The sequence below is a fragment of the Amycolatopsis sp. A133 genome (assembly GCF_031082405.1).
Classification (GTDB): Bacteria; Actinomycetota; Actinomycetes; order Mycobacteriales; family Pseudonocardiaceae; genus Amycolatopsis.
Genome location: NZ_JAVHJU010000041.1, coordinates 1 through 56,835, shown reverse-complemented (window position 1 = coordinate 56,835; position 56,835 = coordinate 1). Strand labels below are relative to the sequence as shown.

Genomic DNA, 56,835 nt, shown 5'->3' with positions numbered 1-56,835 from the left:
CGTCCGCCCGGTGGCCGAGCTGCAGATCAAGCGACGCCGCGGCCAGGCCCGCGACTCCGACGCGGACCAGCTGGGCCGCCTCACGGCGGTCCCGCCGGTGCTGTGGGTCCTGGTCTTCGCGGTGGCGACGATCAGCTGCCTCTTCGCCGGCGCGCTGTGGCTGCTGGAGCCCGTCGCCGCGTAGCCGGCCGCGGGCGGCTGGCCGGCGGCGTGGCTGCTCAGCGGTGGCGTGGGTCGGTGGCCGGTGGCGTGGGGCTGGCCGGTGGCGTGGCTGCTCAGCGGTGGCGTGGGCGCCGGTGGCGTGGGCGCCGGTGGCGTGGGCTGGCGGGCTCGGGCTGCTGCCCGGTGGCGTACGCGCCCTCGCTGCTCGCGGATCGGCGGTGCGGCGTGGTCGCCGCTGCGGGGTGCGGCGTTGTTCGGCGGGGTGGGCCGCCGGCGCGCGTCGCTCGCGGTCGCCGGTCGCGGGGATGGCATCGGTAGACGGGCACTGTCGGTGCTCGCGGTGGCCGGCGGCCGTTCGCGACCGCGACTCGCTGCTTGCGGTGGCCGGCGGCCGTCGCCGGGTGCCCCGCGCTGCTCGCGGTCGGCGGCATCCTCGGTCCGCCGTGGTGGAGCCCGTCGCCGCCCTTGGCGAAGCATGCGGCAAACTGGTCCCTCGCTGGTCCGCGCGGAGGGAGACGAACGATGGACGAGGTCGCCAAGGCCGTCGAAGAGTGCGCACGGGCGGCGAAGCTGGCCGCGCCGTCGCTGGCTGCCGCGCGCGCCGAGGCCGTTGATGCCGCGCTGACCGGGATGGCCGAGCGGCTGCTCGCTCACCGTGACGAGATCCTCGAGGCGAACCAGGCCGACGTCGAGCGCGCGAAGGCCGACGGGATGAGCGCCGGCCTGCTCGACCGGCTCACCATCACCCCCGAGCGGCTCACCGGCATGGCCGAACAGCTGCGGCTGCTCGCCGGCGCTCCGCACCAGGAGCGCTCGGTCGAGGTGTCCACCCTGGACGGCGGGCTGCGGCTCGTCGAACGGCGGCGTCCGGTGGGTGTCATCGGTGCGAACTACGAGGCTCGGCCGAACGTGACCGTCGACGTGGCGTCGCAGCTGGTCAAGTCGCGCAACGCCGGGGTGCTGCGCACCGGGTCGGCCGCGCTCGGCTCGGCGCAGCGGCTGCGCGAGGTCGTCATCGCTCCGGCGCTGGCCGAGGCCGGCATCGACGCGGACTGCGTCCAGCTCGTGCCGCGGGTGGAGCGCGAGGCCGCGTCCGCGCTGGTGCGGCTGCCCGGCCTCGTGCCGCTGGTGATCCTGCGCGGCAGCGGGGACAGCACCCGCGCCCTCGCCACCGAGGCCGCGGTCCACGGCGTGCGCACGCTCGCCCACGCCGATGGCGGCGGTGTCCTGTACGTCGACCGCGGAGCGGACGTCACCAAGACGCGGGACCTCGTCCACGCCAGCCTCGACCGGCTGGGCGTCTGCAACCGGCTGAACCTGCTCCTCATCCACGAGGACATCCACGACGACGCCTGGCCCGCGATCTCCGACGCGCTCGCCGAGCGCGGGGTCACGCCTTCGCTGGCCCCGCACGAGCACCCCATCGGCTACGAGTGGGCGCTCGACTCCGACCGCGAAGCGACCGTCACGGTCGCCAAGGTCGGCTCGCTCACCGACGCCGTCGAAATCGCCAACGAGCGGACCTCCGGCCTGGCCGCGGGCATCGCCACCGAGGACGAGTCGGCCGCCGACGCCTTCTTCGACGGCTACACCGGCACGGGCGTCTTCTGGAACGCCCCGACCCGCCTCCTCGACGGCTTCAAGCTGCTCGCGGTCCCGGAAACCGGCATCAACCTCGACAAGGTCCCCGGCCCCCGCGGGCCGGTGACCTACACGGACCTCTACGTCCGCCAGTACGCGGTCCTGCCCGCCTGACCCGGGACCGCGCCCGCCGAGGCGTGACGCGGGGCCGGCTCAGCGCGTGGGCGGGACGTCGGCGAGCTTGCGGAGCTCCTTGACGGTGTCCGCGGCGTTGGTGACCAGTTCGGTCCGCTCGCCGGGGTCGCCGGAGTGGCGGTAGATCGCGGTCGGTCCGTCGCTGATGGCGATCGCCGCGACCAGGCGGCCTTCGGGGTCGCGGGTGAGCCCGGTCGTCACCGACACCGCACGGCCGACCGTGGTCAGCGTCCGCTCCTGGTACCAGCCTCGCGTTGTCATGTGCAAAAGCTCCGGGGATGAGCGCGACAGGGATACGTCGTAGGACGCGGGGAGCACCCCGGGCGTTACGGCATACTGGTCCGGGTGATCTCCCGGCCGCACGTCCTGCTGTCCGCCGCGCAGTCGCTCGACGGCTACCTCGACGACACCTCGCCCGAGCGGCTCGTGCTGTCCACAGAGGACGACTTCGCGGTCGTCGACCGGTTGCGGGCCGAGGCCGACGCCATCTTCGTCGGGGCCGGGACCGTGCGGGCCGACAACCCGCGGCTGCTCGTCCGCTCCCCGCAGCTGCGGCGGCAACGGCTGGAGCGGGGGAAGCCCGAACAACCCGTCAAGGTCACCGTGACCACCCGCGGCCTCGACCCGGACGCGCAGTTCTTCACCGTCGGGGACACCGAAAAGATCGTCTACGCGCCGCCCGGTGCCGCGGACGCGCTGAAGCGCGTCGCCACCGTCGTCGACGCCGGGGACCCGCCGGACTTCGGCCGCGTCCTCGACGACCTCGGCGCGCGCGGCATCAAAAACCTGCTGGTCGAAGGCGGCGGGGGGATCCACACGCGGTTCCTCACCGAAGGCCTCGCCGACGAGCTGCGGCTCGCGATCGCACCGTTCTTCGTCGGGCAGCCGGCCGCGCCGCGGTTCGTCGGGCCCGGGCGCTACCCGCGGCCGCTGGTCCTCACCGGGGCGAACGAACTGCAGGGGATGGCCATCCTCGAGTACCGCGCCGCCGCCGAACCGACCGGCCGGGACGTCCAGCGGCTCAAGGAAGCCATCGCGCTCGCCGCCGAGTGCCCGCCCAGCCACACCTTCCGGGTCGGGGCCGTGATCACCGACGCCGACGGCGAAGTCGTCGCCACCGGGCATTCCGGCGAAGGGGACCCTGCCAACCACGCCGAAGAAGCCGCGCTCGCCAAGTGCGCCGGCGACCCGCGCCTGGCCGGCGCGACCATGTACAGCTCGCTGGAACCGTGCAGCCACCGCAGTTCCCACCCGCGTAGCTGCACCCAGCTCGTGCTCGACGCCGGGATCCCGCGCGTCGTGTTCGCCTGGCGCGAGCCGCCGGTCTTCGTCGACGCGCGGGGCACCGAGCTGCTGCGGCAGGCCGGGCGGCACGTCGTCGAGGTGCCCGCGCTGGCCCCGGAGGTCCAGCGCGAGAACACCCACCTCGACTTCTAGGCCACTAACAGGCGCCGTTGTCCTGCCAGACGCCCCATTCACCGGTGGTGCCGGGCTCTTCGCCCTGTGTCCACCACTTGGCCGTCCACCGGTGACTGTTGTGCGAGACGGCGTTGTCCTTGACGTAGACCTTCGTCCGGTCCCACTCCGCCGCGGTGCAGGAGCCGCCGCCCGGTGTGGTCGGCGTCGTCGTCACCGGTGGGGTCGTCTGCGGCGGTGTCGCGCCGGCGAAGCGGACGCTGAACTTCGTGAAGTCCCAGTCGTTCTGCGGCACGTTGCTGCACACGCCGTTGTCCGTCGTGCCGACGCAGGCGCGGTCCCGGTTGACCGACCAGAACGTGAAGCGGCCGAGGCCGTGGCTGGTCGCGTAGTCGTACACCGTCTGGAAGTCCGAGGTGTAGAACATCTCCGCCGCGTCCGATTTGCCGTTCATGCCGGAGAAACCCTCGTGCGCGTACGCCGTCGCGCTGTCCCAGCCCAGGTGCGACATCAGCAGGCCGTGCAGCGCCTCCAGCGCCGACACCTGCGACGAACCGCCGTTGAAGCCGCCGTCGAACGGCATGATCGAGAAGTTGTTCGGCGTGAAGCCGATCGACTTCGCCTGGTCGATCAGCTGCGTGCCGAACCAGCCGGTGCCGGCCGCGGTGCCCGGCATGGTCACCGAGACGAACAGGCCCGGGTTGTTGGCCTGCAACGTCTTCGCGGCGCCGAGCTCGTTCGCGATCGCGGCGGTGTTCTCGTACTCGGGCTCTTCGAGGTCGAAGTCGATCGCCTTGAGCGAGTACTTCGTGATGACCTGCTGGTACGCGGCGGCCGTCGCGGCCACGGTGCCGCAGGTCTGGCCGAGCTTCGTGCCGCCGTAGCCGCCGACGGACACCGAGACGTCGCCGCCCGCGCCGCGGATCCGCGAGATCACGCCCGCGACCGCGGTGTCGGAGGAGACCGCCGACGTGCCGTCCCAGGTCGGGGTGCAGCCACCGCCGTTCGGCGCGAGGATGAACGCCAGCTGGAACGCCTTGAGCCCGGTCGCGTTCATCACGGTCACGGGATCGGGCGGGTTGTTGCTCTGGGGCATCAGGTACGGCGCCGCGGCGTACCAGTTGCTGCTCAACGCCGCGGTCGCCGACGGCGCGCCGAGCACGAGGCTGACGGCGGTGGCGGCAAAGGTGGCGGCGGCGAGCCCGGCGGCGGCCAGTCTGCTCCTGCGCATGAGCTGTCCTCCCGGTGGGGATCGAGGTGGACAGATCATTGGACTAGACCATTGGCAAAGTCAATACACAGCGCGGCCGGGCGGGCGAATAACACCGAAATATCCGATATTTGCCCGACGAAAGAGGGCAGGTCAAGCCGCGGGCAGCGTCACCACCACGACCAAGCCGCCCTCCGGTCGCGCCATCGCCGTGACCTCGCCGCCGTGGGCGTGCGCCACCGAGCGCACGATCGACAACCCCAGCCCCGCCCCGTCGGCGGCCACCCGCGCGCGGCGGTGGAACGGGTCGAACAGCGCCGGTACCTCCGCCGGCGGGATCACCGGTCCGCTGTTGGCGACGGAAAGCTCGGCACCGCCCGGCACGGTCCGGGTCGTCACCCGTACCCAGCCGTCCTCGACGTTGTGGCGGATGGCGTTCTCCACCAGGTTGTGCGCCAGCCGCTCCAGCATCAGCGCGTCACCCAGCGCCACCGCTTCGCCGAGGTCCTCCGACACACCCGGCGGGAGCACGTGCGCAGCGACGGCCGCCAGGTCCACCGGGCGCCGTTCGGTCAACGCGCTTTCCGACTTCGCCAGCAGCAGCAAGCCGGTGATCAGCTTCTCGTGCCGGGAGTTGATCTGCAGCAGCTTCGCACCGAGCTGCCGGACGTCGTCGGAGGCGGTGCGGCGGTGCATCGCCACCTCGACCAGCGAGCGGTTCAGCGTCAGCGGGGTGCGCAGTTCGTGCGACGCGTTCGCGACGAAGCGGCGCTGCGCGTCGAAGGACCGGTCGAGCCGCTCGACCATGACGTCGAAGGCGTCCGCGAGGCTCTTCACCTCGTCTTCCGGCCCGCGCAGCGCGATGCGTTCCTGCCCGCCCGGCTCGGCCGCCGCCGCGATCCGGCGCGCGGTGTCCGTCACCTGGCGCAACGGCGCCAGCGCGCGGCCCGCCACCAGCCAGCCGAGGCCGGCCGCCAGCACCGCCACGGCGCCGAGCGCGATCGCACCCTGCGTCAGCAAGGACGTCGCCGCCGCCTCGCGGACCTGCCGTGCCTGCCCGTCGAGCGATTCGAGCGACGGCAGCGCGGGCAGGCCGGGCGGCGCGATGCCGACGAGCATCGTCACCCGCCGCCCGACCTGCCGCGTGAAGAGCAGGTACGTCACGCCCAGCAGCACCCCGCCGGCCAGCAGGAACAGCCCGCTGTACAGCACGGTCAGCCGCAGCCGGAGGCTCACCGGAGCCGCCTCAGGCAAACCGGTAGCCGACCCCGGTGACCGTTTCCACCAGCGGCGGGTCGCCGAGCTTGCGGCGCAGCTTGAGGATGGTCAGCCGGACCGCGCCGGTGAACGGGTCCGCGTGCTCGTCCCACGCCTTCTCCAGCAGGTGTTCCGCGGAGACGGCCGCGCCGTCGGCCCGCAGCAGCTCGGCCAGCACGGCGAACTCCTTTTTGGACAGTGACAGGTACCGCCCGTCGCGGAACACCTCGTGCCGCGCCGGATCCAGCGTGACGCCGGAGCGGTGCAGCACCGGCGGCGCGGCCGGACGGCAGCGCCGCCCCAGCGACTGGATGCGCGCGGCCAGCTCGGGGAAGGCGAACGGCTTGGTCAGGTAGTCGTCGGCGCCGAGGGACAGCCCGGCCACGCGGTCGGTGATTTCCGCGGCCGCCGTGAGCATCAGCACCCGCGTCGCCGCGCCGGACGCCACCAGCGCGCGGCAGACGTCGTCGCCCGGCACGACCGGCAGGTCCCGGTCGAGCACAACGACGTCGTAGTCGTGCACGGCGATCCGTTCCAGCGCCGCGCCGCCGTCGTGGGCCAGGTCGACGGCGTGGGCCTCGTCGCGCAGCCACTCCGCGATCGCATCCGCGAGCATCGGCTCGTCCTCCACCACCAGGACCCGCATGCCGCCATGATCGCCGCGGCGGTGTTTCCTCCCCGTTAGCGGCATCGGTAGAGCGTGTCCGCGCCGCCGATCCGCACCGGGCCGCCGTCCCGCGCGGCGCCGGACCGGCCGCCGTACGCGCTGGGGTCGACGGTCGTGCAGTGCTGTTCGATCCAGCGCCGCCGCTGGTCTTGGACGGCGCCGCGCGCGGGCAGGCCCGGGGTGGTGCCCGCGCTGCCGAGCACGAACCGCAGCTTGCCCTCGGCGAGCCAGCGGTCGAGCCGGCCGACCGACGGCGCGTCGTCGCGGCCGCCGAAGCCGCCCATGCCGATCACGGTCGCGTCCGAGTCGATGAGGAACGGCGCGACGGAGCTCGCTTCGGCGTTCACGGCCAGCGTGATTTCGGTGCCGTGCTCGCGGGCGTAATCGAGGATGCGCCGCTGTTCGCCGGACAGCCGGGCGGTGCCGTCACCGCCCCCGGCGATCATCAGCCGCGGTTGCGGTCCGCCGGCGGACGCCCTCGGCGCGGGCCCGCCCGGACCGGGGCTGAGCGGACCGGGGCCACCCGGCGCGGGCCCGGCGGCGGGCAGCGTCCCCGCGGAGGTGCTCTGCGCGGCGGCGTACGACCAGACCGCCGGCGTGAGCAGCAGCGGCACCAGCCCCGCCGCGAGGGCGAGCCGGCTCCGGCTGACCAGCAGCCCCGCGATGGCGGCGACGGCTGTGCCGAGCACCGCCCACCGCGTCCAGCCGTGGAACGCCGTGTCGCGCGAAACCAGCACGAACGCCCAGGCCGCGCTCAGCGCGATCGCCGCGGGGAGCACCGTCCGCCGGTGGTGCCGCCACAGCAGCGCCAGCCCCGCGGCGGCGATCGCGGCGACGGCCGGAGCCATCGCCGTCGTGTAGTACGGGTGCCAGATGCCGCCGGCGAAGCTGAAGACGACGGTGGTCACGAGCAGCCAGCCGCCCCAGAGCAGCCAGCCGGGCTGACGCCACCGGCGGCCGAGGACGATTAGCACGAGCAGGCAGAGCGGCAGCAGCCAGGAGATCTGCCCGCCCACGAGGTCGTTGAACATCCGGCCCGGCCCGGGGTCGCCGCCGAAGGACGACATCGTCTGCTGCCCGTTGCGCATGATCATCATGCCGCCGCTCTCGCCGTCGCCGGAGAGGCGGCCGAAGCCGTTGTAGCCGAAGACGAGGTCCCAGGCGCTGCCGTCCGCGCTGCCGCCCATGTACGGTTTCGCGCCGGGCCACCAGTCGTGCAAGGCGATCCACCAGAACGAGGAAACGACGAGCACGAGCCCGGCACCGAGCACGTCGAGCAGACGGCGGCCGAGCGGCCCGCTCGTCCCGGCGAAGTACGCGGCGACCAGGGCGGGCACGATGATCCACGCCTGCAGCATCTTGGTCAGGAACCCGCAGCCGACGAAGAAAGCGCACCACCACAGCCAGTTCCGCCGTCCCTCGACCGCGCGGGTGACGGCATACGCGGCGGCGACCAGGAAGAGGACGAGCAGGGTGTCGGGGTTGTTGTCGCGGTTGATGATCACGGTCACCGGCGTGAGCGCGAAGATCGCCGCGGCCAGCAGGGCGACGTTCTCGCCGGCCCACCGCCGGACCGTGCGGTGCAGGAGGAAAACCGCCGCGACGCCTTCGACGACCTGGGGCAGCAGCAGCGCCCAGCCGTGGTAGCCGAAGACCAGCACGGAGATCGCCTGCGGCCACAACGAGAGCGGCGGCTTGTCGACCGTCACGACGCCGTACGGGTCGAAGGAGCCGAAGAGGAAGTTCGTGAAGCTGCTCGTCATCGACTTGACGGCGGCGGAGTAGTAGGTGTTGCCGAGCTGGCCGTCGCCGATCTTCCAGGCGTAGAGGACGGCGGCGCCGAGGCAGACGAGCGGAAGCGCCCAGGAGCGGGTCTTCGGGAGAGCGGCGGTGATCATGACCGCCACCCAACTCCGGCCCGCGTTTCCCGGGCGTTTCCGGTCACTCCGCCTCGAGATCACCCTCCAGCGACAGGTACACCTCGCGCATCTTCGCCAGCAGGTCCGGGTCCGGTTCCGCCCACAGGCCGCGGTCCGCCGCCTCGTTCAGGCGCTCCACGATCCCGCGCAACGCCCACGGGTTGGCCTGGCGCAGGAACTCCTGGTTCACCTCGTCCAGCACGTACGACTCGGTCAGCTTCTCGTACATCCAGTCGCCGACCACGCCGGCCGTGGCGTCGAAGCCGAACAGGTAGTCCACCGTCGCCGCCAGCTCGAACGCGCCCTTGTAGCCGTGGCGGCGCATTGCCGCCAGCCAGCGCGGGTTGACCACCCGGGCGCGGAACACCCGGGCCGTCTCCTCGCCGAGCGTGCGCGTGCGGACCGCGTCCGGCGAGGTGCTGTCGCCCACGTACGACGCCGGAGCCGTGCCCGTCAGCGCGCGGACCGTCGCGATCATCCCGCCGTGGTACTGGAAGTAGTCGTCCGAGTCGGCGATGTCGTGCTCGCGCGTGTCGGTGTTCTTCGCCGCCACCACGATGCGCTTGTACGAATTCTCCATGTCCTCGCGCGCCGGGCGGCCGTCCAGGTCGCGGCCGTACGCGAAGCCGCCCCACACCGCGTACACCTCCGCGAGGTCCTTGTCGTCGCGCCAGTTGCCGCTGTCCATCAGCGGCAGCAGGCCCGCGCCGTACGCGCCCGGCTTCGAGCCGAAGATCCGCGTCGTCGCCCGGCGGTCGTCGCCGTGCGCGGCCAAGTCGGCGGAAACGTGCGCCCGGACGAAGTTCTCCGAATCAGGTTCGTCCAGCGAGGCCACCAGCCGGACCGCGTCGTCCATCATGGCGATCACGTGCGGGAACGCGTCCCGGAAGAACCCGCTGATCCGGACCGTCACGTCGATCCGGGGACGGCCCAGCTCCGCCAAGGGGATCGCTTCGATGCCGGTGACGCGCCGGGAAGCTTCGTCCCACACCGGCTGGACGCCCAGCAGCGCCAGTACTTCCGCCGCGTCGTCGCCGGACGTCCGCATCGCCGACGTGCCCCACACCGAGAGCCCGACCGAGCGCGGCCAGTCACCGGTGTCTTCGCGGTAGCGGCGCAGCAGTGAATCCGCCAGCGCCTGCCCGGTTTCCCAGGCGAGCCGGCTCGGGATCGCCTTCGGGTCGACGGTGTAGAAGTTCCGCCCGGTCGGCAGCACGTTGATCAGCCCGCGCAGCGGCGACCCGCTCGGCCCGGCCGGGATGTAGCCGCCGTCCAGGGCGTGCAGCACGGCGTCGAGTTCGCCGGACGTCCCCGCCAGCCGCGGGACGATTTCCTCCGCCGCGAACGAAAGCACCCGCGCCACCTGGGCGTCCGGCGCGACCGACGCGACCGCCGTCGGGTCCCACGAGCGCATCTCCATTGTCCGGACGAGTTCGTGCGCGGTCTTCTCGACCGCGTCCACTTCGGACATCGGCGCGTTTTCCTTGAGGCCCAGCGCCGACCGCAGGCCCGGCACCGCGCCCTGCTTGCCGCCCCACATCTGGGACGCGCGCAGCATCGCCAGCACCAGGTTGACGCGGGCTTCGCCGACCGGCGCCGCGCCCAGGACGTGCAGCCCGTCGCGGATCTGCGCGTCCTTGACCTCGCACAGCCAGCCGTCGATGTGCAGCAGGAAGTCGTCGAACTCCGCGTCGTGCGGCCGTTCGTCGATGCCGAGGTCGTGGTCCAGCTTCGCGGCCTGGATCAGCGTCCAGATCTGCTGGCGCACGGCCGGCAGCTTCGCCGGGTCCATCGCCGCGATGTTCGCGTGTTCGTCGAGCAGCTGCTCCAGCCGCGCCATGTCGCCGTAGGACTCCGCGCGCGCCATCGGCGGGATCAGGTGGTCGACGATCGTCGCGTGCGCCCGCCGCTTCGCCTGCGCGCCCTCGCCCGGGTCGTTGATCAGGAACGGGTACACCAGCGGCAGGTTCCCGAGGACGGCGTCCGGGGCGCACGACGCCGAGAGCCCCGCGGTCTTGCCGGGCAGCCACTCGAGCGACCCGTGCTTGCCCAGGTGGACGACGGCGTGCGCGCCGAACTCCTCTTCCAGCCACCGGTACGCGGCCAGGTAGTGGTGGCTCGGCGGCAGGTCCGGGTTGTGGTAGATCGCGACGGGGTTTTCGCCGAACCCGCGGGGTGGCTGGATCATGATGATCACGTTGCCGCTCTGCAGTGACGCCAGCACGATGTCGCCGTTGTCGACGTACAGCTCGCCCGGCGCCGGGCCCCAGTGTTCTTCCACCGCCGACCGCAGCTCGGCCGGGAGCGCGTCGAACCACTGCCGGTAGCGCGCGGCGGGGACCCGGATCGGGTTGCCGGCGAGCTGCTCCTCGGTGAGCCACTCCGGGTCCTGGCCGCCGGCGGCGATCAGCGCGTGGATCAGCGCGTCCCCGTCGGGCTGGTCGGTGCCCGTCGGGTCGACGCCCGGGAACGCGTCGGGCCCCAGGTCGTAGCCGAGGTCCCGCATCCGCCGCAGCAGTTCGATCACCGAGGCGGGCGTGTCCAGCCCGACCGCGTTGCCGACGCGAGAGTGCTTCGTCGGGTACGCGGACAGCATCAGCGCGATCCGGCGTTCCGGCGCCGGGGTGTGGCGCAGCCGGGCGTGCGCCAGCGCGATGCGGGCGACGCGGGACGCGCGCTCGGCGTCCGGCACGTACCGCGGCAGCCCGTCGGCGTCCAGCTCCTTGAACGAGAACGGCACCGTGATCAGCCGTCCGTCGAACTCCGGCACGGCCATCTGGTTGCCGGCGTCGAGCGGCGAGAGGCCGTCGTCGCTGGCCGCCCAGGTCTCGCGGTCGCTGGTCAGGCACAGCGCCTGCAGGATCGGGACGTCGAGCGCGGCCATCTCGGCGACGTCCCAGGCCTCGTCGTCGCCGCCGGCGCCCACCTCGGACGGCCGCGTGCCGCCCGCCGCGAGCACCGTGACCAGCAGGGCGTCCACGGAAGCCAGCTCGGCCATCATCGCCGGCTCGCGCGTCCGCAGCGACGCGCAGTGGATCGCCAGCGCGCGCCCGCCCGCGGCCTCGATCTCGTCGGCGAGGGTGTGCACGAACGCCGTGTTCCCGGACAGGTGGTGCGCGCGGTAGTACAGGATCCCGATCACCGGGCCGTCCGGCGCCGGAGCGGGCCGCTCGAGAATCCCCCACGCGGGTTGCTCCGCGGGCGGCTCGAAGCCGTCGCCGGTGAGCAGGAGCGTGTCGGAGAGGAACCGGTGCAGCTGGGTGAGGTTCGCCGGGCCGCCCTGCGCGAGGTAGGCGTGGGCCTCGGCGGCGATGCCGGCCGGGACGGTCGACAGCTTCATCAGCTCGGCGTCCGGCGTCTGCTCCCCGCCCAGGACGACGACGTGCGCGCCCGACGCCCGCAGCGTGTCGAGGCCGTCCTGCCAGCTCCGCGGGGTGCCGAGGATCCGCGCGACGACGATCCGGACGCCGTCGAGCAGCCCGGGCAGCTCGGCGACGTCGAGCCGGGCGGGGTTGCCGAGCCGGTACTCACCGCCGGACGAGCGGGCGCTGAGCAGGTCGGTGTCCGAAGTGGACAGAAGCAGGATCACGAGGTTCCTCCTCGGGGTCCGCGCCCCGGGTAGACGGGCGCGCCGGCGGGAGTTCCTGGCTCCCGGAGACCGGCCGACGCACTCCCTCCCGCGGAGGCGGCATCGGACCCCGGTCTCCGGTGACAGTGGCGGGACCGCCCCGGACTTTCACCGGGTTCCTCCACCTGCCGACGCGTGGGTATCGCACCCACTCTCCGGTGCCGGTCGGAGCGCGTCAAGGTGACGTTGGCCGGGGCTGGGTAACCTGGCGGCTTGGAATCCCTGCTCCGGAGCTTCACGGCCGCGCAGTCCGAGCGGCAGCCCTACCGCGGCCCGTCCCCCGTCGAGCTGACGGCCGCCGGAGCCGGGTTCGCCGCGTTCCTCGACGGCGCCCCGCACGCCCTGGACGAGCTGGGCTTTTCCGTCCACGATGACGCGCTCGCCGTCCACGAGGCCGGCTCCGAGCGGGCCTGGGGCCTCTACGCGATCGACCGGTCCGCGCCGCCGTCGCTGGTCGTCGAGGTGCCGCACCCCTCGTCCGACCTGCGGACCGACCTGATCGGCCTGGCGCTCTTCCGGCAGGTCCCCGGCGCGGTGCTGGCCGTCGCGGGCGCGCACCGCCGCCGGGAGGACCCCGCGCACGACACGCGGACCGTTTTCCACGTCGTCACCACGCTGCTCGCCCGCCGCGGCCTGCCCCAGGTCCAGCTGCACGGCTTCAACGACCGCACCCTGCCCGCGGCCGACGTCGTCGTCTCGGCGGGCGCCGCCCCGGCCGGCGACGCGGCCCGCCGGGCAGCGGACCGCCTGGAAGCCGCCGGGTTCCGCGTCCGCCGGGCCTGGGCCGAGCCCTGCCGCGGCCTGGCCGGGACGACGAACGTCCAGGGCCGGGCCGCCGACGGGACACCGTTCCTGCACGTCGAGCTGAACCGGACGACCCGCGAGACCCGCCGCGGCGCCGTCGTCCGCGCGCTGGCCGACGCCGACCTGCGCAAACCCTAGGCGGACCGCTCCCCGAGGCGGGGGAACGGCTTCGTCGAGAACAGCACCTCGACGGAGACCTCGAAGAACTCCGCGATCCGCAGGGCCAGGTACAGCGAAGGGCTGTACTCGCCGCGCTCGAGGTAGCCGATCGTCTGGTAGTGCACCCCGAGGGCCTCCGCCAGCTGCCGCCGCGAGATCGACCGCTCCGCGCGCAGCATCGCGATCCGGTTGTAGACGACCTCGCTCATTGGCTACCCCACACGCTGCATGGCCTTCTCCCGCCGTTCGGCCACCGACGATCCCGCCTCGCGCCGCGCCATGCGGCGGAGCAGGACCGGGGCCAGCGCCAATCCGATCACGGACCACGCGACGAGCACCGCCAGGGTCGGCAGCGGCCGCCACGACTGCCCGATCTCGACGACGACCGCGCTGTCCGGCAGCAGCGCCGAGCGCATCCCGAGCCCCAGCCAGTACATCGGGAACACCTGCGCGACACCCTGCACCCACTCCGGCAGGGCCGTGATCGGGTAGAAGATCCCGGAGATCGCGCCCAGGCCCATGACCGGCAGGGAGATCAGCCCGATGGACCGTGCGCTGTTGGCCAGCGACCCCAGCGCCGCGCCGATCGGCATCGTTGCGCACAGCCCGAGCACCAGCACCCAGGCGAGGTGCAGGTACGACCAGCCGCCGTCGGGTGCCAGCGCGGAGAACGCGAACAGGCACGGGATCAGAACCGCGGCCACGGAGGTGACCTGGGCCAGCGTCAGCGCCGTCGTCTTCCCGACCAGGTACCCGAGCATGCCGTTCGGGGTCGCCTTCGCCCGCAGCAGCGTGCCGTCCTCGCGGTCGACGGCCAGGTAGCCCGCCGCGCCGGTCAGCCCGTTGAACACGATGCCGGCGCCGAGGATGCCGGGCACGGTCGCCGCGCCGAGCGAGAACGACGTGCCGGGCAGGGTCGCGTTGCGCATGAAGAACAGCGTGCCGAGGAAGAGCAGCACGAAGAAGAGCTGGCCGACCACGTCGTCGGCGTTCGTCCAGGTCTGCTTGTACTCGATCCAGCCGCGGGCCAGCCCGGAGCGCAGCGCGGCGGTCCTGCTGTTCATCGTGCCCCCGCTTCCTGGAGCCCGAGCTCCGTCTCGCCGCCGGCCTCGGCGCGGTGGACCAGCGTCATGTAGGTGTCCTCCAGCGACGCCCGCCGGACCTCGAGGTCCTCGACGGCCTCGCCGTGCTGCTTGAACAGGTCGTGGACGTATTTCGTCGCTTCGGTCGTCAGGTGCACGAAGCGCTGGCCGTCGACGCTCCAGCGGACCTCGGCCTCGCCGGAGATCTGCCTGCTCAGCGCGTCGGCCGAGCCGTCGGCGATGATCCGGCCGCCGTTGAGGATCAGGATCCGGTCGGCCAGCTTCTCGGCCTCGTCGAGGTCGTGCGTGGTCAGCAGGATCGTCGTGTCCAGCTCGTCGGACAGCCGGTGCACCAGGTCGTGGAACTCCCGCCGCGCCTCCGGGTCGAAGCCCGCGGTCGGCTCGTCGAGGAACAGCAGCTCGGGACGCCCGACGATGCCGATGGCGACGTCGAGCCGCCGCCGCTGGCCGCCGGAGAGCTGCTTGAGCTTCTTGTGCGCGTGCTCGCTGAGCCCGACCGTCGCGATCAGCTCGTCGGCGTCCCACGGCCGCGGGCGCGACGCCGTCGAGTACGGCGCGTAGTACCGGCCGAGGTGCGCGAGGAGCTCGCGGACGCGCCACTTCCCGTGGTCGCGCCAGGACTGGAGCACGACTCCCAGCCGCGCGCGCCAGTCTTCCCCGCCGTGGGCCGGGTCGACGCCCAGCACGCTCGCCTCGCCGGCCGACCGCATGCGGAAGCCCTCGAGGATTTCGATCGTCGTCGTCTTGCCCGCGCCGTTCGGCCCCAGCAGGCAGACGACCTCGCCCCGGTGCGCCTCGAAATCGACGCCGTGGAGCACGTCGTTCGCGCCGTACCGCATCCGCAGCCCGCGCACGCGGACGACGGGATCCGCTGGATTTCTCACCCGGTCACCCCCATCTGACTGATGCGATCGAATGTAGCACACCTACTACATTCGATGAGACTTCTGCTGCCCCGAGAGGTGGCGTGAGCTGGAACACCGCCCGCGTTCGGCTCGCCCGGGGCCGCAGATCCGCCAGCTACAGTGACCCCATGCCGACCCCAGCACGTGTGCGAGCCGACGCATGCCCTGGTGTTTTCGCACCCCACGACGCCGCCGACGGACCGTTGGCCCGCGTGCGGCTGCCCGGCGGCACGATTTCCGCAGCGCAGCTGCGCGCGCTCGCCGACTGCGCCGAAGCGTGCGGCGACGGCGACCTCCACCTCACTTCGCGCGGCAACGTCCAGCTGCGCGGCGTCAGCCGGCCCGGCCTGGCGGCCCGGCTGACCGACGCCGGCCTGCTGCCGTCGCCGTCGCACGAGCGGGTCCGCAACGTTCTCGCGTCGCCGCTGAGCGGGCTGCGCGGCGGCCTCGCCGACGTCCGCGGCCTGGCGGCTTCGCTCGATCTGGCGCTGTGTGCGACGCCGGAACTGGCGTCGCTGCCCGGGCGGTTCCTCTTCGCCTTCGACGACGGCCGCGGGGACGTCGCCGGCGAGGGCCCCGACGTCTGCTGGCGGGCGCTGGACGCCGGCACCGGGACGCTGCTGCTCGCGGGCGGCGACACCGGACGCCGGGTGGCGCGCGCCGACGCCGTCGCGGCGCTGGTCGAGGTCGCGCTGGAGTTCGGCCGCGTCCGCGGGGCCGCCTGGCGCGTCGCCGAACTCGACGACCCGGCCTGGCGCGGGACGCCGGTGCCGCGGGGCGCGTTCGCGGTCCCGGCGGGGCTGATCGAGCGGGACGGCGGCTTCGCGGCCGGGGTCGTCCCGCGCTTCGGGCAGCTGTCCGCGACGCAGGCGCGTGCCTTGGCGGAGTTCGGCCCGGCCCTGGTCACGCCGTGGAAGTCCGTGGTGCTGCCGGACGTGCCCGCCGACGTCTTCGACCGGCTGGGTTTCGGTGCGACGGCCCTGGGGACCAGCGCGTGCATCGGCCGTCCGGGCTGCGCGAAGTCGCGCGCCGACGTCCGGGCCGACGCGGTGTTCCGGCCCGGCCTGCGCGCGCACTTCTCGGGCTGCGAACGGCGGTGCGGGAAGCCGTCGCAGTCCCATGTGGACGTGGTCGCCGAAGCGGGGGGCTACCGCATCGACGGCCGGTGGGTGCCGCTCGACGAGATGGAAGGGAATCTGTGATCGACTACCTGCGGGACGGTGCCGAGATCTACCGGCACTCGTTCGCCACGATCCGCGAGGAGGCGGACCTGGCGATCCTGCCCGGCGACGTGGCCGGGCCGGCGGTCCGGATGATCCACGCCTGCGGCATGGTCGATCTGGTCGACGACCTGCGCTACACGCTCGACGTCGTCGAGTCCGGCCGCGCGGCGCTGGAAGCCGGCGCCCCGATCCTGTGCGACGCGCAGATGATCGCCAGCGGGGTCACCCGCCGTCGCCTGCCCGCGGACAACGAAGTTCTCTGCACGTTGTCGGATCCTTCGGTGCCCGGTCTGGCCGAGCGGATGGGCACCACGCGCTCGGCGGCGGCCCTGGAACTCTGGCGCGACAAGCTGCCTGGTTCGGTCGTGGCGATCGGGAACGCACCGACCGCGTTGTTCCGCCTGCTGGAGATCCTCGACGAAGGCGTCGGCGCGCCCGCGGCGATCATCGGCGTCCCGGTCGGGTTCGTCGGCGCGGTGGAGTCCAAAGTGGAGCTGGTGAAGCGGGCCCCGGCACCGTACCTGGTGGTGCACGGCCGTCGCGGCGGCAGCGCGATGGCCGTCGCGGCGATCAACGCACTCGCGAGCGCGGAAGAATGACCGGCACGCTGTACGGCGTCGGGCTCGGCCCGGGCGACCCGGAACTGATGACGGTCAAGGCGGCCCGGCTGATTTCGGAAGCGTCGGTGATCGCGTACCACTGCGCGCGGCACGGCCGGAGCATCGCGCGGTCGGTCGCCGAGCCGTACCTGCGCGAGGGGCAGATCGAGGAGAAGCTCGTCTACCCGGTCACCACGGAGACGACCGACCACCCGGGCGGGTACGAGGGCGCGATCGCCGACTTCTACGAGCTGAGCGCGAAGCGGCTGGCCGAGCACCTCGACGCGGGCCGCGACGTCGTCCTGCTCTGCGAGGGCGACCCGTTCTTCTACGGCTCGTACATGTACATGCACGAGCGCCTTTCGGGCCGGTTCCCGGCCGTGGTCGTGCCGGGGGTGACCTCGGTGAGCGCGGCGGCAGCGGTCTTCGGCCGCCCGCTGGTCCAGCGCGACGAGGTGCTGACGGTGCTCCCGGGCACGCTCCCGGCCCCGGAACTGGCGCGGCGCCTCGCGGACACCGACGCGGCGGCGGTGCTGAAGCTGGGGCGGACGTTTTCGTCGGTGCGGGAGGCGTTCGCGGAGGCGGGCAAGCTGGACGAAGCTGTCTACGTCGAGCGGGCGACGTGGGGACAGCAGCGGGTCGAGCCGCTGGCTTCGGTCGATCCCTCCACTGTCCCGTATTTCTCGCTGGCTTTGCTGCCTTCGCCGGCTTATGCGTCTCGGGTTTCGCCGGCTTCTCCTCCTGCTGCCGCGCCTTCGGCCGGTGAGGTCGTCGTCGTGGGTCTCGGTCCGGCCGGTCCCGAGTGGCTGACGCCCGAAGCCGCTTCGGAGCTTGACGCGGCGGAGCACATCGTCGGGTACGGGCCGTATGTCGCGCGGGTGCCCCAGAAGGCGGGCCAGCAGCGGCACGCGTCCGGCAACCGCGTCGAGGCGGACCGGGCGCGCGAGGCGTTGTCCTTGGCTGCATCCGGCTCCCGGGTCGCGGTGGTGTCCTCGGGCGACCCGGGGGTGTTCGCGATGGCGTCGGCGGTGCTGGAGCAGGTCGCCGCCGGTCACGGCGCAGGTGTCCGGGTCCGGATCGTGCCCGGGGTGACCGCCGCCCAGGCGGCGGCTTCGCGGGTGGGAGCGCCGCTGGGGCACGATTACTGCGTGCTGTCGCTGTCCGATCGGCTGAAGCCGTGGGAGATCATCGAGAAGCGCCTGGAGGCGGCGGGAGCGGCGGATCTGGTGCTGGCGCTGTACAACCCGGCTTCCCGCTCCCGGACGACTCAGCTGGCAGACGCCCGCGCGGTCTTGCTCCGCCACCGTTCTGTGGACACCCCGGTGGTGGTGGCCCGGGACGTCGGCGGGCCGGAGGAGGACATCCGGGTCACGACGCTGGGGGAGCTGAACCCGTCTACTGTGGACATGCGGTGCCTGCTGATCATCGGCTCGTCGAAGACCCGGGTCGACAACGGCCTCGTCTGGACGCCCCGGAGTTACTAGCGCCCCAATGTGGCGTTCGGTGCGTCAGACGCACCGAACGCCACATTGGGTGCGTCAGACGCAACCAACGCCACATTGGGGCGCTTGGGGCTAGCGGGTGGGGTCCTTGCCGTTCGGCTGCCGCGGTCCCGGTCCCGGGGACCACCAGCCCGGCACCGTCTTCTCCCCGTGGATCACCGTCGGGGCGATGCCTTCGGTGAACGGCTCGATCTGCAGCAGCTGGCCCCACGACTGGCTCGGCTGGCCGATCAGGTAACTCGGCACCTCCGGCTCCTCGGCCAGCTCCTCCAGCCAGCCGATCGGCCCGCCGTTGGTCGAGGACGCCCACTGGGCCTCGTCGGCCAGGCCGCCCGCGGTGATGCGGTAGTCCGGGACCTGGGAGATCCCGTCGTGGGACGTCACCGGCTGGACGCACGGGTACACGAACGACGCCGGCCAGTCGAGGTACACCGGCTTTGAGCCGATGCGGTCGGTCAACGTCGTGAACGTCGGGACGCGGGGGGCCGATGCCGCGATCCAGCCGTCCTCGGTGAGGTCGTTGTCGACGATGTTGATGCGGACCGCGTTCGTCTCCGGCGGGAGGTCGCGCAGGTTGATGCGGGTGTCGTTCCAGCCGTTGGTGCCCGCGCCCGGGGGGAGCATGAACTGGCTGCGGAGGACCTTCACGCCGTCGGGGCTGTTGACGCCGTAGTCGAGGCTGACCGATGTCGGCCTCCGGGCCGCGCCCGCCGTGGCGACCACGATCTGGCCGTCCGCGGGCTTCTCCGTCAGCGCGTACCAGTCGCTGCGCAACCGGCCGGCGCGCGTCTCGGGGTCGAGGAAGCTCGACCACATCGGCACCCTATCCGGGGTGAACCCGTGCGGCGGCTCGGCCAGCGGGTCCTTGTCGTCGACCGGGCGGGTGTGGAAGCCGGTCTGGACGCGGCCGTTGTCCTGGTCGGGGTTCGGCAGCGGCGACTCGGGTGCCTTGGGCTTCTCCGCGACGGTCCGCTGCTCGGACTGCGGGTGCAGGATGCTCGTCGCCGCGTCGCGCTCCACCATCACGTGGTCGGAGAGGTTGCAGCTCTTGCCGAACAGGTGCCCGATGTTCGCTGCGCCCAGGCTGTAGCTGCCCGACTGGTTGTGGATCGCCCACGCCATCGTGACGAACTCGCCCGCCGCCACCAGGCCGCACACCACCACCAGCGACAGCGACCCGAGCCGCAGCGCGCGCAGCCGGCCTTCCTGCGGCTGGTCCGGCAGGCCCGGCCGGTGCGCGCGGACGTTCTCGACGAACGCGTACACCCCGGCGATCCCGGCCGCGACCAGCAGGATGGTGGACAGGCCGATGCCGCCGATCGACGGCGCCACGTTCGTCCACTGGACGCCGAGGCGCGAGACGAACCAGTAGGTGTTCGGGCCGGTCGCGGCCAGAGCCGCGACGACCAGCAGCCCGGCGAGGAACGCGGCGCGGTTGCGTTTGGACCGCAGCACCGTCGAGCTGGTCGCCAGCGCGGTCAGCGCCGCCATCGACGCCCCGACCGCGGCGAACGCGCCGAAGTGGTGCGTCCACTTCGTCGGCGTCAGGGCCAGCAGCAGGAAGAACACCGCCGTCGTGCCGATCAGACGGCGCGCCGGGCCGAGCGACGCGCCGGGGATGCGGCCGCGGCGCAGCAGCATCACCAGGCAGGTGCCGGTGCACAGCAGCACCAGCAGCACCGGGAACCGGCGCGGCGCCGAGCCGTCCGGCAGGCTCTCGAACAGCAGCTGGTAGCGCGCGAGCTCCTGGAACCACGACAGGTTCGGGCCCACCTGCGTCCGGATCCGGGTCGCTTCCTGGACGGTCGCGAACGTCTGGTCGGCGAACACCACGACCAGCACCAGCAGCCCGGCCGCGGCGATCGGGGCGAGCACCGGGATCCAGCCGTTCTCGTTCGCGCGCTGGCGGATCAGCTTGAACAGCGGGCGCGCGGCGACCAGGAACGGCGCCACCGCGATCAGCCCGGTCGGCGTCGCGGCCAGGGTGAACCCGGCCGCGGTCAGGCCGAGGCACAGGGGCAGCAGCCGCCGCGTCACCAGCGCGCGCTCCACCGCGCAGATCGCCAGCAGCGAGCCGAGCGCGGCCACCGGTTCCGGGCGGACTCCGTTGTTGTAGGGCATCCACCAGATCAGGAACACCGTCGCGGCGGCCCAGCTGGCCGGGCGGCTGGTGCGGATCTGGGTGCCGAGGCGCGGCATCACCTCGCGGCTGATCAGCAGCCAGCTGAGCACGCCGAGCAGGAACGACGGCAGCCGGATCCACGGCGGCACCGTGCTGACGTGCGTCATCAGCTCGAAGAGGTGGTAGAACCAGCCGAACGGCGCCTCGGCGACGCCGAACCAGCGGTGGTAGTTCGTCAGGTAGCCGGTCGACTCGGTGACCCGGGCCATCGTGAGGATGTAACCGTCGTCCGAGGTCACCGGGCCGATGAAGACCCACGCGCCGAGCGCGGCGATCACCGTGGTGTCCCGCAGGGTCAGCCGCCACCAGCCGACCGGTGCCCAGCGCGGGGCGCGGCGGGCGAACCCGGAGTCGCGGCGCCAGACCGCGATCATGCAGCCGATCAGCGACAGCACGGCGAGCACGCCGACGATGATCTTCAGCGCGGTCGGCGACGTCTGGTACCGCGTGTCCGGCACGACCGAGACGTGCAGGCCGGCGATCGGGTCCTTGCTCGAGTTGATCGAGGAGTAGATGCCGACGACGCGAGGCCGGACGTCGCCCTCGGCGTGGAACACCGGCGTCCCGGTGACGGCGAGGGTCATCTGCGTCGCGTCGACGTCCAGCTCGACGTCGCACTTTTCGGCGGGCAGCGGCTGCTGGGCGATCTGCTGGCCCTGGCTGGAGGCGAGCAGCACGCCGTTGTCGACGCGCAGCTGCAGGCCGACGCCGTTGCCGGACTTCGGGTCGGTGCGGCCGTCCGGCACGGTGGCGAACAGCAGGCCGGGACCGTTCGTGCGGGCGTCCACCGAGCGGATGGCCGCGCACGGCAGCTCCACGCGCAGGTCCTGGGCCCAGTACCCGGTCAAGGGCGCGTTGACGGAGCGGGTGTCGCTGCCGGTGGGCCAGACGACCTCCGCTGTGTCCTGCACCACCGGCAGGAACGGGAAAGCCAGCGCGCACAAGGCCGAGAGCAGCCCCAGCGCTACGGCAATCAGACGCATCGGCGCAACGCTAACGGGTCAGACCCCGGCGGCTGACGCAGCCCCCGGGTCACGCGGGGTGAACCGTCCGTGGTGTACCGCCGCCGACAGGGGACGGCGGCTGCGCCAACCGTGGCGTTCCAGGTCCGGGACGGTTTCCAGCCGGCTCACCGGGCCGGCGCACAGCCACGCGACCGGCCGGATGCCGCCGGGGATGCCGAGCAGCTCGCTCAGGAACGGTTCGCGGTAGAAGCTCACCCAGCCGATGCCGAGGCCTTCGGCGGTCGCGGCGAGCCACAGGTTTTGGATCGCCAGGCACACCGAGTACAGGCCGGCGTCGGCGATGGCGTGCCTGCCGAGCACGTCGGGCGCGCCGCGCGCCGGGTCGTAGGTGACGACGATGCCGAGGCTCGCCTCGAGGATGCCCTCGACCTTGATGTTCGCGAAGGTGCTCGCGCGGTCTTCGCCGAGCTGCCCGGCGAAGACCTCCCGCTCCTCGTGGACGTGCTTGGCGAACTTTTCGCGCGTCGCGACGTCGTCGACCAGCACGAAGTCCCACGGCTGGGTGAGCCCGACGCTCGGCGCGGCGTGCGCGGCCTCGAGGATCCGCGTCAGCGTGGCTTCGGGGACCGGCTCACCGGTGAACTCGCCGCGGACGTCCCGCCGCTTGCGCAGGACCTCGTAGAACTCTTCGATCATCGGTGCAGGACCCATTCGACGGCTTCGGGGACGGTTTCGGCGATCTGCGTGCCCGGCCTGGACGGGCGCCGGATCACCAGGACGGGCTTCCCGAGTTCCCGGGCCGCCGTCAGCTTCGCGCTGGTCTGCGCACCGCCGGAGTCCTTGGTGACCAGGACGTCGACCCGGCGCAGCAGCTCGCGCTCGGCGGCCACCTCGTAGGGCCCGCGGGCGAGGATCAGCTCGTGGTGCCGCGGCAGCGGCGGCCCGGGCGGGTCGACGCAGCGGATGAGGAACCACAGGTCGTCGAGGTGCGCGAAGGCCGGGAGGCCCTGGCGGCCGCTGGTGAGGAACACGCGTTCGCCGAGGCCGGGGAGCTGCCGGGCGGCGTCGGCGAGGTCGTCGGCCCAGTGCCAGACGTCTTCGGGGCCCGGCCGCCAGCCCGGCCTCGCGAGCCGGAGGAGGGGCGTTTTGGTCAGCTCGGCCGCCTTCGCCGCGTTCGCGCCGATGCGCTCGGCGAAGGGGTGCGTGGCGTCCACGACGGCGTCGATCCGGTTTTCACGCAGGTATAGCGCGAGACCGTCCGGGCCGCCGAAGCCGCCGACGCGTACTTCGCCGACCGGGAGCCTTGGCCGCTCGACGCGTCCCGCCAGCGAAGAGACAACGCGGACATCGCGGGTGGTGAGCTCTTCGGCGAGCTGCCGGGCTTCGCCGGTTCCGCCGAGGATGAGGATCACGAGGAACGCCCGTAGCCGACGGCTTCGCGCCAGCGGTCCAGCGTACGCAGGTTGGCGAGGGTCTCCGCCCAGCTCAGCTCGGGCGACTGGCGGTCTTCGACGTGTGCGGCGACGTGGTCCGCTTCGCGCGCGAAGACCCCCTGGGTGGCTTCGACCTCGATGACCTGCGGCTCGCCGCCGGCCGGGGTGAGGATGATCTGCGAGACGCCGGGGTCGCGCAGCGGGTGGATCCACGCGGGCTGCGGGATGTGGAGCTGCCCGGCCGAGCCGAAGACGCGGATGCCGTCCTCGCGGGTGAGCCGGATCCCGCACGAGATCGTCGCGAGGATGTCGCCGGGCAGGCGCAGCAGGCCGGTCGCCCACTCGTCGACGCCGGTGGCGGACAGGTGCGCCATCCCGCTGACCTCGGCCGGCTCGACGACGTCCTGCCCGGTGGCGGCTTGCGCGACCAGCCGGGCCAGCGACGTGCAGTAGCAGCCGACGTCGAGGATCCCGCCGCCGCCGAGCGCCGGGTCGGACAGGCGGGCGGTCTCCTCGGGGTTGCTGTCGAACGAGAAGGTCGTGTCCACCGCGCGGACCTCGCCGATCGCGCCGGAGGAGATCAGCTCGACCAGCCGCCGCGTCTGCGGGTGCAGCCGGTACATGAACGCCTCCATCAGGAAGACGTCGTGCGCGCGCGCCGCGGCGATCACCTCCTCGGCGTCGGCCGCGGTGATGGTCAACGGCTTCTCGCACAGGACGTGCTTGCCCGCTTCGGCGGCGGCGATGGCCCACTGCTTGTGCAGCGCGTGCGGTGTCGCGACGTACACGGCGTCGACGTCCGGGTCGGCGAGGAGCTCTTCGTAACTGCCGTAAGCCTTCGGGATGTCGAAGCGCGTGGCGAACTCCCGCGCCCGGCCGGCGTCCCGCGCCGCGACGGCGGCGAGCACGCCGTGTTTGCTCTCGTCGACGCCCGCGGCGAAGTGGGCGGCGATGGTCCCGGCGGCCAGCAGGCCCCAGCGAAGTTCCGTCACAACGACTCCGGTTGGTTCGCCCGGTCACGGGCACTCGAGTAGAGGAAGCTGTCGGGAAAGTTCGTCGCGGCGAGCACCCGCCCGACAAAAATGGTGGCGGCGCGCGTCATCCCGGCCTCGCGGACCAGCGCCGGCAGTTCGCCGAGCACCCCGCGCACGACGGTCTCCCCGGGCTGGCTCGCCAGCGCGACGACGGCGACCGGGCAGTCTTCGCCGTAGTGCGGCTTGAGCTCACCGGCCACCCGCTCGACGTGGTTGATCGCAAGGTGCAGCGCGAGGGTCGCCCCGGTCGCGGCAAAGGCGGCGAGGGTCTCACCGGAGGGCATCTTGGTGGAGCGCGCCTGAACCCGGGTGATCACCAGGCTCTGCCCGATTTCGGGCACGGTGAGTTCCCGCTGCAGCACCGCGGCCGAAGCGGCGAAGGCGGGCACGCCGGGAACGACCTGGTACGGCACCCCGGCGGCGTCCAGCCGCCGCATCTGCTCGGCGACGGCGCTGTAGAGCGACGGATCGCCGGAGCACAGCCGCGCGACCTCGTGCCCGTCTCGGTGGGCCGCCACCATCCGCGCGACAATCGCCTCCAGCGCGAGGTTCGCCGTGTCGACGAGCTCGGTGCCCGGCGCGCAGTACGCGAGCAGATCGGTGGGCGTCATGCTGCCCGGGTAGAGGCAGATGTCGCAGCGGGCCAGGAGGTCCCGCCCCCGCACGGTGATGAGGTCGGCGGCACCGGGCCCGGCGCCGATGAAGTACACGGTCATCGGTCGCTCCGCAGGGTCTGGTGTGCGGCGCCGGCCGGTCGGGGCCGGCCGGCCGGTGTCGCGGCGCCGGTTGCGTGTCCGCGACGGCCGGCGAGGCCCGTTGTCGCCGCCCGCTGCACGCGACGGCCCGCAATCCGTCGGATGCCTGCCGCAGCGGCGGTCATCGGCTGCTCCACAGGGCCGGGCCGGTGCAGCGGCCGTCCGTCCGTCGAGCCGTGCCGTGGCGCAGCCCCGGTCACCGGTTGCTCCACTGCGTCACCACCCGCGCCGGAGTCCAGCCCGTGAAGCCGCCCAAGGGGGCCGCCCGCTCCACGCCGATCCTCAGCAGCTCTCCACCGTGCTCCTCGTACGCACGGGCCAGGACCTGCTCGGCCTCCAGCGTCACTCCGTGCGCCACCACTCGCGCGCCTGTCGCCACGCACGCGTCCAGTACGCCCGGCGCCGTCACGCCGCCTCCGATGAAGACCGCGTCCGGTGCGGGCAGCGCGCTCAGCGCTTCCGGTGCTTCCCCCGTCACCACCTCCAATTCCGGTACTCCCAGATCCAATGCGTTCCGGCCGATGCGTTCGGCCCGCTCCGGAGAGCGTTCGATCGCGACCGCCCGGTTCAGCCCGTTCAGCCGTGACCACTCGATGCCGACGCTGCCCGCGCCCGCGCCGACGTCCCACAACAGCTCGCCGGGACTCGGCGCGAGGCGGGCCAGCGCCGACACGCGCAGGTCGCGTTTCGTCAGCTGCCCGTCGTGGGCGTACACGTCGTCCGGGATGCCGATCAGCGGCAACGCCGGACCCGCGCACTCCAGCGCGAACACCGTCAGCGGCCCGGGATCGCCGGTCCAGCCGTCGGTGATGCGCTCGTCGGGCCCGCCCAGGTCCGCCAACGCGATCAGCTCGCTCTCGCCGTAACCCCGCACGGTGAGCAGGGAGCGCAGAGCGGGCGCGTCGGCACCCAGGACGAGCACTCGCCGGCGCGGCGCCAGCACCCGGGCGACGCGGGCGGACGACCGGCCGACGATGGTGACCACCTCGGTCTCCTCGGCGGACCAGCCCAGCCGTGCCCGGGCCAGTGTCACCGAGGAGAGCGCGGGCAGCGCTTCGACCTCGTATCCATGGGCCACCAGTGTGGCACCCACCCCCGACAAAAACGGATCGCCGCTGGCCAGGACGCAGATCCGGGCGCCTTCGTGCTCGGCGATGACCGCGTCCAGCGCGGGCAGCAGCGGGGTCGGCCACGGCTCACCGCGGACACCCTCGGGCAGGTAGCCCAGCTGCCGGGGCGCACCGAGCACGACGTCGGCGGCGAGCACCGCGGCCTTCGCCTGCTCCGACAGGCCGGGCCAGCCGTCGGCTCCGATCCCCACCACGGTGAGGCGGGTCGCGGAGCCCTCCTCCGCAGCGGATCGACGTGATGTTTCGCGCACGATTTCCCACCCTAAGCGAGGCGGGCGCTGTGCGATGATCGGCCGGTCGCCGAGCCGGAGGAGCGCTGTTGAAGCCGTACCCGTTCACCGCCGTCGTCGGGTTGCCCGACCTGCGCCTGGCGCTGGTCCTCTCGTCGATCTCGCCCGCCGTCGGCGGGGTGCTGGTGCGCGGCGAGAAGGGCACCGCGAAGTCGACGATGGTCCGCGCGCTCGCGGGTCTGCTGCCCGGGGTCGACGTCGTCGACGGCTGCCGGTTCTCCTGCGACCCCGCGGCTCCCGACCCCTGGTGCCCCGACGGCCCCCACGACGGCGCGGGCAGCCACCGGCGTCCGGCGAAGCTGGTCGAACTCCCGGTCGGCGCCGCGGAAGACCGCGTGATCGGCTCGCTGCACCTGGAACGCGCGCTCGCCGAAGGCGTCACGGACTTCCAGCCGGGCCTCCTGGCCGCCGCGCACCGCGGGCTGCTGTACGTCGACGAGGTCAACCTGCTGCACGACCACCTCGTCGACACCCTCCTGGACGCCGCTGCGATGGGCCGGGCGACCGTGGAACGCGAGGGCGTCTCCGTGTCGCACGCGGCGCGGTTCGTGCTGATCGGCACCATGAACCCGGAAGAGGGCGAGCTGCGGCCGCAGCTGCTGGACCGGTTCGGGCTGACCGTCGAGGTCGCCTCCAGCCGCGACCCGGAGCAGCGCGTCGAGGTCGTCCGGCGCCGCCTGGCCTACGAAGCCGATCCCGACGCCTTCGCCGCGCAGTACGCCGGCGAAGACGCCAAGCTCGCCGCGGACATCGAAGCGGCGCAACGGCTTCTGCCCGCCGTCAAGCTCCCCGACGACGCTCTGCGCCAGATCGCCGAGGTCTGCGCGTCCTTCGAGGTCGACGGCATGCGCGCGGACATCGTCACCGCCCGCACCGCCGTCGCGCACGCGGCCTGGGCCGGCCGCGACGAGGTGACCACCGAAGACGTCCGCGTCGCCGCGCGGCTCGCGCTGCCGCACCGGCGCCGCCGCAACCCCTTCGACGCGCCCGGGATCTCGGAAGAGCAACTGGAACAGGCCCTTCAGGACGCCCAGCCGCCGGAGCCCGGCCCCGAGGACGACGGACCCGGCTCGGGCTCGAAACCCGAGGAAGCACCTCAGGAAGCGCCCCAGGACGTCCCGCAGGGCAGCCAAGGCGAGCCGCAGCAGAACGCGGGCGGACAGCAGAAGACCGTAGGCGCCGGCGACACGTTCAAGGCGCGCGTCTTCCGCGTCAAGGGCATGGGCGAAGGCGAGCGCGGACGCCGTTCGCGCGCCATCACCGACAGCGGCCGGACCATCGGCGTCCAGCCGGGCAGCGTCCGCGAAGGCCGGCCGCACCTGGTCGCGACCGTGAAAGCCGCGGCGCCGCACCAGAAAGCCCGCGGCCGCGTCGGAGCCGGGCTCAAGCTGCGTCCCGAGGACCTGCGGTTCGCGCTGCGCGAAGGCCGCGAAGGCAACCTCGTCCTGTTCTGCGTCGACGCGTCCGGCTCGATGGGCGCGAAGGCGCGGATGCGCGAGGTCAAGTCGGCGGTCCTGTCGCTGCTGCTGGACGCCTACCAGCGCCGCGACAAGGTCGGGCTGGTGACTTTCCGCGGCGACGCCGCCGAACTCGCGCTGCCGCCGACGATCAGCGTCGACGCGGCCGCGTCCCGCCTCGAAGGCCTGCCGACCGGCGGCCGGACGCCGTTGGCCGAAGGGCTCCTGGAGGCGGCCCGGGTGCTGCGCGTCGAGGAGATCCGCGACCCCCGGCGGCGCCCGCTGCTGGTCGTCGTCACCGACGGCCGCGCCACCAGCGGCCCGGACGCCGTCGCGCGCGCCCAGGCCGCGGCCGGGCTGCTGGCCGGCGTCACGGCGATCGTCATGGACTGCGAGAGCGGCAAGATGCGGCTCGGGCTGGCCGCCGACCTGGCCACGCACCTCGGCGCCGAGCACGTGCCGCTGGGTGACGTCGCCGCCGAGTCCCTCACGAGCGCCGTGCGCGCCCGGACCGGAAAGGCCGCCTGATGCCGCAGGGCAAACCCGAAGCCGTCCCCGACGACGGGCTGACCACGCGTCAGCGCCGCAACCGGCCGCTGCTCGCCGTGCACACCGGCGAGATGAAGGGCAAGTCGACCGCCGCGTTCGGAATGGCGCTGCGGGCCTGGAACCAGGGCTGGTCGATCGGCGTGTTCCAGTTCGTCAAGTCGGCGAAGTGGCGCGTCGGCGAGGAAGCCGCGTTCCGCGCGCTGGGGAAGCTGCACGACGACACCGGCCAGGGCGGCCCGGTCGAGTGGCACAAGATGGGCGAAGGGTGGAGCTGGGCGCGCAAGTCCGGCACCGAAGACGACCACGCGGAGAACGCGCGGGAAGGCTGGGCGGAGATCAAGCGCCGCCTCGCCGCCGAGACGCACGGCTTCTACGTCCTCGACGAGTTTTCGTACCTGCTGAAGTGGGGTTGGCTCGACGTGGACGACGTCGTGTCCACCTTGGTCTCGCGGCCGGGGCACCAGCACGTCGTCATCACCGGCCGGTACGCGCCGCCTGAACTCGTCGAGGCCGCCGACTTGGTCGCCGAGATGACCAAGGTCAAGCACCCGATGGACGCCGGCCAGAAGGGCCAGCGGGGGATCGAGTGGTAGCGCGCGTGGTCGTCGCCGCGCCCGGCTCCGGGCACGGCAAGACCACGATCGCCGCCGGGCTGATGGCGGCGCTGCGCGCGGCCGGGCACCGGGTGTCCGGGCACAAGGTCGGCCCGGACTTCATCGACCCGGGCTACCACGCACTCGCGACCGGGCGGCCGGCGCGCAACCTCGACCCGTTCCTCCAGGGCGAGGAGCAGCTGGTTCCGTTGCTGCGGCACGGTTCCCGCGGCGCCGACATCGCCGTGATCGAAGGCGTGATGGGCCTGTTCGACGGGGCGCTGGGGACCGAGGGCTACGCCTCGACCGCGCACGTGGCCCGGGTCCTGGACGCGCCGGTGGTGCTGGTCGTCGACGCGTCGGCGGCCTCGCGCAGCGTCGCCGCGACGGTACTGGGCTTCGCCCACTACGACAACCGCGTGCGGCTCGCCGGGGTCATCCTCAACAAGCTCGGCTCGCAGCGGCACCTCGACGAGATCGCCTCCGCGCTGGAAGCCACCGGCGTCCCGCTGCTGGGAGCGTTGTACCGCAACGAGGAGATCCACGCGCCGAGCCGTCACCTCGGGCTCGTCCCGGCGGCGGAACGGGCCGCGGAGGCGCAGCACGTGCTGCCCGCACTCGCCGCGTGGGTGCGGGACGGCGTCGACCTCGACGCGATCGTCCGGATCGCATCCGGCGCTTCGCGGCTTTCGGCGCCGGCCTGGGAACCCTCCGGTGTGGATGGTCCACAAGTGACGGTCGCGGCCGCGGGCGGCCCCGCGTTCACCTTCCGCTACACCGAGAACATCGAGCTGCTGGCCGCGTGCGGAGTCGAAGTCGTGGACATCGACCCGCTGCGAGACCGCGCCCTGCCCGACGGGTGCGCCGGTCTCTACTTCGGCGGCGGGTTCCCGGAGGTGCACGCGGCCGAGCTGTCGGCGAACACGGCGTTGCGGGCCGAGGTGGCGTCCGCGATCGGCCGCGGGATGCCGGTGAGCGCCGAGTGCGCGGGACTGCTGTACCTGTGCCAGTCGCTGGACGGCGTGCCCATGGTCGGCGCGGTGCCCGCGGACGCCAAGATGACCGCCCGCGGCAAGCTCGGCTACCGGCGCGCGGTCGCCGTCGAGGACAACCTGCTCGCGACGGCCGGCCAGCGCGTCACCGGGCACGAGTTCCACCGCACCGAGGTGACGCCTTCGCACGGCGCTTCGGCGGCCTGGGGCTGGGACCGGCAGCTCGACGGCTTCGCGTCGCCGACGTTGCACGCGTCTTACCTGCACGTCCACTGGGCCGGATACCCCGAGCTGGCCCAGCGGTTCGCGGCCCGGGTCCGGGCGCATGGCTGTGTCTGATTCCGCCTCCGCGGGAGGGAGCACGTCGGCGGGTTTCGACTTGCACCACCACGGCGACCGCGAGGTCGGGCCGGGCCTGGTCGATCTCGCGGTGAACGTCCGGCTGCCGCGACCGCCATCGTGGCTGCGGCAGGAGCTGGCGTCCGCTTTGGACTCGCTGGCCGCCTATCCGTCCACTGAGGACGCTGTGCACGCGGTTGCCGCACGGCACGGCCGTCCGCACGAGGAAGTCCTGGTCACGGCGGGAGCGGCGGAGGCCTTCACCCTGCTGGCCTCGGCCTTCCGGCCGCGCCGCGCGGTGGTCGTGCACCCTCAGTTCACCGAGCCGGAGGCCGCGCTGCGCGCCGCGGGGCACGCGGTCGAGCGGGTGATCCTGTCCGAAGAGGACGGCTTCGTGCTCGACCCGGCGCTCGTGCCGGGCGACGCTGACCTGGTGTTCGTCGGCAACCCGACCAACCCGACGTCGGTGCTGCACCCGGCGGCGTCGCTGCGTGCCCTGGCGCGGCCCGGGCGGCTGCTGGTGGTCGACGAGGCGTTCCTGGACGCCGTTCCCGGCGAAGCCGAGAGCCTGGCTTCCGGCCACGTGGGCGTCGTCGTCCTGCGCAGCCTGACCAAGACGTGGGGCCTGGCCGGGCTGCGGGCGGGGTACGTGCTCGCCGAGCCGGCCGTCGTCGCGCGGCTGCGGGCGGTCCAGGTGCCGTGGTCGGTGTCCACTTTGGCCGGGGTGGCGACGGTGGCGTGCTGCCGCCCGGCCGCGGTGGAGGAGGCCGAAAAGCTGGCGGTGGCCGCGGAAGCCGACCGCGAGTACCTGGTGTCCGGCCTGGCCGCCGAAGGGGTCGACGTGCTGGGCGACCCGCGCGGCCCGTTCGTGCTGGTCCGGATTCCGGGTGGGGCAGCGCTTCGCGAGCGGCTGAGGGAAGCGGGCTACGCGGTGCGGCGAGGGGACACGTTTCCGGGTCTGGGCCCGGACCACCTGCGGCTGGCGGTCCGCGACCGCGCGACGACGGACGCGTTCCTGGCCACTTTCCGCGAAGTTTCGTAAACACCGACAGGGGGTTGTCGCCACCGGCGTCGAGAGTGGGCGGTGACCGGGAAACACCCGGCGTGGCAGCGGAAGGAACAACATGCCCGGATTCAACGACGTTGCCTGGTTCGAGATCGGTGCCGCGGACCCGGCGGCCGCCGAACGGTTCTACGGTGACGTTTTCGGCTGGAAGACCGCCCAGGACGAGTCGGCGAGCACCGATCCGGCCTACCGGGTGATCAACACCGGCGGCTCGCGCGGCGGGCTCGCCACCGGAACCGAGGACTACGCGATCTTCACCGTGCTGGTCGAGGACGTCGAAGCCGCCTGCAAGCGCGCCGAGGCGGCCGGCGGCCGGGTGCAGCGGCCACCGGCGGTCAACCCCGTCGGGGTGACGTTCGCGCACCTGCTCGACCCGGCGGGCAACCGCTTCTCGGTGTTCACCCCGCCAAGGTGAGCTGCTCGACGTCGCCGTACGGGATGTCGAGGTCCTCGCGGCGCAGCCGGCGGAACGTCGGCACCTCGGCCGTGACGGTCACCGAGGTGATCCGATCGGTGCGGAAGACCCGGATCTGCCTTCGAAGCCGGCACCAGGACACGAGGTACCAGTGGGTGGGCTTGCCGACGTAGGCGAGCGGTTCGATTTCGCGCTGCGTCACGGCGCCTTCGCGGTCGGCGTACCCGATGCGCAGGACACGGCCGGCCTCGAGCGCGTCGGCGATCTTCCGGGGCATCGGCGGCGGCGACGGCCTGCCGAGCAGGTGGACGCGGGAGGCCAGCTCGCGGGCCTCGGCGGCGTCTTCCTCGTGCATCGCCGCGACGAGCTTGCGCAGGGCCGACCTCGCTTCCGCGCGGAACGGGGTGCCGTCGAGGTGTTTCAGCGCGACCGCCATGGCGACGGCCTCGCCGGGGGTCAGGTTGACCGGCGGCATCGTGTGCGCCTTGTCGAGGCAGTAGCCGCCGGTGCGGCCCGGCTCGGCGTAGATCGGCGTGCCGGACTGCTGCAGGGCGCTGATGTCCCGTTCGACGGTGCGGACGCTGACCTCGAATCGGTCCGCGAGCCAGCGCGCGCTGCGTGGCCGCGGCGAGATGGCGCGGAGTTCTTCGACGATGGCGTAGAGACGGTCGGTCCGGTTCACACGGATCACTGTAGGAAGGAGGTACGACAGTTTGGGCTAGGGCGTGTCCTGTAAGTGGTTGAGCTGGGCTTCTGGTATCTATGCGCGGTGTTGGTCGCGGTGAGTTGACGGACAAGGCGTGGGCGGTGATCGAGCTGCTGCTGCCGCCGCAGCAAGGCGGCGGGCGGCGGTGGCGGGATCACCGGCAGGTGATCAACGCGATCCTGTGGAAGCTGCACACCGGCGCTCCGTGGCGTGACCTGCCCGACCGCTACGGGCCCTGGAAGACCGCGCATGAACGGCTGTGGTTGTGGACCAAAGACGGCACCTGGGACAGGATCCTCGACCGGGTGATCGTCAAAGACGACGCCGTCGGCGACCTCGAGTGGATCGTCTCGGTGGACTCGAGTGTGGTCCGGGCGCATCAGCATGCTGCGGGCGCCTGGGAAGGGGATGCAGCGACGGGACCGAAGTCCTCGTCCTCGACGGGGAAGGACTCGGCCGGTCTCGCGGCGGGTTGAGCACCAAAATCCACCTGGCCGTGGACGGGCGTGGGCTGCCGATGCGGTTTCTGTTCACCCCGGGTCAGGTCGGGGACAACCCGCAGCTGGTGCCGTTGCTGTATGGCATCAGCGTCGCCCATCTCGGGCCGGGGCGTCCGCGGTGCCGGCCGGAGGCGGTGATCGCGGACAAGGCGTATTCGCATCCCTCGACCCGCCAGGCTATGCGGGAGCGCCGCGATCAGCTTCGTCAGCCCCGAACGCGAGGACCAGATCGCCCACCACAAGAGCAAAGGTTCCCGCGGCGGGCGGCCACCAGCCTTCGACGCCGAGGTCTACAAGCAGCGCAACGTGGTCGAACGCTGCTTCGACCGGCTCGAACAGTTCCGCGACCTGGTCACCCGCTACGCCAACCGCGCCGCCTACTACCAGGCCGAACTCATCATCGTCGCCGTCGTCCTCTGGCTCCGATGACTTACAGGACAGCTCCTAATCGCAGAGCTGCTTGAACTCCGTCGCGCCGGGCCGCAGGCGGAACCGGACTTCGTGGCCGAGGCGGTCGCGGAACACCGCGGAGCCCGGTGGGCCGAGCGTCATCGTGCCTTCCTGGTACGGATTGTCCCAGCCGGGAGGCGCGCTGCGGGCCGGGCCGATCAGCGGCGTCTCGGCCTCGTAGAAGCCGGCGCCGATCTTCGCCTCGTCGACCCCGCAGTGCGTCAGGAGCGCGAAGTTCGGCAACGTCACCAGGGTGGGGGGAGGGGGAGGGGGCGGGGTGGCCGGGGGCGCGGGTGCCGGCCCGGGCCGGGTGGCGACGAGGACGATCACGCCCGCCACGAGCACCGTCGCGGCCGCGGCTGCCAGCGGGGCCACCAGGCGCCGCCGGGGTGCCGGGAACGGCGCCGGTGCCACGTCCACGGTGTCGGCGAGGGCGTGGAAGGCGCGTCGCAGGCGGTCCTCGACGTCGGTCATCGGAGTTCTCCCTGCAGCTTGGCCAGCGCGCGCGACGCACAGGTCTTGACGGTGCCGCGCGAGACGCCGAGCGTTTCGGCGATCTCGGCTTCCGACAGCCCGGACCAGTAGCGGAGCACGAGCACCTCCCGTTGCCGGCGCGGCAGCCGGCGCACGGCGGCCAGCACCTCGCGGTGTTCCTCGTCGAGCAGGACGCCGGTGTCCGCGGGTGGCACCTCGTCGCGGTCGCCGGTGCGGTGCCGCAGCCGCCGTGCTGCGCGCCGCTGCGCGGAGCGGGCGCCGTTGACGACCGAGACGCGGAGGTAGCCGCCCGCTCCGGCCGGGTCGTCGAGCGGACGGCGGCGGAAGAGCGCGAGGAAGGCGTCCTGCACGACGTCTTCGGCGAGCCCGCGGTCGCCGAGCAGCAGCACGGCCAGCCGGACCAGGCCGGGGCGGTGCGTGCGGAACAGCTCTGCCGGGTCCACGGCCGTCTCGGTGTCCAGGGTGACCTCCTTCACCTGGTACACGCCGGGCGCCGCGCCTAGGTTGACAACGCGAGGAGAGCGGCCGCGACGGCGGCTTCGACGCCCGCCCCGAGGACGTCGCCGGTGACGCCGCCGAGCCGCTTGGTGCATCGCCACAGGAGCGCTCCGGCGACGGCGTAGGCGAGGGCGACCGCGAGCGGCCCGCGCCACCACGGCAGGCCGGGGAGCAGCACGGCGAGCCCGGCGGCGGCCACCCCGACGGCGATGGCGGCGGCGCGCGGCACGGATCCCGCGACGGTGGCACCGAGTCCCTCCGGCCGGGCGGGCGGAACCCCCCGCGCGCACGCCATCGACAGCGTGCACCGGCCCAGGAGAACCGCGGCGGCCGCCGTGACCGGGCCGGCGGTGCTCAGCGCGCCGACCTGGACGAGGAGAACCAGCACGAGGGTCGCGACGCCGGTGGGGCCGGAATCGCCGCGCCGCATGACGTCGAGGGCTTTGGCGCGGTCGTAGGAGGCACCGAGGCCGTCGGCGGTGTCGGCGAGCCCGTCGAGGTGCAGGCCCCGGCTGCCGAGCGCGACGGCCCCGAGGGCGAGCGCGGCGGTGGCGAGCCCGGGCAGACCGGCAGCGGAACCCGCCCAGACGATCCCCCCGGCCGCGGCGGCCAGCGGGACGGCGGCGAGGGGAGCGAGCACCATGGCCCGCCCGGCCACCGGCCGATCGATGACGCGCGGCGCCGGGACGGGCACGGTGGTCAGCGTTCCGACGGCCATCCGCGCGGCATCGGCCCAGCGGCTCAAGCCAGGTCCGCCAGCAAGCCCATGTCGGCCAGGATCGCGCGCGCCGCTCGCAGCGTCGGTACCGCCTGCACCGCTCCGCTGCCCTCGCCGAGCCGCATCCCGAAGTCGAGGATCGGCTCCAGGCCCAGCGCCTTCAACGCGAACGCCTGCGAAGGCTCGGTCGACCGGTGCCCGGCCAGCCACCACCGCTCCGCTCCCGGCGCGATGTCCCGCGCCACCAAGGCCGCCGCGCCGGAAAAGACGCCGTCCAGCAGCACCGGGATCCCGAGCACCGCCGCCTGGACCAGGAAGCCCGCCGTCGCCGCGGCGCACGCGCTGCCCACCGCCGTCAGCCTCTCGAACGGGTCCTCCGTGCGGCCCGTCGTCCGCGCCAGGGCCGCCTCGACCGCCGCCGTCTTGCGCTGCAGGCCCGCCGCGTCGACTCCGGTGCCCGTGCCGACCACCTCCGCCGCGGGCAGGCCCAGCGAGGCCGCCACCAGTGCCGCGCACATCGCCGTGTTGCCGATCCCCATGTCACCCGGGATCAGCACGTCCGCCTCGCGCTCCTCCAGGGCGATCGCCCGGCCCGCTTCGAACGCCGCCCGTGCTTCGCCCGGCAGCAGCGCGTCCTCGACGTCGATCGAGCCCGAACCGCGGCGGATCTTGTGCGCCGTCACCGACGCCGGTACGTCCGCGCCGTCCCAGTCGACCGCGATGTCCGCGACCCGCACACGCGCCCCGACCTGGGCGGCCAGCACGTTCACGCCGCTCTTGCCGGCCAGGAACACCCGCACCATGGCCGCGGTCACCTCACGCGGGTACGCCGAGAGCGCCGACACACCGTGGTCGCCCGCGAAGACGACCACGCGGACGTCGTCCAGCGGGCGCGGTGGCACCGTGCCGTGGGCCGCGGCCAGCCAGGCGGCGATCTCCTCCAGCCTGCCCAGCGCGCCGAGCGGCTTGACCAGGCCGTCGAGCCGCTCCTGCGCGGCGGTGCGGGCGGCGGGGTCGGGCACGGGTACGTCGAACACGGGCGCCTCCTGGTTACAGGTCGAGCGCCCGGCCCGCGACGACCAGCACGACCCGGTCGGCGTCGGCGGACACCCGGTTGTTGAGTGCGCCCAGCACATCACGGAACAGCCGCCCGGACGACGTTGCGGGCACCACACCGCTGCCGACCTCGTTGCTGACCGCCACCACCGGCACCCGCGCCGCGGCCCACGCGGCCAGGAAGTCCTCGAGCCGGTCGTCGAGGCGGAGCTCCCAGCCCGGCTTCTGCCGCCACGCGCCGACGTCGTCCAGCACGCGGGACAGCCACGTGCCGAGGCAGTCGATCAGCAGCGGTTCGGTCGCCGTGCGCAGGATCCCGGCCAGGTCGGTGGTCTCGACGGTCTTCCAGTTCGCGGGGCGCCGCGCCTGGTGCGCGGCGACCCGCGCGGCCCATTCAGGGTCGTCTGCGCCCGCGGGCAGGCCGGGCGCGACGTAGACGAGGTGCGGGTGGTGGGCGACGAGCCGCTCGGCGTGCCGTGACTTCCCCGAGCGGACGCCGCCGAGGACCAGCACCTTGCTTTCGTCGCGCCCGTACCGGCGGAGGGCGCGGGCCAGGGTTTCGAGATACCCGGCGAGCCGGTGGGTCAGCCCCGCCGACGTACGCTTTCGCGCGGAGGCGGCATCGGACACAGTCATACCGGCATTCTGGTGCACGCGCTACCGTGCGCCACGTGCCACTCCGTCTAGGGACAACCACGACCGGGCTCGTGACCGGATATGTAACCGACGCTCTGTTCGGTGACCCCCGAAAGGGGCATCCGGTGGCTCTGTTCGGTACCACCGCGGCCCGCCTGGAACACCGTCTGTGGGCTGATTCGAAACCGCGCGGAGTCGCGTACGCGGCGTTGTGCACCTTCGGCGCCGTTGGCCTCGGCGTCGCGCTTCAGACGGCGACGCGGCGACACCCCTTCGCGCGCTTCGCGGCGACAGCTGTCTCTACGTGGGTCGTACTCGGCGGACGCGGGCTCGCCGACGAAGGCGCCGGAATGGCGAGGCTGCTCGAAGCGGGCGAAGTGCCCGAAGCGCGCGAGAGGCTCTCGCACCTCTGCGCGCGCGACGCGACGACGCTCGACTCCGCCGAGCTGACCCGTGCAGCCACGGAGTCGATCGCCGAAAACACCTCGGACGCCGTGGTCGCGCCGCTGTTCTGGGGCGCCGTCGCCGGGATGCCGGGCCTCCTCGGCTACCGCGCGCTCAACACGCTCGACGCGATGGTCGGCTACCGCTCGCCGCGCTACCGCCGCTTCGGCTGGGCCGCGGCGCGCGCCGACGACGTCGCCAACCTGGTGCCGTCGCGGATCGGGGCGGTGCTCACGGCGTTGTGCGCGGGCGGCCGGGCGCGGGAGTCCTGGCGGGTGTGGCGCCGCGACGGCGGCCGGCACCCGAGCCCCAACGCGGGCCAGGTGGAGGCGGCGTTCGCGGGCGCGCTGGACATCCGGCTCGGCGGGACGAACAGCTACGGCGGCGAGGTGGAGAGCCGGGCCCGGCTGGGGGAGGGCCGGGACCCGGAACCGGTCGACTTGAGACGCGCGGTGCGGTTGTCGCGCCGGGTGGGTGCGGCCGCGGTCGCGCTGGCCGCGGTGGTGGCCCGGTGAGCGGGCTGCTCGTCGCCGGGACGACCTCCGATGCCGGGAAGAGCCTGGTCACCGCCGGGATCTGCCGCTGGCTCGCGCGCCAGGGGGTGCGGGTGGCGCCGTTCAAGGCGCAGAACATGTCCAACAACTCGATGGTCTGCGGCGACGGTGCCGAGATCGGCCGCGCCCAGTGGGTGCAGGCGCGCGCCGCGGGTGCCGAACCCGAGGCTGCGATGAACCCGGTGCTGCTCAAACCGGGCAGCGACCGGCGCAGCCACGTCGTCGCGCTCGGCAAGCCCTTCGGCACCCTCGAAGCGGGGGAGTACGCCACCGGCCGGGCCGGGCTGGCCGAGATCGCGTTCGGTGCCTTCGAGGACCTCAGCGCGCGCTACGACGTCGTCGTCTGCGAGGGCGCCGGCAGTCCGGCGGAGATCAACCTGCGCGGCGGCGACTACGTCAACATGGGGCTCGCGCGGCGGTTCGGGCTGCCGGTGCTGGTTGTCGGAGACATCGACCGCGGGGGCGTGCTGGCGGCGATGTTCGGCACCCTCGCGCTGCTCTCGGCGGAGGACCAGGCGCTGGTCGCGGGCTGGGTGGTCAACAAGTTCCGCGGCGACGTCGGGTTGCTGCGCCCCGGCCTGGACAGCCTCGAGAAGGTCACCGGGCGGCCGGTGCTGGGCGTGCTGCCGTGGCTGGACCGGGTGTGGCTCGACTCGGAGGACGCCCTCGCCGCGGCGGGCTGGCGCCGCGAAGCGCACGGCGGTGGCCTCACCGTGGCGGTCGTCCGGTTCCCGCGCGCGTCCAACGCCACCGACGTCGACGCGTTGGCCGCCGAGCCCGGGGTCACGGTGACGTTGACCGCCGACCCCGACGTGGTCGCGACGGCGGACGTCGCGGTGCTGCCCGGCTCGCGCGCCACCGTGAGCGACCTGGCCTGGCTACGGGACCGCGGCCTCGACACGGCGGTGGCGGCCCGGGCCGCCGCGGGCCGCCCGGTCCTCGGCATCTGCGGCGGCTACCAGATGCTGACGGAGTCCATTGTGGACAAGGTCGAATCCGCCGCGGGCGAGGTGCCGGGCCTCGGCCTCCTGCCGGCGCGGGTGACGTTCGCCGCGGAGAAGGTGCTCGCGCGGCCCACGGGGCAGTGGCGGGGAAACCGGGTGGACGCCTACGAGATCCACCACGGCTCGGTGACCACCACGAGTGCGGCGGAGTCCTTTTTGGATGGCCTGCGCGCGGGACCGGTCTGGGGCACGATGTGGCACGGCGCGTTCGAGAACGACGCCTTCCGCCGGGCGTGGCTCACCGAAGCGGCGGCGCAGGCGGGGGTCGCCTGGACCCCGGCCCCGGACGCCCCGGGATTCGGCGAGCTGCGCGAGGAGATGCTGGACAAACTGGCGGACGCGATCGACGAGCACTTGGAGACGGCGGTGCTGCGCACGCTGCTGGAGCGCGGAGCACCGCCGGACCTGTCATTCGTCCCGCCGGGCGCGCCCTAGCAGTTCTCGACCTCCACGGCCGCGATCGGCGCGTTCGATGCGCTCATTCGGCTCAAGCCGCGACGGCGGTCCGCCGGTGCAGCGCCTTCTCCGCGAACGCGCCGAACGCCAAGCCCAGCGCCAGCCACAGCGTCACCTGCGTCCCGACCGACGCCGTCCGGAAACTCCACAGCGTCGAGGCCGGGAACGTGTCCGGGACCTCGTCGACCACCGGCATCAGCCAGGCCACGACGCCGATCACGACGAGGTAGCCCGCCGCCGCGAGGAGGAAGCCGTTCCACGCGCCGAGGCGGTCCGCCAGCTTGCGGCCGAACACCGTGGCGAGGATGCCTGCGAGCAGCGAAACCGCGACGAATCCGAAGTAGAGCTCGGTCCGGGAGCCGATCGTGCCCGGCCGGCCCACCGCCGGCGGGTTGGCCGGGTACTTCAGGAACGGCACCAGGAACACCACGGTGAACGCGCCCGCGGTGAGCAGCAGCGCCGTCACCCGCGGGCGCAGCGAGCCGAGCCGTCCCTGGGCGAACGCGAACGCCAGCGAGAGCAAGCCGCCGATCGCGACGCCGTACACGAGCACGCCGGTCAGCAGCCCGAGGGTGCTCTGGACGTCCCGGGGGACCAGCTCCTCTTCGTGGGAAGTGTCCGCAGGGGCGGAAGCGTCGTGCGAGTGCGCATGGCCGCCGGAATCCTCGAGCCCGATGGCCGCGTTCACCGACGGCTCACCGAAGGCGTAGGCGAACCCGAACGCGAGCACACCGGCGATCAGGCCCGCGAGCATGCCGCGGACCAGCAAGGTCTTCATCATGGGAGTACGTGCCCGCCGATCAGTGGCAGGGGAAGGCCAGCAGGTGCCGGCCGTCGTGCACGAACTCGTGGACGTACATGTTCGCGAACACCGCGGTGGCGCCCTGCTCGGCGCTCACGAAGTAGAGCGCGATCAAGGCGAGGAGCACCACGAACACCGCCCACGGCACGATCTCACGGATCGGGATGCGGATCGGGAGCGGAACGGCGGGAACTGCCGTCTGGGTCATGAGCGTGGCCTCCTCGGGCTTTCGCGGCCTCATCGGGGTCGGTCACGACGGTCCGGGTCTGGCTTCCCCCTGGCGGGGGTCACAGTGGCGCGACCGCGCGGACTTTCACCGCGTTCCGGAATCCGTCGTCTGGCCGGTTGAGCGTAGGTCCGCCGTTCGGGCCGCGTCAATGTGACAATGCCGCGGTGACTCGAATGGTGGCGGCCCTCGACGTGGGCGGGACGACGATCAAGGCGGCTCTGCTCGACGAGCAGCTCCAGCCCAAGGCAGCACTGCGCGCGGAGACGGCCCGCAGCGCGGACGGCACGGCACTGGCCGCGCAGACCGCGGACATCGTGGCCGCGCTGGCGGAGCAGGCGGGCACCGGGCAGCCGGCGGCGGTCGGCGTGGTCGTGCCCGGGATCGTCGACGAGCAGACGCGCGTCTGCCACTTCTCGGCCAACCTCGACTGGCGCGAAGTCCGCTTCGGCGAGCTCCTGGAAGACCGGCTCGGGCTGCCGGTGGCGTTCGGCCACGACGTCACCGCGGGCGGTATCGCCGAGTTCCGGGTGGGCGCGGGCCGCGGCGCGACGAACGCGGCGTTCATCCCGGTCGGCACCGGCATCGCGGCCGCGTTGCTGCTCGACGGCCGGATCCACCGCGCGCACGGGCAGGCCGGCGAGGTCGGGCACATCGACGTCGGCCACTCCGGCAAGTGCGGCTGCGGTGCGACCGGCTGCCTGGAGGCGATTTCGTCGGCGGCCGCGATCGCCCGCCGCTACACCGAGCGCACGGGCCGCGCGGCCGACGGCGCTCGTGAGGTCGTCGAGCTGGCCCGCCGGGGTGACGAGGTCGCGGTCGCGGTCGTGCAGGACGCGCTCGACGGGCTCGGCCACGGGATCCGGACGCTGCTGACGTTGCTGGGCCCGGAGGTGATCGTCCTGGGCGGTGGCCTGTTCACCGCGGCCGACTACGTGCTGGAGCCGGTGCGGGAGTGGCTGGCCGCGCACCTGACGTTCCAGAAGATGCCGGAGCTGCGGATCGCCGAGCTGGGCGACGAAGCCGGGCGGCTGGGCGCCGGTCTGCTGGCCTTCGACCTGCTCGAAGCCTGACGCCGTCGAGGCCACCACCCGGGGCCGGGTGGTGGCCTCGACGATCAGAGTGCGCGCAGGAAGGCCAGCGACGGCATGAAGAAGTACTCGCCGCCCCGCAGCGTCACCGACTGCGGGACCGGACCGGCCGTCCGCTGCGCCGAGCCGCCCCAGTCCACCGTGTAGTCCGACGAGCCGCGCTCGCCCTGGCCGATCACCGGGTCCAGCCCCGGCGTGACGCCGTCGACGATCGGGAAGCCCGGGTTGTCCGCCCAGACCGCCTGCGTGAACTCGAACTGGTTGCCCAGTCGTGAGTTGAAGGCCATGAACAGCAGCCCGACGCCGCCGCTCGGCCGCGCCGCGGGCGGCACTTCGGCGTTCGGGTCGTCCGGGCGCTCCCCGTACGTGACGCCGCGGCGGGCCATCAGGTGCCGCCGCTCGCCGGCCGGGTCTTCGGCGCCGCCGGAACCGCGCGGGTTGGTCTTGCGGATGTGCGCCTGGAACGGGCACTTCAGCGCGGCGCGGTCGCTGTCGTAGGTGAAGTTGTTCGACACCGGGCTTTCCGCGCCGTCTTCCCGCTGGGTGGTCAGCGGCGTGCCGTCCTCGAACCGGCCGATGAGCATCGCCCCGGCCCGCTCGCGGTCTTCGCCGGTCAGGCCGAGCGTGTCGGCCAAGTCCGCTTCGGCCTGCTTGAACCGCCGGACGTTCTGTTCCAGTTTGCGGAAAACGAAATAGCTGCCGAAATGCACTCCGGGATCCGGCGCCGCGGTGTCCGGCACCAGTACCTGCTCGAGCGGCGCCGCCGGGTTCCACACGTTGATGCCGTCGGTGTTGTTCTTCTCCGCGTCGACGTCTTCGGTGAGGAACAGCGGCTGGCTGCGGCCGTCGACGTACCCGAAGTGCTCGATCCCTTCGCCGCGCGCGTTGACCCGGCCGAGGCCGGTTTCCTCCGCGAGCACGGTGGCCGAGTCCGGCAGCAGGCCGAGGAGTTCGTTGCGGCGTGCGGCCATTGCTTTGTCGGTGGCGTCGCCGACGAGCACAACGGCGTGGATTTCCCCGCGGTAGCCCGGATCGAACGTCGAGCGCGGCGGGTCGTTCAGCTTCCGCCGCGTGTCCGGTGCCGTCATCCCGCGCAGGAAAGCCTCGTCCTGCGGGAAGTTCTCGACGCCGAGAGCGTGGTAGCCGGCCGCGGTGAGCCCGACCCCGACGTACGGCGTTCCCGCGGCGTCCCCGGCCTTGAACGCGCCGACCTCGTCGAGGTGGGCCTTGGCGGACTTCATCTTCCCGGTGACCGAGACGAGGAAGGCCCTCGCCTCCGCGGCGTCCCCGAAGGACAGGAACAGCGCGGACAGGTGGTCGCGGACGTGGGCCTTGAGGATGTTCGGCTGCAGTTCGCCGAGCATCGTGGCGGCGTCGCCGGTCGCCGTGGTCCAGGACAGCGTGGTGGACAGATCGACACTCATTCGGGTCCCCTCCCGTGTGAAAAAAGCCCGCCTCTCGGCGGGCACCCGGCCGACCGGAATCCCCCCTCGGCCGACCGGGTCCCCTGATTACAGAGTGCAGTGCCGGAGCGCGGCGTGCCACCCGTCCGGCGGTTTCACACGAAAGATTAAGTTGAGCGCGACATTTTTTGCGGAAAAGAAAACGCGGGCCCCGGCCGGGGCCCGCGTTTCACCTCGCCTGCCGGATCAGAACCACCACTGGGACTTGGCGCCCGCCATGAAGTCCCACAGCTGCATCCGCGTGCCGTTGCCGCCGACCGAGCCTTCGCCGGTCAGGTAGCGGTTGTTCGCGGGGTTCTGCAGCCGCAGGTAGCCCTCCGGGTTCACGGTGTCGAGCCACCACTGGTTCTTGCCGCCCGGCTGGAAGTCCCACAGCTGGACCTTCGTGCCGTTCTGGCCGAGGTTGAGGCCGTCGGCCTCGAGGTACCGGCCGCTCTGCACGTTCTGGAAGCGGAGGTAGCCCTCCGGGTTCCGGGTGATGTAGAACGCCTGGTTGGCGGCGTAGACGTTGCAGTCCCACAGCGCCATGATCGTGCCGTTGGCGTTGATCGTGCCGAGGTCGGCGTCCCAGCAGCGGCCGAAGGCGGCCGACTCGATCAGGTAGGCGTCCGCCTCGGCGACCTGGGCGCCGGCGACCCCGGCGGTGGACCGGTGGGCGGCACCCACCTTCGCGGGCCGCAGCTTGATCCCCCCGGCCAGCGTGTGGACCTGCACGTCCCCCTGGCCGTCCACCTGCTCGGCACCGGCCTGCGGCACTGCCACCAGGCCGAACAGGCCGGCCGCCGCGGCAACCGTCACCATCAGGCGCTTCATCTTCGTCATGGTTCCCCTATCCGTCGCTTCACCGATGACGACGAAGGGATAAAGCGTGCGTCAACCGGCCCCGGGCCACAGTGGACCCGGCGCTTGGCCGTGCCGGCGATTCCCCCTCGTCGAGACCGTCAAACCCCCGAAAGCGGTCTCTTCCCAACATCATTCAGTGCCGCCCGGCCGCCGTCGAGGTGATTTCCCGGAGGGGCCAAAACGCAGGTCAGCGGTGTAACGGAACGAGATCCGGAGCCGATGGACCGGCAGACACTCCGGGGGGACCGTGCGCATCGGACTGACGTTGCAGGACCTCGTCCGCACCCGCCTGGCGGCCGCGGCCGATCCGATGGGCGAGCTGACCGGGAGCCTGCAGGTGCTGCAGCGGCGCGACGGCGGCCGCCACGCGGCGTCGGCGGCGTTCACCCGGTGGCGCCACCGGGTGCGCCAGGGTCTGCCGGACTCGGCGTCGGTGCTGTTGTGGCTCTGCCGCCCGGACGCGCCGGTCCCGGAGTTCCTGTTGCCCGCCGCGGGCCGGTACGACCTGGAGTCCGGGCTCGCCGCGGTGCTGAAGACCGACGCGGTGAACCTCAAGACCGCGCTGCGGACCGCGCCGGCCGGGCGCGACCTGCCCGCGTGGGCGGCCGCGCTCGCCGACGGCGACACCGCGGGCCTGCCGCGGCTCGTCCAGGCGTTGCAGGACTACCACGAAATCGCGCTGGCCCCGTGCTGGGACGTCGTGTGCGCGCAGGTGGACGCGGACCTCGGGATGCGCACGCAGGTGCTGCTCCACGGCGGGATCGACGCGCTGCTGACCGGCCTGCGGCCGAAGGTGCGCTGGACGGCGCCGGTACTGGAGACCGACGACCGGATCGCCGGGACGCTCCCCTCGGAAGGCACCGGCCTGCTGGTGGTCCCGACGTACTTCTCGGTGGGCCCGGCCCTCGTGCCGCCCGCCCCCGGTGGCATTCCCCGGCTGCACCACCCGTGCGTCCGCCACGCCGTGCATCCCGCGGGGTTCGCGGGCCGGGGCGCCCGCAAGGCGCCGGGCAACGCGCTGGCGGACCTGCTGGGCCCGACCCGCGCGGCGGCGCTGACGATCCTGGCGGTCGGCTGCTCGACGTCGGAACTGGCGGCACGGCTGGGGGTCACGCCCTCGGCGGCCAGCAAGCACACCACGGTGCTGCGGCGGGCGGGGCTGATCATCACGCACCGGGAGCGCAACACCGTGCTGCACTCGCTGACTCCGCTGGGCAGCGCACTCCTGGACAGCCTCCAGGCCGGCTGATTGTCCACTGAGGACGGTCACCGGGCCCGCTGGTCCCCGGCGGCGCGGCGGGAGGCCCACCGGTAGTTACCCGGCGGGCGACCGCCGCGTGGCCGGTGCGGGGAGCGTCCGGGCGCCGGCCCCCGGTTCCCTTACCTATCCCGGCGAACTCCCGCGATCGGCCCGTCCCTCCCGGCCGCGCCGCGTACTAGGACGCCTCAGCCGAGCGTGGCGGTCGCCGCCATCAGTTCCGCCAGGGACTCGGCCGTGAGCGTGGGGAAGTCCTGGTCGTTGGCCGGGGCCACCCAGCGGCTGAACGCCGTCGAGAACGCGAGGCCGCCGATCTCCGCGGCCAACGTGGCCGCCGGGTCCGGGACGCCGCGTTCGCGCAGGGCGCCGGCCATGGCAGCCCTCAGCGTCGCGAGCTTGAGGAGTTCGCGCTCGCGCAGGTCGGTGTGGCCGGCGACCACGGTCCGGACCTGGCGGGCCCGCTCCCGCCGTTGCGGTCCCAAGGCTGCCGTGGCCGCCGCCAGTGCGGCCGCGACCGCCTCGATGGGGGTGGCCGAGGCCGGGGCGTCCGCGATCGTCTCGGCGAAGATGCGGCTGAGGGGTTCCTGACCCGCGAAGAGCACTTCGCGCTTGTCCGTGAAGTGACGGAAGAAGGTCCGCTTGGTCAGCCCGGCGCGCTCGGCGATCTCGGCGACCGTGACGCTGTCGTACCCCCGCTCGCCGAACAGGTCGAGCGCGGCGTCCAGCAGACGCTCGCGCGCGTTCGGCTCCCAGCGGCTCATCCCCCCACCCTAGGCGATGACACTTGGTGTCGTCACACGTGCTACGGTGATGTCATCTAGTGTCATCACAAAGGGAGAACCTCCATGCGTGTCTTCGTCACCGGCGCGTCGGGCTGGATCGGCTCGGCTCTCGTCCCCGAGCTCCTCGCCGCGGGGCACCGGGTCCTCGGGCTCGCCCGGTCGGACGCCTCGGCGGCCGCCGTCGCCGCCATGGGTGCCGACGTGCTCCGCGGCGAGCTGGACGACCTCGAAACGCTGAAAGCGGGCGCCCGGGAGGCCGACGGCGTCGTCCACCTCGCCTTCGGCCACGACTTCAGCCGGATGGACGCCGCGATCCGGACGGACGCGGCCGTGGTCGGTGCCCTGGGCGCCGAGCTGGCGGGCAAGCCCTTCGCCGCTGCCTCGGGAACGCCGATGGTGCCCGGACGCCCGGCGACCGAACGGGACGACTCCGTCTTCGCGGGCCCGGTGGCCGGCCGGGGGGACGTCGCCCGTGCCGTGCTGAAGACGGCCGAGCGCGGGGTCCGCGCGTCCCTCGTGCGGCTGCCGCGTTCGGTGCACGGCGAGGGCGACGCCCACGGGCTCATCGCCCGCCTGGTGGAGCTGGGCCGCGAGAAGGGCATCGCGGCGTACGTCGGTGACGGGACCCAGCGCTGGCCCGCGGTGCACGTCCTCGACGCCGCCCACCTGTTCCGCCTGGCCCTGGAGCAGGCCCCGGCGGGTGCGGTGCTGCACGCGGTGGGCGACGAAGGCGTGCCGATCCGCGCCATCGCCGAGGTGGCCGGCCGCCGCCTCGGGCTGCCGGTCACGTCCGTGACCGCCGGGGAGCTGGGCTTCCTCGGCGGGATACTGGCGCTCGACCAGCCGGCGTCCAGTGCGCTGACCCGGGACCTGCTCGGCTGGCGGCCCACGCAGCCGGGGCTGCTGGACGACCTCGAGAAGGGGTACTACGGCTGAACAGTGGAACAGCGCCGGCGGAGGTGGCGACGATGACACCTCCGCCGGCGCCGGGTCTCACCCGATCGGCCGGTCCGTCGGCGCGATCGGCCGGGGCAGCACCTCGCGCCCGGTCAGGTAGGCGTCGACGCCGGCCGCGGCGCTGCGGCCCTCCGCGATCGCCCAGACGATCAGCGACTGGCCGCGGCCCATGTCGCCGGCGACGAACACGTTGTCCAGGCTCGTCTTGAACGCCTTGTCGCGGGCCACGTTGCCGCGCGCGTCCAGCTCGACGCCGAGGTCCTCGATGAGGCCCTTCTTCTGCGGCCCGAGGAAACCCATCGCCAGCAGGACGAGCTGCGCCGGCAGCTCGCGTTCCGAGCCGGGCACCGGGACGAACTTGCCGCCCTCGTTGCGGACCTCGACCAGCTTCAGCGCGCGCACCCGGCCGGAAGCGTCGCCCAGGAACTCCTGCGTGTTCACCGCGTAGAGCCGCTCGCCGCCCTCTTCGTGCGCCGAGGACACCCGGTAGATCATCGGGTACGTCGGCCACGGGTGGACGTCCGAGCGGGACTCCGGCGGCTTGGGCATGATCTCCAGCTGCGTCACCGAACGCGCGCCCTGGCGGTGCGACGTCCCGACGCAGTCCGCGCCCGTGTCGCCGCCACCGATGACGACGACGTCCAGCCCGGAGGCGTCGATCGGCGACTTCTCCAGCTCGCCCGCGGCGACCCGGTTGGCCGGCGGCAGGAACTCCATCGCCTGGTGGATGCCGTCGAGCTCACGGCCGGGGATCGGCAGGTCGCGCCAGTCGGTCGCGCCACCGGCCAGCACCACGGCGTCGTGCGCCAGGAGCTCCGGAACCGGCAGGTCCACGCCGACGTTCACCGACGTCCGGAACTCCGTGCCCTCGGCCGCCATCTGCGCGAGACGGCGGTCGAGCCGGTGCTTCTCCATCTTGAACTCGGGGATGCCGTAGCGCAGCAGCCCGCCGATCTTGTCGGCCCGCTCGAGGACCACGACGCTGTGGCCCGCGCGCGTGAGCTGCTGCGCCGCGGCAAGTCCCGACGGGCCGGACCCGACGACCGCGACCTTCTTGCCCGTGCGGGCGGTCGGCGGCTGCGGCGTCACCCAGCCCTCTTCGAAGGCGCGGTCGATGATGGAGATCTCGACGCGCTTGATCGTCACCGGGTCGTCGTTGATCCCCAGCACGCACGCGGTTTCGCACGGAGCGGGGCACAGGGTGCCGGTGAACTCCGGGAAGTTGTTGGTCGCGTGCAGCCGTTCGATGGCCTGGCGCCAGTCGTCCCGCCAGACCAGCGTGTTCCACTCCGGGATGAGGTTCCCGAGCGGGCAGCCCTGGTGGCAGAACGGGATGCCGCAGTCCATGCAGCGGCCGGCCTGCTTCTCCAGCTTGGTGGTGGCGAAGTCTTCGTAGACCTCGCGCCAGTCCATCAGCCGCAGGTCGACCGGACGGCGCTTCGGCTCTTCGCGGGTGGTGGTCAGAAAGCCCTTGGGGTCAGCCATGTGCGGCCTCCATGATCGCCTCGTTCACGTCGCGCCCATCACGCTCGGCCTGCACCTGAGCGGCGAGCACGCGCTTGTAGTCCTTCGGCATGACCTTCCCGAAGCGGTCGACGCCCGCGTCCCAGTCGGCCAGCAGTTCCCGCGCGACCGCGGATTCCGTTTCGTTGTAGTGCTTTTCCAGCGTTTCGCGCAGGAAGTCCGCGTCCTCGGAGTCGAGCGGGTCGAGGTCGACCATCTCCGGGTTGACGCGGTGCGCGGGCAGGTCCAGCACGTACGCGATGCCGCCGGACATGCCGGCCGCGAAGTTGCGCCCGATCGGGCCGAGCACGACCATCCGGCCGCCGGTCATGTACTCGCCGCCGTGGTCGCCGACGCCTTCGACGACGGCCAGCGCGCCGGAGTTGCGCACGCAGAACCGCTCGCCGACCTTGCCGCGGATGAAGATCTCGCCGCTGGTCGCGCCGTAGGCGATGACGTTGCCGGCGATGATCTGCTCTTCGGCGGTGTACTGCGCTTCCCGCGGCGGCCGCACGATCAGCCGTCCGCCGGAGAGGCCCTTGCCGACGTAGTCGTTGCCGTCGCCGTAGAGCCGCAGCGTGATGCCCTTCGGCAGGAACGCGCCGAACGACTGGCCCGCGGTGCCGGTGAAGGTGACGTCGATGGTGTCGTCCGGCAGGCCTTCGCCGCCCCACCGCTTGGTCAGCTCCGAGCCGAGCATGGTGCCGACGGTCCGGTTCACGTTGCGGACGGGCAGTTCCAGCCGCACCTTGTCACCGGAGTTCAACGCACCTTCGGCCAGCTGGATCAGCGTGTTGTCCAGGGCCTTCTCCAGCCCGTGGTCCTGCAGCGTCTGCTGCAACCGCAGGCCGGCGGGCGCCATGTCGGGCACGTGGAAGATGGGCGACAGGTCGAGCCCGGCCGCCTTCCAGTGGTCGATCGCCTTGCGCTTGTCGAGGAACTCGGCGTGCCCGACGGCCTCGGCGATCGACCGGAAACCCAGCTCCGCCAGGTACTCGCGGACCTCCTGGGCGATGAACTCGAAGAAGTTGACGACGTATTCGGCCTTGCCGCTGAACTTCTCGCGCAGCTTCGGGTTCTGCGTCGCGACGCCGACCGGGCAGGTGTCGAGGTGGCAGACGCGCATCATGATGCAGCCCGACACCACCAGCGGCGCGGTCGCGAAGCCGAACTCCTCGGCCCCGAGCAGCGCCGCGATGATGACGTCGCGGCCGGTCTTGAGCTGGCCGTCGGTCTGCACGACGATCCGGTCGCGCAGCCGGTTGGCCAGCAGCGTCTGCTGCGTCTCGGCCAGGCCGAGCTCCCACGGGCCACCCGCGTGCTTGATCGACGACAGCGGTGACGCGCCCGTTCCGCCGTCGTGGCCCGAGATGAGCACGACGTCGGCGTGCGCCTTCGACACACCGGCCGCAACCGTGCCGACGCCGACCTCGGACACGAGCTTCACGTGGATGCGCGCGTTCGGGTTGGCGTTCTTGAGGTCGTGGATCAGCTGCGCCAGGTCCTCGATCGAATAGATGTCGTGGTGCGGCGGCGGCGAAATCAGGCCGACACCCGGCGTCGAGAACCGCGTCTTCGCGATCCACGGGTACACCTTCGCGCCGGGCAGCTGCCCGCCTTCACCGGGCTTCGCGCCCTGCGCCATCTTGATCTGGATGTCGTCGGCGTTGACGAGGTACTCGCTCGTGACGCCGAACCGGCCGGAGGCGACCTGCTTGACGGCGCTGCGCCGCTCCGGGTCGTACAGCCGCTCCGGGTCTTCGCCGCCCTCGCCGGTGTTGGACTTGCCGCCGAGGCGGTTCATCGCGATGGCGAGGGTCTGGTGCATCTCCATGGAGATCGAGCCGTAGGAGATGGCGCCGGTGGCGAACCGCTTGACGATCTCCGAGACCGGTTCGACCTCCTCGATCGGCACCGGCGCGCGCTTGCCGTACTTGAAGTCGAACAGCCCGCGCAGCGTCAGCAGCTTCTCGGCCTGGTCGTCGACGGCCTTCGTGTACTCCTTGAAGACCTCGTACTTCCCGGCCCGCGTGGAGTGCTGGAGCTTGAACACCGTCTGCGGGTTGAACAGGTGCGGCTCGCCTTCGCGGCGCCACTGGTAGTCCGCACCGGTTTCGAGCTCGCGGTGGGCGGGCCGGACGCCGTCGGCCGGGAAGGCGTACTCGTGCCGCTTCGCGACCTCGTCGGCGAGCGTCTCGAAGCCGACCCCGCCGAGGCGGGACGTCGTGCCGGTGAAGCAGTTCTCGATGACCTCTTCGCCGAGCCCGATCGCTTCGAAGATCTGCGCGCCGGTGTAGGACGCGACGGTCGAAACGCCCATCTTGGACATCGTCTTGCGGACACCCTTGCCGAGCGCCTTGATCAGGTTCTGCGTCGCCTGCTTCGGCGTCACGCCGGGGATCAGGCCCTGGTGGGCCATCTCCTCGACGGTCGCCATCGCCAGGTACGGGTTCACCGCGGCGACGCCGTAGCCGATGAGCAACGCGATGTGGTGCACCTCGCGCGCGTCGCCGGCCTCGACGATGAGGCCGACCTGCGTGCGCGTCTTCTCGCGGACGAGGTGGTGGTGCACCGCGCCGGTCAGCAGCAGCGAGGGGATCGGCGCGTGGTTTTCGTCGACGCCGCGGTCGGACAGCACGATCAGCCGGGCGCCGTCCTCGATCGCCTCGGAAACTTCGGCGCGGATCTCGTCGAGCCGCTTGACGAGCGCGTCACCGCCGCCGTGGACGTTGTACCGGCCGAGCACGGTGACGGCCTGGAACTCGGGCAGGTCGCCGTCGTCGTTGACGTGCACCAGCTTGGCGAACTGGTCGTTGTCGAGCACCGGGAACGGCAGCACGATGCGGCGGCAGCTGGCCGCGTTGCCGACGAGCAGGTTCGGCTCGGCGCCGATCTGCGTGCCGAGCGCGGTGACGAGCTCCTCGCGGATGGCGTCCAGCGGCGGATTGGTGACCTGGGCGAACAGCTGGATGAAGTAGTCGAAGATCAGCCGCGGCCGGCTGGACAGCGTCGCGATCGGCGAGTCGTTGCCCATCGAGCCGATCGGCTCCGCGCCGGTGCGGGCCATCGGCTCGAGGATGGCTTCGAGCTCTTCCTCGGTGTAGCCGAACGCCTGCTGGCGGCGGACGAGCGCAGCGTGCAGCGGGACCTCGCGGTCGCGCTCCGGCAGATCGTCCAGGTGCACCAGGCCGGCCTCGACCCACTCGTCGTACGGGTGGGCGGTGGCCAGTTCGGTTTTGACCTCTTCGTCCTCGATGATTCGGCCTTCGACGGTGTCCACGAGGAACATCCGGCCGGGCTCGAGGCGTCCCTTCCGGACGATCGTCGCCGGGTCGAGGTCGAGCACGCCGACCTCGGAGGCGAGCACGACGAGGCCGTCGTCGGTCACCCAGTACCGGCCGGGGCGCAGGCCGTTGCGGTCGAGAACCGCGCCGATCTGCGAGCCGTCGGTGAAGGCGACCAGCGCCGGGCCGTCCCACGGCTCCATCAGCGTCGAGTGGAACTCGTAGAACGCGCGCCGCGCCGGGTCCATCTCCTGGTGGTTCTCCCAGGCCTCCGGGATCATCATCAGGACGGCGTGCGGCAGCGAGCGGCCGCCGAGGTGGAGCAGCTCCAGGACCTCGTCGAAGCTCGCCGAGTCGCTGGCGCCGCGGGTGATCACCGGGTAGATCCGCTTGAGGTCGCCGGGGACCAGGTCGGTCTCCAGCAGCGCCTCGCGGGCGTCCATCCAGTTGCGGTTGCCGCGCAGGGTGTTGATCTCGCCGTTGTGCGCCACGTACCGGTACGGGTGCGCCAGTGGCCACGACGGGAAGGTGTTGGTGGAGAAGCGGGAGTGCACCAGGCCGATGGCGCTGGTGACGCGCTCGTCGGTCAGGTCGGCGAAGAACCGCTCGACCTGGGGCTCGGTGAGCATTCCTTTGTAGACGATCGTTCGCGAGGACAGCGACGGGAAGTAGACGTCGTCCTCGACGAGCTCGCGCTCGGCGCGCTTGCGGACGCAGAACGCGCTGCGCTCGATGTGCAGCGGGTCCGAGTGCTCCGGCTTCGGGCGGCGCGCGGCGAGGAACAGCTGCGTGAAGTGCGGCATGGTCTCGGCCGCGGTCGGCCCGCAGTGCTCGGTGTGCACCGGCAGCTCGCGCCAGCCGAGGACGCGCATGTCCTCCTCGGCGGCGATGCGCTCGATGGTCGTCATGGCCCGGCCACGGCGCTTTTCGTCCTGCGGCAGGAAAGCCGTGCCGACGGCGTAGGTGCCCGGCTCGGGCAGGGCGAAGTCCACGACCTCGCGGTAGAACTCGTCCGGGATCTGGATCAGGAGCCCGGCGCCGTCGCCGGTGTCCGGTTCGGCGCCACGAGCCCCGCGGTGTTCCAGGTTGCGCAACGCGACCAGGGCCTTGGCGACGATCGCATGATCTCGGCGCCCGGTCAGGTCGGCGACGAAGGCGACACCGCAGGCGTCGTGTTCGTAGTCGCTCCGGTAGAGGCCCGCGGCCTCGGCGTTGCTGAGCTGCTCCCCGGACGGGGGCAGGGAACTGGCACGGTGGGTCACGGCTGGCCGCCTCCCAAGGCGTTGGCGCGACCGGTACTCACTCCATCGAGTGGTTCGAGCTGAACCGGTTAACGAAGTGGTCCGGTACCGCGATGGTCAGTCGAGAACAGTTGCTGTTGTCGAGGTGCAAGATGGCCGCGAGGTACCGGCCGAGCGTCACTGTGCTGGCTTGGTGACGCCGGAAACCGGACGCGGATCATCTGGGAGGCCGCACAACACTGGGCAGCCGAACGTGTCGGGTGCTGCGTGCGCGCACAGGACCGCCAGGGTGGTGGGGGCCGTCCGGAGCGCGCGGTGTTACTCCCGGGTTCGCCGGGTCTTATGACGATAGTGTGAATTCGCTGTTATCGACATACGTCGTTGCCTCCGGGTGGGAAATGCCACGCTGGCGTTGACGTGCCCCGGGGCAGTCCCATATGCCGGGCGGAAGCTCCCGCACAGCGAGCTGTTGTGTCGTTGACCTGCGGAAACGTCCGTCCGAAGTGGTCCGGGGCGGCTGTGGTACCCCCGCTGCGAGGTGGGAAGCTGGGTGCATGGCGGACTTGGCCGATGACTGATCGTTATCTCTCCGTGGCTCGTGCCGGGGTCCACGAGATCGAGATCAAGCGTTCCCGGTTCCTGTGCGCACTGGCTCCGATCACGTCGGAAGCGGCCGCGCGCGAGTTCATCGCGGCCCGCCGCCGCGCGGATCCGGGTGCACGGCACCACTGTCACGCCTTCGTCCTCGGCCCGGACGGGCGGACGCAACGGTCCAGTGACGACGGGGAACCGGCGGGCACGGCGGGCACGCCGATGCTGGAAGTGCTGCGCCGCCGCGAACTGACCGACACCGTCGCGGTGGTGACGCGGTACTTCGGCGGGGTGCTGCTGGGCGCGGGCGGATTGATCCGCGCGTACGGTCAGTCCGTTTCGGACGCTCTGGAACGTGTTGGTGTACTAGAACACCGCCGTCTCAATCTCATCGAGGTGGCGGTGAGCTACGACCGCGCGGGCCGGCTGGAGAACGACCTGCGCGCATCTCCCTACTTGCTCCACGCAACCCGCTTCGACGAGCGGGCCCGCTTCGAGATCGGCCTGGCTCCGGGTGAGGCCGACGCATTCCACGGCTGGCTCGCCGACCTGACGAACGGCGAAGCGACGACGACCGAACTCGGCGAGACCTGGGTGACCGGCTCGTGATCCGAGCCGTAACTCGCGTGACTGAACCCGTAACTCGCGTGATTGAAGCCGTAACTCGCGAGTTCCGGCCTCGATCACGCGAGTTCCGGCTTCGATCACGCGGGTTCCGGGCCTGATCACGTGGGATCCGGCTCGGGTGGTCCACCCGGGGTGGGTGGTCCGGTCGTGGAACCGGTTGGCGCACAACGAACTTTTGGTGCTATCGCGAGCAGGTCCTTCCGTGCCACCATGTCCTGCCACCGAGTTCCGGTACCACTTCGATCCCCCTGGACGTTGCCGGCGCGGCACAAGCCAAGCTGACAACGTTGTCATCGCTCGTTCTGCTTGCCCGACAACGATGTCGCCCAGCGGAAAAGGTGCGACAAGGAGAGGAAGGGTCATGTCCAGACCACTGGCCGGCCGCGTGTTCGCGGCCGCCCTCGCCGCGGTTCTGCTGGGAGCGGGACTCGCCGCCCCGGCCGCCGGCGCCGCCACGCTCGCCCTCACGCAGTACGTGAATCCCTTCATCGGCACCGACAACAGCAACTCGCCCAACCCGGTGCCCGGCGGCGCCGGCGGCAGCACGTACCCGGGTGCGGTCGTGCCGTTCGGCATGGTGCAGTTCAGCCCGGACACCCCGACCGCGTCGCCGTCCGGTTACCGCTACGGCGACACCAGCATCGAAGAATTCAGCCTGACCCACTTCAACGGCGCCGGCTGCGCCAACAACGAAGACCTCGGCCTGCTGCCGATAACCGGCGCGATCGGCACTTCGCCGGGCACCGGCTGGACGGGGTACGCGGGCCGCTACACCAAGGCGAACGAGTCGGCCGCGCCCGGCTACTACAAGAACAAGCTGGACACCTACAACACGACCGTCGAGCTGTCTGCCACCCAGCGGTCCGGCTTCATGAAGCTGACCTACCCGAACACGACGTCCGCGCGGCTGCTGGTCAACACCGGCCGCAGCGCCACCGGCAAACGCAGCGGCTCGATCAGCATCAGCGGCAGCCAGGTCACCGGCTCGGTCACCGGCGGCGGCTTCTGCGGCTCCTCGAAGACGTACCAGATCTTCTACGTGATCCAGTTCGACCGCGCGCCCAGCGGGTTCGGCACCTGGCTCGGCGGCACCGTGAACGCCGGGTCCGCGAGCACCAGCGGCACGAACTCCGGCGGGTACGTCACCTTCGACACCTCGAGCAACACCGCGGTGCAGGCGAAGGTCGGCATCTCGTTCGTCAGCCTGGCCAACGCGCAGGCGAACCTCGCCGCCGAAAACCCCGGGTTCGACTTCGCCGGGATCCGCGGTGCGGCCGACACGAGCTGGAACACCGTCCTGAACCGCGTCCAGGTGACCGGCGGGGCCGCCGCGGACCTGCAGAAGTTCTACACGGCGCTGTACCACGTGTTCCAGAACCCGAACATCGCCAGCGACCGCAACGGCCAGTACCGCGGGTTCGACCAAGCCGTCCACACCGCTTCCCACACCGTGTACCAGAACTACTCCGGCTGGGACATCTACCGGTCGTGGGCCGCGCTGATCGGGCTGGTCGCCCCGAACGAAGCCAGTGACATCGCGAAGTCCATGGTGCTGGACGGCCAGCAGGGCGGGCTGCTGCCCAAGTGGTCGCACAACAGCAACGAGCACTTCGTGATGACCGGGGACCCCGGGCCGATCATCGTGGGCAGCATGTACGCGTTCGGCGTCCGCGGCTTCGACACCGCGGCGGCGCTGGCGCTGATGGACAAGAGCTCGAACGGCGGCACCACGCAGGGGCAGGCGATCCGCGGCCGCCAGTCCGGGTACCTCAGCCGGCACTACGTCTCCGAAGACCCGTCGGACTCCCTCGAGTACTCGGCGTCGGATTTCGCCGTGGCCCAGTTCGCGAAGGCGCTCGGCGACACCACGAAGTACACCACGTACATGCAGCGCGCCCAGTGGTGGCAGAACGTGTTCGGCACCGACTCCGGCTACATCCAGCCGCGCGGCAGCACCGGCACGTGGGCCTGGCCGGTCGTGCCGTCGAGTGACAGCGGCTACACCGAGGGCAACCCGTCCCAGTACACGTGGATGGTGCCCTACAACTACCAGGGCCTGATCAACCTGATGGGCGGCCGCCAGACCGCCGTCCAGCGGCTGGACCACCACTTCACCCAGCTCAACGGCGGCCTCACCCAGCCGTACTTCTACATCGGCAACGAGCCCGAGCACGGCGTTCCGTGGGCCTACAACTACGCGGCCCACCCGCAGGGTGCGAGCTCGGCCGTGCGGCGGGTGATGAACGAGTCGTTCACCACCGGGGCGGGCGGCCTGCCCGGCAACGACGACCTCGGCGCCACCTCGGCGTGGTACGTCTTCGCCGCGCTGGGGATGTACCCGGCGACGCCGGGTGCGGACGTCCTCGCCCTGCACGGCCCGCTGTTCCCGGCGGCGTCGATCATCCGGCCGAGCGGGACGATCCAGATCACCGGCACCGGTGCCGGCCAGGGCGCCCAATACGTGCAGAGCCTGAGCGTCAACGGTGCGGCGACGACCAAGTCGTGGATCCGCTACGGCGACATCGCGGGCGCGGCCACGCTCAACTACACGATGGGCTCGTCGCCGAGCGCCTGGGGCACGAGCACCACCGACGTCCCGCCGTCGTACAACGACGGGTTCACACCCCCGCCGGCCGCGCCGGAGCTCGGCCCGAACCTGGCGCAGGGCAAGGCGGCCACCGGCTCGGCGCCGTGCAACTCGGCCGAGGGCGCGGCCAACGCCGTCGACGGCAGCCTGGCGGGCAACAGCAAGTTCTGCACCACCGCCGCGACGAAGTTCCTCCAGGTCGACCTCGGGTCGGCGCAGAACGTGTCCTCGTTCGTGGTCAAGCACGCCGGCCTCGGCGGCGAGACCACGGGCTGGAACACCGGCGCCTTCACGATCCAGACGTCGACCGACGGCTCGGCGTGGACGACGGTCGCGTCCGTGACCGGGTCCCGGGCCAGCCGCACGTATCACCCGATCGCGGCCCGCTCGGCCCGGTACGTGAAGCTCAACGTGACCACCCCGGCCAACGACGGCAACGGTGCGTCGCGGATCTACGAGCTCGAGGTCTACCGCTGACCCGTCGTGAGTGGTAAGGCGGGTTAGACTCGAAGGCTGATTCGAGCCGGGTCGCC

Annotated in this window: 49 protein-coding genes, 1 pseudogene and 1 riboswitch (1 of these 51 only partly in view); of the genes and pseudogenes, 22 read left to right on the top strand and 28 right to left on the bottom strand. The window is 72.3% G+C overall.

Going from position 1 to position 56,835, the window contains the following annotated elements:
- A protein-coding gene (locus Q5425_RS26350) for a M50 family metallopeptidase (protein ID WP_308674989.1) crosses the window boundary here: on the top strand, positions 1-184 show its end. It extends 602 nt beyond the left edge of the window; the window shows 184 of its 786 coding nt (coding positions 603-786); its start codon lies off the left edge, out of view; it ends in the stop codon at positions 182-184.
- 500 nt (positions 185-684) lie between these two features.
- The gene (locus Q5425_RS26345; RefSeq protein ID WP_308674988.1) at positions 685-1,917 is read left to right on the top strand and encodes an aldehyde dehydrogenase family protein; all 1,233 of its coding nucleotides are present in this window, start codon (positions 685-687) and stop codon (positions 1,915-1,917) included.
- Between the two features lie 39 nt (positions 1,918-1,956).
- Here the strand turns inward: Q5425_RS26345 and Q5425_RS26340 are convergent, their stop codons facing one another.
- Positions 1,957-2,199 carry a hypothetical protein gene (locus Q5425_RS26340; RefSeq protein WP_308674987.1) on the bottom strand — a complete coding sequence of 81 codons (243 nt, stop codon included), beginning with the start codon at positions 2,197-2,199 and terminating at the stop codon, positions 1,957-1,959.
- An 84-nt stretch (positions 2,200-2,283) separates the two neighbouring features.
- Here Q5425_RS26340 and Q5425_RS26335 point away from each other — a divergent pair, with 84 nt between their 5' ends.
- Positions 2,284-3,375: a dihydrofolate reductase family protein gene (locus tag Q5425_RS26335; RefSeq protein ID WP_308674986.1), complete on the top strand. Its 1,092-nt coding sequence runs from the start codon at positions 2,284-2,286 to the stop codon at positions 3,373-3,375.
- 4 nt (positions 3,376-3,379) lie between these two features.
- Here the strand turns inward: Q5425_RS26335 and Q5425_RS26330 are convergent, their stop codons facing one another.
- From Q5425_RS26330 to cobN, 5 genes are all read right to left on the bottom strand, one after another.
- Positions 3,380-4,585: a chitinase gene (locus tag Q5425_RS26330; RefSeq protein ID WP_308674985.1), complete on the bottom strand. Its 1,206-nt coding sequence runs from the start codon at positions 4,583-4,585 to the stop codon at positions 3,380-3,382.
- Positions 4,586-4,717: 132 nt separating this feature from the next.
- Entirely contained in the window at positions 4,718-5,800 is a 1,083-nt protein-coding gene (locus tag Q5425_RS26325) for an ATP-binding protein (protein WP_308674984.1), read from the bottom strand.
- Positions 5,801-5,810: 10 nt separating this feature from the next.
- A complete protein-coding gene (locus Q5425_RS26320; RefSeq protein ID WP_308674983.1) occupies positions 5,811-6,467 on the bottom strand; it encodes a response regulator transcription factor in 657 nt (218 codons plus the stop codon).
- A gap of 35 nt (positions 6,468-6,502) precedes the next feature.
- Positions 6,503-8,386, bottom strand: a complete 1,884-nt coding sequence (locus tag Q5425_RS26315) for a glycosyltransferase family 39 protein (protein ID WP_308674982.1) — start codon at positions 8,384-8,386, stop codon at positions 6,503-6,505.
- Positions 8,387-8,429: 43 nt separating this feature from the next.
- Positions 8,430-11,996, bottom strand: a complete 3,567-nt coding sequence (gene cobN, locus Q5425_RS26310) for a cobaltochelatase subunit CobN (protein WP_308674981.1) — start codon at positions 11,994-11,996, stop codon at positions 8,430-8,432.
- A gap of 49 nt (positions 11,997-12,045) precedes the next feature.
- Positions 12,046-12,157: riboswitch (cobalamin riboswitch) on the bottom strand.
- A gap of 91 nt (positions 12,158-12,248) precedes the next feature.
- Here cobN and Q5425_RS26305 point away from each other — a divergent pair.
- Positions 12,249-12,977, top strand: coding sequence for a hypothetical protein (locus Q5425_RS26305; protein ID WP_308674980.1), 729 nt, complete (start codon positions 12,249-12,251; stop codon positions 12,975-12,977).
- Here Q5425_RS26305 and Q5425_RS26300 read toward each other — a convergent pair.
- Genes Q5425_RS26300 through Q5425_RS26290 form a run of 3 tightly spaced genes read right to left on the bottom strand, consistent with a single transcriptional unit; the run spans position 12,974 to position 14,940 of the window.
- The gene (locus tag Q5425_RS26300) at positions 12,974-13,207 is read right to left on the bottom strand and encodes a helix-turn-helix transcriptional regulator (protein ID WP_043784651.1); all 234 of its coding nucleotides are present in this window, start codon (positions 13,205-13,207) and stop codon (positions 12,974-12,976) included. The two genes, Q5425_RS26305 and Q5425_RS26300, sit on opposite strands and share 4 nt — an antisense overlap.
- Positions 13,208-13,210: 3 nt before the next feature.
- Positions 13,211-14,062 carry an ABC transporter permease gene (locus Q5425_RS26295; RefSeq protein WP_308674979.1) on the bottom strand — a complete coding sequence of 284 codons (852 nt, stop codon included), beginning with the start codon at positions 14,060-14,062 and terminating at the stop codon, positions 13,211-13,213.
- A complete protein-coding gene (locus Q5425_RS26290; protein WP_308675082.1) occupies positions 14,059-14,940 on the bottom strand; it encodes an ABC transporter ATP-binding protein in 882 nt (293 codons plus the stop codon). The genes Q5425_RS26295 and Q5425_RS26290 overlap by 4 nt, the downstream gene beginning before the upstream one ends.
- Before the next feature lie 194 nt (positions 14,941-15,134).
- Here Q5425_RS26290 and Q5425_RS26285 point away from each other — a divergent pair, with 194 nt between their 5' ends.
- The 3 genes from Q5425_RS26285 to Q5425_RS26275 are packed head-to-tail and all read left to right on the top strand — an operon-like array spanning position 15,135 to position 18,312.
- On the top strand, positions 15,135-16,208 hold the full coding sequence (locus tag Q5425_RS26285) for a precorrin-3B synthase (RefSeq protein ID WP_308674978.1): 1,074 nt from the start codon (positions 15,135-15,137) through the stop codon (positions 16,206-16,208).
- Positions 16,205-16,828 (top strand): precorrin-8X methylmutase, encoded by a 624-nt coding sequence (locus Q5425_RS26280; protein ID WP_308674977.1) that lies wholly within the window; start codon positions 16,205-16,207, stop codon positions 16,826-16,828. Before Q5425_RS26285 ends, Q5425_RS26280 begins: the two co-directional genes overlap by 4 nt.
- Positions 16,825-18,312, top strand: a complete 1,488-nt coding sequence (locus Q5425_RS26275) for a precorrin-2 C(20)-methyltransferase (RefSeq protein ID WP_308674976.1) — start codon at positions 16,825-16,827, stop codon at positions 18,310-18,312. The genes Q5425_RS26280 and Q5425_RS26275 overlap by 4 nt, the downstream gene beginning before the upstream one ends.
- Positions 18,313-18,402: 90 nt before the next feature.
- On the opposite strand, the gene Q5425_RS26270 is transcribed toward Q5425_RS26275, so the two are convergent.
- The 6 genes from Q5425_RS26270 to cbiE all read right to left on the bottom strand — a co-directional run bounded on the left by Q5425_RS26270 (position 18,403) and on the right by cbiE (position 26,080).
- Complete coding sequence (locus tag Q5425_RS26270; RefSeq protein WP_308674975.1) at positions 18,403-21,495, bottom strand: arabinosyltransferase domain-containing protein; 3,093 nt, start codon at positions 21,493-21,495, stop codon at positions 18,403-18,405.
- An 18-nt stretch (positions 21,496-21,513) separates the two neighbouring features.
- Complete coding sequence (bluB, locus tag Q5425_RS26265) at positions 21,514-22,173, bottom strand: 5,6-dimethylbenzimidazole synthase (protein ID WP_308674974.1); 660 nt, start codon at positions 22,171-22,173, stop codon at positions 21,514-21,516.
- Positions 22,170-22,889 (bottom strand): cobalt-precorrin-6A reductase, encoded by a 720-nt coding sequence (locus tag Q5425_RS26260; protein WP_308674973.1) that lies wholly within the window; start codon positions 22,887-22,889, stop codon positions 22,170-22,172. Before Q5425_RS26260 ends, bluB begins: the two co-directional genes overlap by 4 nt.
- Positions 22,886-23,902 carry a Gfo/Idh/MocA family oxidoreductase gene (locus tag Q5425_RS26255; protein WP_308674972.1) on the bottom strand — a complete coding sequence of 339 codons (1,017 nt, stop codon included), beginning with the start codon at positions 23,900-23,902 and terminating at the stop codon, positions 22,886-22,888. The genes Q5425_RS26260 and Q5425_RS26255 overlap by 4 nt, the downstream gene beginning before the upstream one ends.
- Positions 23,899-24,660 carry a precorrin-4 C(11)-methyltransferase gene (cobM, locus tag Q5425_RS26250; RefSeq protein WP_308674971.1) on the bottom strand — a complete coding sequence of 254 codons (762 nt, stop codon included), beginning with the start codon at positions 24,658-24,660 and terminating at the stop codon, positions 23,899-23,901. The genes Q5425_RS26255 and cobM overlap by 4 nt, the downstream gene beginning before the upstream one ends.
- A gap of 235 nt (positions 24,661-24,895) precedes the next feature.
- Positions 24,896-26,080, bottom strand: coding sequence for a precorrin-6y C5,15-methyltransferase (decarboxylating) subunit CbiE (gene cbiE, locus Q5425_RS26245; RefSeq protein ID WP_308674970.1), 1,185 nt, complete (start codon positions 26,078-26,080; stop codon positions 24,896-24,898).
- A 68-nt stretch (positions 26,081-26,148) separates the two neighbouring features.
- On the opposite strand from cbiE, the gene Q5425_RS26240 reads away from it, so the two are divergent.
- The 5 genes from Q5425_RS26240 (at position 26,149) to Q5425_RS26220 (ending at position 31,530) form a co-directional block, all read left to right on the top strand.
- Positions 26,149-28,104 carry a putative cobaltochelatase gene (locus Q5425_RS26240; RefSeq protein WP_308674969.1) on the top strand — a complete coding sequence of 652 codons (1,956 nt, stop codon included), beginning with the start codon at positions 26,149-26,151 and terminating at the stop codon, positions 28,102-28,104.
- The gene (gene cobO, locus Q5425_RS26235; protein WP_308674968.1) at positions 28,104-28,718 is read left to right on the top strand and encodes a cob(I)yrinic acid a,c-diamide adenosyltransferase; all 615 of its coding nucleotides are present in this window, start codon (positions 28,104-28,106) and stop codon (positions 28,716-28,718) included. The genes Q5425_RS26240 and cobO overlap by 1 nt, the downstream gene beginning before the upstream one ends.
- A gap of 5 nt (positions 28,719-28,723) precedes the next feature.
- A complete protein-coding gene (locus tag Q5425_RS26230) occupies positions 28,724-30,049 on the top strand; it encodes a cobyrinate a,c-diamide synthase (protein ID WP_308674967.1) in 1,326 nt (441 codons plus the stop codon).
- Positions 30,036-31,091 (top strand): Rv2231c family pyridoxal phosphate-dependent protein CobC, encoded by a 1,056-nt coding sequence (cobC, locus tag Q5425_RS26225; protein ID WP_308674966.1) that lies wholly within the window; start codon positions 30,036-30,038, stop codon positions 31,089-31,091. Before Q5425_RS26230 ends, cobC begins: the two co-directional genes overlap by 14 nt.
- A gap of 82 nt (positions 31,092-31,173) precedes the next feature.
- Positions 31,174-31,530, top strand: coding sequence for a VOC family protein (locus Q5425_RS26220; RefSeq protein WP_308674965.1), 357 nt, complete (start codon positions 31,174-31,176; stop codon positions 31,528-31,530).
- On the opposite strand, the gene Q5425_RS26215 is transcribed toward Q5425_RS26220, so the two are convergent.
- Complete coding sequence (locus Q5425_RS26215; RefSeq protein WP_308674964.1) at positions 31,514-32,212, bottom strand: YafY family protein; 699 nt, start codon at positions 32,210-32,212, stop codon at positions 31,514-31,516. The two genes, Q5425_RS26220 and Q5425_RS26215, sit on opposite strands and share 17 nt — an antisense overlap.
- Positions 32,213-32,292: 80 nt before the next feature.
- Between Q5425_RS26215 and Q5425_RS26210 the strand changes: the two genes are divergently transcribed.
- From Q5425_RS26210 to Q5425_RS26200, 3 genes and pseudogenes are all read left to right on the top strand, one after another.
- Positions 32,293-32,712 (top strand): IS5 family transposase, encoded by a 420-nt coding sequence (locus tag Q5425_RS26210; protein WP_308674963.1) that lies wholly within the window; start codon positions 32,293-32,295, stop codon positions 32,710-32,712.
- Positions 32,713-32,732: 20 nt separating this feature from the next.
- Positions 32,733-32,894, top strand: a pseudogene (locus Q5425_RS26205) (IS5/IS1182 family transposase); the annotation flags it as partial.
- A 148-nt stretch (positions 32,895-33,042) separates the two neighbouring features.
- Positions 33,043-33,165, top strand: a complete 123-nt coding sequence (locus tag Q5425_RS26200; protein WP_308675087.1) for a hypothetical protein — start codon at positions 33,043-33,045, stop codon at positions 33,163-33,165.
- A gap of 15 nt (positions 33,166-33,180) precedes the next feature.
- On the opposite strand, the gene Q5425_RS26195 is transcribed toward Q5425_RS26200, so the two are convergent.
- The 5 genes from Q5425_RS26195 to Q5425_RS26175 are packed head-to-tail and all read right to left on the bottom strand — an operon-like array spanning position 33,181 to position 36,589.
- Positions 33,181-33,660, bottom strand: coding sequence for a hypothetical protein (locus Q5425_RS26195; RefSeq protein ID WP_308674962.1), 480 nt, complete (start codon positions 33,658-33,660; stop codon positions 33,181-33,183).
- Positions 33,657-34,166, bottom strand: coding sequence for a SigE family RNA polymerase sigma factor (locus Q5425_RS26190; RefSeq protein WP_308674961.1), 510 nt, complete (start codon positions 34,164-34,166; stop codon positions 33,657-33,659). The genes Q5425_RS26195 and Q5425_RS26190 overlap by 4 nt, the downstream gene beginning before the upstream one ends.
- 14 nt (positions 34,167-34,180) lie before the next feature.
- Positions 34,181-34,897 (bottom strand): adenosylcobinamide-GDP ribazoletransferase, encoded by a 717-nt coding sequence (locus Q5425_RS26185; RefSeq protein ID WP_308675081.1) that lies wholly within the window; start codon positions 34,895-34,897, stop codon positions 34,181-34,183.
- Between the two features lie 23 nt (positions 34,898-34,920).
- The gene (cobT, locus tag Q5425_RS26180; protein ID WP_308674960.1) at positions 34,921-35,934 is read right to left on the bottom strand and encodes a nicotinate-nucleotide--dimethylbenzimidazole phosphoribosyltransferase; all 1,014 of its coding nucleotides are present in this window, start codon (positions 35,932-35,934) and stop codon (positions 34,921-34,923) included.
- 13 nt (positions 35,935-35,947) lie between these two features.
- The gene (locus Q5425_RS26175) at positions 35,948-36,589 is read right to left on the bottom strand and encodes a bifunctional adenosylcobinamide kinase/adenosylcobinamide-phosphate guanylyltransferase (RefSeq protein WP_308674959.1); all 642 of its coding nucleotides are present in this window, start codon (positions 36,587-36,589) and stop codon (positions 35,948-35,950) included.
- Between the two features lie 35 nt (positions 36,590-36,624).
- On the opposite strand from Q5425_RS26175, the gene Q5425_RS26170 reads away from it, so the two are divergent.
- Together Q5425_RS26170 and Q5425_RS26165 are read left to right on the top strand one after the other, a co-directional pair.
- Positions 36,625-37,548 carry a cobalamin biosynthesis protein gene (locus tag Q5425_RS26170; protein ID WP_308674958.1) on the top strand — a complete coding sequence of 308 codons (924 nt, stop codon included), beginning with the start codon at positions 36,625-36,627 and terminating at the stop codon, positions 37,546-37,548.
- Positions 37,545-39,026: a cobyric acid synthase gene (locus Q5425_RS26165; RefSeq protein WP_308674957.1), complete on the top strand. Its 1,482-nt coding sequence runs from the start codon at positions 37,545-37,547 to the stop codon at positions 39,024-39,026. Before Q5425_RS26170 ends, Q5425_RS26165 begins: the two co-directional genes overlap by 4 nt.
- Before the next feature lie 52 nt (positions 39,027-39,078).
- Here Q5425_RS26165 and Q5425_RS26160 read toward each other — a convergent pair whose 3' ends face one another.
- The gene (locus tag Q5425_RS26160) at positions 39,079-39,828 is read right to left on the bottom strand and encodes a CbtA family protein (protein ID WP_308674956.1); all 750 of its coding nucleotides are present in this window, start codon (positions 39,826-39,828) and stop codon (positions 39,079-39,081) included.
- Positions 39,829-39,847: 19 nt separating this feature from the next.
- Positions 39,848-40,057, bottom strand: a complete 210-nt coding sequence (locus tag Q5425_RS26155) for a CbtB-domain containing protein (protein WP_308674955.1) — start codon at positions 40,055-40,057, stop codon at positions 39,848-39,850.
- Between the two features lie 194 nt (positions 40,058-40,251).
- On the opposite strand from Q5425_RS26155, the gene Q5425_RS26150 reads away from it, so the two are divergent.
- Positions 40,252-41,148, top strand: a complete 897-nt coding sequence (locus Q5425_RS26150) for an ROK family protein (RefSeq protein WP_308675080.1) — start codon at positions 40,252-40,254, stop codon at positions 41,146-41,148.
- Between the two features lie 44 nt (positions 41,149-41,192).
- On the opposite strand, the gene Q5425_RS26145 is transcribed toward Q5425_RS26150, so the two are convergent.
- Both Q5425_RS26145 and Q5425_RS26140 read right to left on the bottom strand, forming a co-directional pair.
- Entirely contained in the window at positions 41,193-42,590 is a 1,398-nt protein-coding gene (locus Q5425_RS26145; protein ID WP_308674954.1) for a peroxidase, read from the bottom strand.
- Between the two features lie 225 nt (positions 42,591-42,815).
- The gene (locus Q5425_RS26140) at positions 42,816-43,451 is read right to left on the bottom strand and encodes an RICIN domain-containing protein (RefSeq protein ID WP_308674953.1); all 636 of its coding nucleotides are present in this window, start codon (positions 43,449-43,451) and stop codon (positions 42,816-42,818) included.
- A gap of 268 nt (positions 43,452-43,719) precedes the next feature.
- Between Q5425_RS26140 and Q5425_RS26135 the strand changes: the two genes are divergently transcribed.
- On the top strand, positions 43,720-44,721 hold the full coding sequence (locus tag Q5425_RS26135; protein ID WP_308674952.1) for a winged helix-turn-helix domain-containing protein: 1,002 nt from the start codon (positions 43,720-43,722) through the stop codon (positions 44,719-44,721).
- A 197-nt stretch (positions 44,722-44,918) separates the two neighbouring features.
- Here the strand turns inward: Q5425_RS26135 and Q5425_RS26130 are convergent, their stop codons facing one another.
- A complete protein-coding gene (locus tag Q5425_RS26130; RefSeq protein WP_308674951.1) occupies positions 44,919-45,491 on the bottom strand; it encodes a helix-turn-helix domain-containing protein in 573 nt (190 codons plus the stop codon).
- An 84-nt stretch (positions 45,492-45,575) separates the two neighbouring features.
- Here Q5425_RS26130 and Q5425_RS26125 point away from each other — a divergent pair, with 84 nt between their 5' ends.
- The gene (locus tag Q5425_RS26125; RefSeq protein WP_308674950.1) at positions 45,576-46,448 is read left to right on the top strand and encodes an SDR family oxidoreductase; all 873 of its coding nucleotides are present in this window, start codon (positions 45,576-45,578) and stop codon (positions 46,446-46,448) included.
- A gap of 57 nt (positions 46,449-46,505) precedes the next feature.
- Here Q5425_RS26125 and Q5425_RS26120 read toward each other — a convergent pair whose 3' ends face one another.
- Complete coding sequence (locus Q5425_RS26120; RefSeq protein WP_308674949.1) at positions 46,506-47,954, bottom strand: glutamate synthase subunit beta; 1,449 nt, start codon at positions 47,952-47,954, stop codon at positions 46,506-46,508.
- Positions 47,947-52,518 carry a glutamate synthase large subunit gene (gene gltB, locus Q5425_RS26115; protein WP_396135247.1) on the bottom strand — a complete coding sequence of 1,524 codons (4,572 nt, stop codon included), beginning with the start codon at positions 52,516-52,518 and terminating at the stop codon, positions 47,947-47,949. Before gltB ends, Q5425_RS26120 begins: the two co-directional genes overlap by 8 nt.
- Positions 52,519-53,067: 549 nt before the next feature.
- On the opposite strand from gltB, the gene Q5425_RS26110 reads away from it, so the two are divergent.
- Positions 53,068-53,697 (top strand): YigZ family protein, encoded by a 630-nt coding sequence (locus tag Q5425_RS26110; protein ID WP_308674948.1) that lies wholly within the window; start codon positions 53,068-53,070, stop codon positions 53,695-53,697.
- 379 nt (positions 53,698-54,076) lie between these two features.
- Positions 54,077-56,779 (top strand): GH92 family glycosyl hydrolase, encoded by a 2,703-nt coding sequence (locus Q5425_RS26105; RefSeq protein ID WP_308674947.1) that lies wholly within the window; start codon positions 54,077-54,079, stop codon positions 56,777-56,779.
- The last annotated feature ends 56 nt before the right edge of the window (positions 56,780-56,835 follow it).

Coding starts and splice junctions, on each gene's coding strand:
- Q5425_RS26300 (WP_043784651.1), bottom strand. CDS start 13,207: ATGAGCGAGGTCGTCTACAACCGGATCGCGATGCTGCGCGCGGAGCGG.
- Q5425_RS26290 (WP_308675082.1), bottom strand. CDS start 14,940: ATGCGGTACGGCGCGAACGACGTGCTCCACGGCGTCGATTTCGAGGCG.
- Q5425_RS26330 (WP_308674985.1), bottom strand. CDS start 4,585: ATGCGCAGGAGCAGACTGGCCGCCGCCGGGCTCGCCGCCGCCACCTTT.
- Q5425_RS26125 (WP_308674950.1), top strand. CDS start 45,576: ATGCGTGTCTTCGTCACCGGCGCGTCGGGCTGGATCGGCTCGGCTCTC.
- Q5425_RS26285 (WP_308674978.1), top strand. CDS start 15,135: ATGCCGACCCCAGCACGTGTGCGAGCCGACGCATGCCCTGGTGTTTTC.
- Q5425_RS26105 (WP_308674947.1), top strand. CDS start 54,077: ATGTCCAGACCACTGGCCGGCCGCGTGTTCGCGGCCGCCCTCGCCGCG.
- Q5425_RS26185 (WP_308675081.1), bottom strand. CDS start 34,897: ATGGCCGTCGGAACGCTGACCACCGTGCCCGTCCCGGCGCCGCGCGTC.
- Q5425_RS26145 (WP_308674954.1), bottom strand. CDS start 42,590: ATGAGTGTCGATCTGTCCACCACGCTGTCCTGGACCACGGCGACCGGC.
- Q5425_RS26140 (WP_308674953.1), bottom strand. CDS start 43,451: ATGACGAAGATGAAGCGCCTGATGGTGACGGTTGCCGCGGCGGCCGGC.
- Q5425_RS26155 (WP_308674955.1), bottom strand. CDS start 40,057: ATGACCCAGACGGCAGTTCCCGCCGTTCCGCTCCCGATCCGCATCCCG.
- Q5425_RS26160 (WP_308674956.1), bottom strand. CDS start 39,828: ATGATGAAGACCTTGCTGGTCCGCGGCATGCTCGCGGGCCTGATCGCC.
- cobM (WP_308674971.1), bottom strand. CDS start 24,660: ATGACCGTGTACTTCATCGGCGCCGGGCCCGGTGCCGCCGACCTCATC.
- bluB (WP_308674974.1), bottom strand. CDS start 22,173: ATGATCGAAGAGTTCTACGAGGTCCTGCGCAAGCGGCGGGACGTCCGC.
- Q5425_RS26120 (WP_308674949.1), bottom strand. CDS start 47,954: ATGGCTGACCCCAAGGGCTTTCTGACCACCACCCGCGAAGAGCCGAAG.
- Q5425_RS26220 (WP_308674965.1), top strand. CDS start 31,174: ATGCCCGGATTCAACGACGTTGCCTGGTTCGAGATCGGTGCCGCGGAC.
- Q5425_RS26210 (WP_308674963.1), top strand. CDS start 32,293: ATGCGCGGTGTTGGTCGCGGTGAGTTGACGGACAAGGCGTGGGCGGTG.
- Q5425_RS26340 (WP_308674987.1), bottom strand. CDS start 2,199: ATGACAACGCGAGGCTGGTACCAGGAGCGGACGCTGACCACGGTCGGC.
- Q5425_RS26315 (WP_308674982.1), bottom strand. CDS start 8,386: ATGATCACCGCCGCTCTCCCGAAGACCCGCTCCTGGGCGCTTCCGCTC.
- Q5425_RS26195 (WP_308674962.1), bottom strand. CDS start 33,660: ATGACCGACGTCGAGGACCGCCTGCGACGCGCCTTCCACGCCCTCGCC.
- Q5425_RS26130 (WP_308674951.1), bottom strand. CDS start 45,491: ATGAGCCGCTGGGAGCCGAACGCGCGCGAGCGTCTGCTGGACGCCGCG.
- Q5425_RS26275 (WP_308674976.1), top strand. CDS start 16,825: ATGACCGGCACGCTGTACGGCGTCGGGCTCGGCCCGGGCGACCCGGAA.
- Q5425_RS26175 (WP_308674959.1), bottom strand. CDS start 36,589: ATGACTGTGTCCGATGCCGCCTCCGCGCGAAAGCGTACGTCGGCGGGG.
- Q5425_RS26295 (WP_308674979.1), bottom strand. CDS start 14,062: ATGAACAGCAGGACCGCCGCGCTGCGCTCCGGGCTGGCCCGCGGCTGG.
- Q5425_RS26345 (WP_308674988.1), top strand. CDS start 685: ATGGACGAGGTCGCCAAGGCCGTCGAAGAGTGCGCACGGGCGGCGAAG.
- cobC (WP_308674966.1), top strand. CDS start 30,036: ATGGCTGTGTCTGATTCCGCCTCCGCGGGAGGGAGCACGTCGGCGGGT.
- Q5425_RS26320 (WP_308674983.1), bottom strand. CDS start 6,467: ATGCGGGTCCTGGTGGTGGAGGACGAGCCGATGCTCGCGGATGCGATC.
- Q5425_RS26110 (WP_308674948.1), top strand. CDS start 53,068: ATGACTGATCGTTATCTCTCCGTGGCTCGTGCCGGGGTCCACGAGATC.
- Q5425_RS26270 (WP_308674975.1), bottom strand. CDS start 21,495: ATGCGTCTGATTGCCGTAGCGCTGGGGCTGCTCTCGGCCTTGTGCGCG.
- cobO (WP_308674968.1), top strand. CDS start 28,104: ATGCCGCAGGGCAAACCCGAAGCCGTCCCCGACGACGGGCTGACCACG.
- Q5425_RS26150 (WP_308675080.1), top strand. CDS start 40,252: ATGGTGGCGGCCCTCGACGTGGGCGGGACGACGATCAAGGCGGCTCTG.